Annotated in this window: 55 protein-coding genes (2 of these 55 running past the window's edge); 17 read left to right on the top strand and 38 right to left on the bottom strand. The window is 65.2% G+C overall.

What is annotated here, in order from left to right; translation table 11 throughout:
* The 3 genes in view from LDZ26_RS00815 to LDZ26_RS00805 are tightly spaced (at most 23 nt apart) and all read right to left on the bottom strand, a layout consistent with a single transcriptional unit that may run on beyond the window.
* On the bottom strand, positions 1-1,315 hold the 5' portion of the coding sequence (locus LDZ26_RS00815) for a sigma-54 dependent transcriptional regulator (protein WP_244847748.1). 26 nt of this gene lie to the left of the window's left edge; the window shows 1,315 of its 1,341 coding nt (coding positions 1-1,315); its start codon is at positions 1,313-1,315; its stop codon lies off the left edge, out of view.
* Positions 1,316-1,336: 21 nt separating this feature from the next.
* Positions 1,337-3,319, bottom strand: coding sequence for an ATP-binding protein (locus tag LDZ26_RS00810; RefSeq protein WP_370650622.1), 1,983 nt, complete (start codon positions 3,317-3,319; stop codon positions 1,337-1,339).
* Positions 3,320-3,342: 23 nt separating this feature from the next.
* Positions 3,343-4,629 carry a dicarboxylate/amino acid:cation symporter gene (locus tag LDZ26_RS00805; protein WP_244847746.1) on the bottom strand — a complete coding sequence of 429 codons (1,287 nt, stop codon included), beginning with the start codon at positions 4,627-4,629 and terminating at the stop codon, positions 3,343-3,345.
* 465 nt (positions 4,630-5,094) lie between these two features.
* Here LDZ26_RS00805 and LDZ26_RS00800 point away from each other — a divergent pair, with 465 nt between their 5' ends.
* Entirely contained in the window at positions 5,095-5,967 is an 873-nt protein-coding gene (locus LDZ26_RS00800; RefSeq protein ID WP_244848795.1) for a GyrI-like domain-containing protein, read from the top strand.
* A 302-nt stretch (positions 5,968-6,269) separates the two neighbouring features.
* Here LDZ26_RS00800 and lipA read toward each other — a convergent pair whose 3' ends face one another.
* The 3 genes from lipA to LDZ26_RS00785 form a co-directional block, all read right to left on the bottom strand.
* Positions 6,270-7,274, bottom strand: coding sequence for a lipoyl synthase (lipA, locus tag LDZ26_RS00795; protein ID WP_244847745.1), 1,005 nt, complete (start codon positions 7,272-7,274; stop codon positions 6,270-6,272).
* Positions 7,271-8,074 (bottom strand): lipoyl(octanoyl) transferase LipB, encoded by an 804-nt coding sequence (gene lipB / locus LDZ26_RS00790; RefSeq protein ID WP_244847744.1) that lies wholly within the window; start codon positions 8,072-8,074, stop codon positions 7,271-7,273. Before lipB ends, lipA begins: the two co-directional genes overlap by 4 nt.
* A gap of 71 nt (positions 8,075-8,145) precedes the next feature.
* Positions 8,146-8,472 (bottom strand): DUF2917 domain-containing protein, encoded by a 327-nt coding sequence (locus LDZ26_RS00785; protein WP_244847743.1) that lies wholly within the window; start codon positions 8,470-8,472, stop codon positions 8,146-8,148.
* Positions 8,473-8,595: 123 nt separating this feature from the next.
* Between LDZ26_RS00785 and LDZ26_RS00780 the strand changes: the two genes are divergently transcribed.
* Complete coding sequence (locus tag LDZ26_RS00780; protein WP_175940574.1) at positions 8,596-9,555, top strand: transcriptional regulator GcvA; 960 nt, start codon at positions 8,596-8,598, stop codon at positions 9,553-9,555.
* Here LDZ26_RS00780 and LDZ26_RS00775 read toward each other — a convergent pair.
* The 10 genes from LDZ26_RS00775 to LDZ26_RS00730 all read right to left on the bottom strand — a co-directional run bounded on the left by LDZ26_RS00775 (position 9,539) and on the right by LDZ26_RS00730 (position 18,695).
* Positions 9,539-9,853, bottom strand: a complete 315-nt coding sequence (locus tag LDZ26_RS00775) for a DUF493 family protein (RefSeq protein WP_244847741.1) — start codon at positions 9,851-9,853, stop codon at positions 9,539-9,541. The genes LDZ26_RS00780 and LDZ26_RS00775 overlap by 17 nt on opposite strands.
* A gap of 10 nt (positions 9,854-9,863) precedes the next feature.
* A complete protein-coding gene (locus LDZ26_RS00770) occupies positions 9,864-10,781 on the bottom strand; it encodes a D-amino acid aminotransferase (RefSeq protein WP_244847740.1) in 918 nt (305 codons plus the stop codon).
* Between the two features lie 31 nt (positions 10,782-10,812).
* The gene (locus LDZ26_RS00765) at positions 10,813-12,045 is read right to left on the bottom strand and encodes a D-alanyl-D-alanine carboxypeptidase family protein (protein ID WP_244848793.1); all 1,233 of its coding nucleotides are present in this window, start codon (positions 12,043-12,045) and stop codon (positions 10,813-10,815) included.
* A 461-nt stretch (positions 12,046-12,506) separates the two neighbouring features.
* Positions 12,507-13,133 carry an alpha/beta hydrolase gene (locus tag LDZ26_RS00760; protein WP_244847739.1) on the bottom strand — a complete coding sequence of 209 codons (627 nt, stop codon included), beginning with the start codon at positions 13,131-13,133 and terminating at the stop codon, positions 12,507-12,509.
* 11 nt (positions 13,134-13,144) lie between these two features.
* Positions 13,145-13,474 (bottom strand): ferredoxin, encoded by a 330-nt coding sequence (locus LDZ26_RS00755; protein WP_244847737.1) that lies wholly within the window; start codon positions 13,472-13,474, stop codon positions 13,145-13,147.
* A gap of 325 nt (positions 13,475-13,799) precedes the next feature.
* A complete protein-coding gene (locus LDZ26_RS00750) occupies positions 13,800-14,978 on the bottom strand; it encodes a VanZ family protein (protein ID WP_244847736.1) in 1,179 nt (392 codons plus the stop codon).
* Between the two features lie 49 nt (positions 14,979-15,027).
* Complete coding sequence (locus LDZ26_RS00745) at positions 15,028-15,663, bottom strand: ABC-type transport auxiliary lipoprotein family protein (RefSeq protein WP_244847735.1); 636 nt, start codon at positions 15,661-15,663, stop codon at positions 15,028-15,030.
* A 34-nt stretch (positions 15,664-15,697) separates the two neighbouring features.
* On the bottom strand, positions 15,698-16,657 hold the full coding sequence (locus LDZ26_RS00740) for an MlaD family protein (protein WP_244847734.1): 960 nt from the start codon (positions 16,655-16,657) through the stop codon (positions 15,698-15,700).
* Between the two features lie 30 nt (positions 16,658-16,687).
* Entirely contained in the window at positions 16,688-17,563 is an 876-nt protein-coding gene (locus LDZ26_RS00735) for an ABC transporter ATP-binding protein (RefSeq protein WP_244847733.1), read from the bottom strand.
* 4 nt (positions 17,564-17,567) lie between these two features.
* The gene (locus LDZ26_RS00730) at positions 17,568-18,695 is read right to left on the bottom strand and encodes an ABC transporter permease (protein WP_244847732.1); all 1,128 of its coding nucleotides are present in this window, start codon (positions 18,693-18,695) and stop codon (positions 17,568-17,570) included.
* A 116-nt stretch (positions 18,696-18,811) separates the two neighbouring features.
* Between LDZ26_RS00730 and LDZ26_RS00725 the strand changes: the two genes are divergently transcribed.
* Genes LDZ26_RS00725 through LDZ26_RS00715 form a run of 3 tightly spaced genes read left to right on the top strand, consistent with a single transcriptional unit; the run spans position 18,812 to position 20,815 of the window.
* Complete coding sequence (locus tag LDZ26_RS00725; protein ID WP_244847731.1) at positions 18,812-19,720, top strand: biotin--[acetyl-CoA-carboxylase] ligase; 909 nt, start codon at positions 18,812-18,814, stop codon at positions 19,718-19,720.
* A complete protein-coding gene (locus tag LDZ26_RS00720; RefSeq protein WP_244847730.1) occupies positions 19,717-20,544 on the top strand; it encodes a type III pantothenate kinase in 828 nt (275 codons plus the stop codon). The genes LDZ26_RS00725 and LDZ26_RS00720 overlap by 4 nt, the downstream gene beginning before the upstream one ends.
* 28 nt (positions 20,545-20,572) lie before the next feature.
* A complete protein-coding gene (locus tag LDZ26_RS00715; RefSeq protein ID WP_206467398.1) occupies positions 20,573-20,815 on the top strand; it encodes a hypothetical protein in 243 nt (80 codons plus the stop codon).
* A gap of 9 nt (positions 20,816-20,824) precedes the next feature.
* Here LDZ26_RS00715 and rfaE2 read toward each other — a convergent pair whose 3' ends face one another.
* The 7 genes from rfaE2 to LDZ26_RS00680 all read right to left on the bottom strand — a co-directional run bounded on the left by rfaE2 (position 20,825) and on the right by LDZ26_RS00680 (position 27,963).
* The gene (gene rfaE2, locus LDZ26_RS00710; RefSeq protein ID WP_244847729.1) at positions 20,825-21,307 is read right to left on the bottom strand and encodes a D-glycero-beta-D-manno-heptose 1-phosphate adenylyltransferase; all 483 of its coding nucleotides are present in this window, start codon (positions 21,305-21,307) and stop codon (positions 20,825-20,827) included.
* 142 nt (positions 21,308-21,449) lie between these two features.
* Positions 21,450-22,325: a ferritin-like domain-containing protein gene (locus LDZ26_RS00705; RefSeq protein WP_244847728.1), complete on the bottom strand. Its 876-nt coding sequence runs from the start codon at positions 22,323-22,325 to the stop codon at positions 21,450-21,452.
* A 445-nt stretch (positions 22,326-22,770) separates the two neighbouring features.
* Positions 22,771-23,784, bottom strand: a complete 1,014-nt coding sequence (locus tag LDZ26_RS00700; protein ID WP_244847726.1) for a MerR family transcriptional regulator — start codon at positions 23,782-23,784, stop codon at positions 22,771-22,773.
* A 234-nt stretch (positions 23,785-24,018) separates the two neighbouring features.
* Positions 24,019-24,786 (bottom strand): PhaM family polyhydroxyalkanoate granule multifunctional regulatory protein, encoded by a 768-nt coding sequence (locus LDZ26_RS00695; RefSeq protein ID WP_244847725.1) that lies wholly within the window; start codon positions 24,784-24,786, stop codon positions 24,019-24,021.
* A gap of 59 nt (positions 24,787-24,845) precedes the next feature.
* Positions 24,846-25,673 (bottom strand): enoyl-CoA hydratase/isomerase family protein, encoded by an 828-nt coding sequence (locus tag LDZ26_RS00690; protein WP_244847724.1) that lies wholly within the window; start codon positions 25,671-25,673, stop codon positions 24,846-24,848.
* A gap of 16 nt (positions 25,674-25,689) precedes the next feature.
* Entirely contained in the window at positions 25,690-26,850 is a 1,161-nt protein-coding gene (locus tag LDZ26_RS00685; protein WP_206467394.1) for an ABC transporter substrate-binding protein, read from the bottom strand.
* 126 nt (positions 26,851-26,976) lie between these two features.
* Entirely contained in the window at positions 26,977-27,963 is a 987-nt protein-coding gene (locus tag LDZ26_RS00680; protein ID WP_244847723.1) for a fumarylacetoacetate hydrolase family protein, read from the bottom strand.
* Between the two features lie 75 nt (positions 27,964-28,038).
* Between LDZ26_RS00680 and LDZ26_RS00675 the strand changes: the two genes are divergently transcribed.
* From LDZ26_RS00675 to LDZ26_RS00645, 7 genes are all read left to right on the top strand, one after another.
* Positions 28,039-28,854, top strand: coding sequence for an IclR family transcriptional regulator (locus LDZ26_RS00675; protein ID WP_244847722.1), 816 nt, complete (start codon positions 28,039-28,041; stop codon positions 28,852-28,854).
* An 88-nt stretch (positions 28,855-28,942) separates the two neighbouring features.
* Positions 28,943-30,169 carry a DUF3108 domain-containing protein gene (locus LDZ26_RS00670; RefSeq protein WP_244847721.1) on the top strand — a complete coding sequence of 409 codons (1,227 nt, stop codon included), beginning with the start codon at positions 28,943-28,945 and terminating at the stop codon, positions 30,167-30,169.
* A gap of 64 nt (positions 30,170-30,233) precedes the next feature.
* Entirely contained in the window at positions 30,234-31,022 is a 789-nt protein-coding gene (locus tag LDZ26_RS00665) for an alpha/beta fold hydrolase (RefSeq protein WP_244847720.1), read from the top strand.
* 123 nt (positions 31,023-31,145) lie between these two features.
* The gene (locus tag LDZ26_RS00660; protein ID WP_159837774.1) at positions 31,146-31,403 is read left to right on the top strand and encodes a DUF3567 domain-containing protein; all 258 of its coding nucleotides are present in this window, start codon (positions 31,146-31,148) and stop codon (positions 31,401-31,403) included.
* A 250-nt stretch (positions 31,404-31,653) separates the two neighbouring features.
* Positions 31,654-32,721: a homocysteine S-methyltransferase family protein gene (locus LDZ26_RS00655; protein WP_244847719.1), complete on the top strand. Its 1,068-nt coding sequence runs from the start codon at positions 31,654-31,656 to the stop codon at positions 32,719-32,721.
* A 10-nt stretch (positions 32,722-32,731) separates the two neighbouring features.
* Positions 32,732-35,503 carry a methionine synthase gene (gene metH / locus LDZ26_RS00650; RefSeq protein ID WP_255774929.1) on the top strand — a complete coding sequence of 924 codons (2,772 nt, stop codon included), beginning with the start codon at positions 32,732-32,734 and terminating at the stop codon, positions 35,501-35,503.
* 175 nt (positions 35,504-35,678) lie between these two features.
* Positions 35,679-35,867 carry a hypothetical protein gene (locus tag LDZ26_RS00645; protein WP_175939072.1) on the top strand — a complete coding sequence of 63 codons (189 nt, stop codon included), beginning with the start codon at positions 35,679-35,681 and terminating at the stop codon, positions 35,865-35,867.
* Between the two features lie 106 nt (positions 35,868-35,973).
* Here the strand turns inward: LDZ26_RS00645 and LDZ26_RS00640 are convergent, their stop codons facing one another.
* Positions 35,974-36,300: a DUF1840 domain-containing protein gene (locus tag LDZ26_RS00640; RefSeq protein WP_244847717.1), complete on the bottom strand. Its 327-nt coding sequence runs from the start codon at positions 36,298-36,300 to the stop codon at positions 35,974-35,976.
* Between the two features lie 243 nt (positions 36,301-36,543).
* On the opposite strand from LDZ26_RS00640, the gene argS reads away from it, so the two are divergent.
* From argS to LDZ26_RS00620, 4 genes are all read left to right on the top strand, one after another.
* Positions 36,544-38,328 carry an arginine--tRNA ligase gene (gene argS / locus LDZ26_RS00635; RefSeq protein ID WP_244847716.1) on the top strand — a complete coding sequence of 595 codons (1,785 nt, stop codon included), beginning with the start codon at positions 36,544-36,546 and terminating at the stop codon, positions 38,326-38,328.
* A 154-nt stretch (positions 38,329-38,482) separates the two neighbouring features.
* Positions 38,483-39,250, top strand: coding sequence for an SPOR domain-containing protein (locus LDZ26_RS00630; protein ID WP_244847715.1), 768 nt, complete (start codon positions 38,483-38,485; stop codon positions 39,248-39,250).
* A 129-nt stretch (positions 39,251-39,379) separates the two neighbouring features.
* Entirely contained in the window at positions 39,380-40,027 is a 648-nt protein-coding gene (locus LDZ26_RS00625; protein ID WP_244847714.1) for a thiol:disulfide interchange protein DsbA/DsbL, read from the top strand.
* Between the two features lie 15 nt (positions 40,028-40,042).
* Positions 40,043-40,825, top strand: a complete 783-nt coding sequence (locus LDZ26_RS00620; RefSeq protein WP_244847713.1) for an SDR family oxidoreductase — start codon at positions 40,043-40,045, stop codon at positions 40,823-40,825.
* A 49-nt stretch (positions 40,826-40,874) separates the two neighbouring features.
* On the opposite strand, the gene LDZ26_RS00615 is transcribed toward LDZ26_RS00620, so the two are convergent.
* The 14 genes from LDZ26_RS00615 to flhD all read right to left on the bottom strand — a co-directional run bounded on the left by LDZ26_RS00615 (position 40,875) and on the right by flhD (position 54,801).
* Positions 40,875-42,173, bottom strand: a complete 1,299-nt coding sequence (locus tag LDZ26_RS00615) for a DUF3443 domain-containing protein (protein WP_244847712.1) — start codon at positions 42,171-42,173, stop codon at positions 40,875-40,877.
* A 19-nt stretch (positions 42,174-42,192) separates the two neighbouring features.
* Positions 42,193-42,714, bottom strand: a complete 522-nt coding sequence (locus tag LDZ26_RS00610; RefSeq protein ID WP_244847711.1) for a DUF2844 domain-containing protein — start codon at positions 42,712-42,714, stop codon at positions 42,193-42,195.
* A 324-nt stretch (positions 42,715-43,038) separates the two neighbouring features.
* On the bottom strand, positions 43,039-43,743 hold the full coding sequence (gene cheZ, locus LDZ26_RS00605) for a protein phosphatase CheZ (protein WP_244847709.1): 705 nt from the start codon (positions 43,741-43,743) through the stop codon (positions 43,039-43,041).
* 2 nt (positions 43,744-43,745) lie between these two features.
* Positions 43,746-44,141 carry a chemotaxis response regulator CheY gene (cheY, locus tag LDZ26_RS00600; protein WP_159837744.1) on the bottom strand — a complete coding sequence of 132 codons (396 nt, stop codon included), beginning with the start codon at positions 44,139-44,141 and terminating at the stop codon, positions 43,746-43,748.
* 56 nt (positions 44,142-44,197) lie between these two features.
* Positions 44,198-45,319: a chemotaxis response regulator protein-glutamate methylesterase gene (locus LDZ26_RS00595; protein WP_244847708.1), complete on the bottom strand. Its 1,122-nt coding sequence runs from the start codon at positions 45,317-45,319 to the stop codon at positions 44,198-44,200.
* A 2-nt stretch (positions 45,320-45,321) separates the two neighbouring features.
* Positions 45,322-46,080 carry a chemoreceptor glutamine deamidase CheD gene (gene cheD, locus LDZ26_RS00590; RefSeq protein WP_244847707.1) on the bottom strand — a complete coding sequence of 253 codons (759 nt, stop codon included), beginning with the start codon at positions 46,078-46,080 and terminating at the stop codon, positions 45,322-45,324.
* Positions 46,077-47,006 carry a CheR family methyltransferase gene (locus LDZ26_RS00585; RefSeq protein ID WP_244847706.1) on the bottom strand — a complete coding sequence of 310 codons (930 nt, stop codon included), beginning with the start codon at positions 47,004-47,006 and terminating at the stop codon, positions 46,077-46,079. Before LDZ26_RS00585 ends, cheD begins: the two co-directional genes overlap by 4 nt.
* A 113-nt stretch (positions 47,007-47,119) precedes the next feature.
* Positions 47,120-48,970: a methyl-accepting chemotaxis protein gene (locus LDZ26_RS00580; protein WP_244847705.1), complete on the bottom strand. Its 1,851-nt coding sequence runs from the start codon at positions 48,968-48,970 to the stop codon at positions 47,120-47,122.
* Between the two features lie 40 nt (positions 48,971-49,010).
* Positions 49,011-49,529, bottom strand: a complete 519-nt coding sequence (gene cheW / locus LDZ26_RS00575; RefSeq protein WP_175939048.1) for a chemotaxis protein CheW — start codon at positions 49,527-49,529, stop codon at positions 49,011-49,013.
* Between the two features lie 27 nt (positions 49,530-49,556).
* Positions 49,557-51,830, bottom strand: a complete 2,274-nt coding sequence (gene cheA, locus LDZ26_RS00570) for a chemotaxis protein CheA (RefSeq protein ID WP_244847704.1) — start codon at positions 51,828-51,830, stop codon at positions 49,557-49,559.
* Between the two features lie 55 nt (positions 51,831-51,885).
* The gene (locus LDZ26_RS00565) at positions 51,886-52,263 is read right to left on the bottom strand and encodes a response regulator (protein ID WP_175939044.1); all 378 of its coding nucleotides are present in this window, start codon (positions 52,261-52,263) and stop codon (positions 51,886-51,888) included.
* 100 nt (positions 52,264-52,363) lie between these two features.
* Positions 52,364-53,353: a flagellar motor protein MotB gene (gene motB, locus LDZ26_RS00560; RefSeq protein WP_244847703.1), complete on the bottom strand. Its 990-nt coding sequence runs from the start codon at positions 53,351-53,353 to the stop codon at positions 52,364-52,366.
* A gap of 37 nt (positions 53,354-53,390) precedes the next feature.
* The gene (gene motA / locus LDZ26_RS00555; RefSeq protein WP_244847702.1) at positions 53,391-54,251 is read right to left on the bottom strand and encodes a flagellar motor stator protein MotA; all 861 of its coding nucleotides are present in this window, start codon (positions 54,249-54,251) and stop codon (positions 53,391-53,393) included.
* Between the two features lie 223 nt (positions 54,252-54,474).
* Positions 54,475-54,801, bottom strand: coding sequence for a flagellar transcriptional regulator FlhD (gene flhD, locus LDZ26_RS00550; protein ID WP_244847701.1), 327 nt, complete (start codon positions 54,799-54,801; stop codon positions 54,475-54,477).
* A 621-nt stretch (positions 54,802-55,422) separates the two neighbouring features.
* Between flhD and LDZ26_RS00545 the strand changes: the two genes are divergently transcribed.
* A protein-coding gene (locus tag LDZ26_RS00545) for a glycosyltransferase family 4 protein (protein WP_244847700.1) crosses the window boundary here: on the top strand, positions 55,423-56,322 show its 5' portion. Its footprint extends 165 nt past the window's final position; the window shows 900 of its 1,065 coding nt (coding positions 1-900); it begins with the start codon at positions 55,423-55,425; the stop codon falls past the right edge of the window.

The raw sequence follows: 56,322 nt of genomic DNA, 5'->3' as shown, positions 1-56,322 counted from the left end.
CGAGCCCGTAACGCTTGATCTTCTCGTAGAGCGTCGCCTTGCCGACCTGAAGGCGGTCCGCCGCCACCGCGACCGCGCCGCCGCACTGCTCCAGCGTTTCCGCGATGACCGCGCGCTCGAACTGCTCGGCGCGCTCCTTGAGCGATTGCGTCGCCGTGTCGAGCGACGCGCTCACGTCGTCCATCACGCCGAGCACCATGCGATCCGCCGCGTTGCGCAATTCTCGAACGTTGCCGGGCCAGTCGCGCTGCATCAGCTCGGCGCGCTGCCGGTCCGTGATGAGCGGCGCGGGCCGGCCGTAGCGCACGGCGGCATCGAGCAGAAAGTGTTCGAAAAGCGGCACGATGTCTTCGCGGCGCTCGTTGAGCGGCGGCAGCGTGATGGTCACGACGTTGAGCCGGTACAGCAGGTCGCGCCGGAACGTGCCGTCCGCGACATGCTCGTTCATGTCGCCCTTGGCCGCCGCTACCACGCGCAGGTTCGCCTGCACCGGCTGGTTCGACCCGAGCCGCTCCAGCACGCCGTCCTGCAACACGCGCAGCAGCTTCACTTGCAGCGAGAGCGGCATGCTTTCGATTTCGTCGAGAAAGAGCGTGCCGCCCGATGCGTGCTCCAGCTTGCCGATGCGCCGCTTCTGCGCGCCCGTGAACGCGCCGGCTTCGAAGCCGAACATTTCGGATTCGAACATCTGCTCGGGCAGCGCGCCGCAGTTCACCGCGATAAACGGCTTGTCGCGGCGCGGCGACATCTCGTGCAGACTCCGCGCGATCAGTTCCTTGCCCGCGCCCGTGTCGCCGTTGATAAGCACGGAGGCGTCCGTCGGCGCGACGTTCGCGATCAGCCGCCTCACCTGTTCGATGGCCGGACTGCGCCCGATAATGCGCGGCGCGACGCCGCTCTGATCGGCCAACTCGCGCCGCAGCGCCTGATTTTCCAGCACCAGCGTGCGCCGTTCGAGCGCGCGCCGCACCGCTTCCACGAGACGCTCCGAGGCGAACGGCTTTTCGATGAAGTCGTACGCGCCGTCGCGCATCGCTTGCACGGCCATCGAAATATCGCCGTGTCCGGTGACGAGAATCACGGGTACGTCCGGCGCGCGTTCGCGGCATTGCGCGAGCAGATCGAGGCCGCTCGCGCCCGGCAGACGGATGTCGCTCACGATCACGCCGGGAAAATTCGCGTCGATGGCGCGCGCGGCGGACTCGACGCTGCCGTGGCCCGCCACCTCTAAACCCGCGAGTTGCAGGCTCTGCACGCTCGCGCGGCGCACGAGTTCGTCGTCTTCGATAAAGATCACCTGCAAACCGGTGGTCATGTCTTGCCTCGATTCAAATGGCTACGCGCGCCGCAGCGTCAACACGAATTCTGCGCCGTGCGAGTGATCGGCGTCGGCTTGCGTGCCGCCTTCCGGGCCGTCAGCGACGATGGGCGCCACGCGATTGCGCGCGACGAGCGTGCCGCCGTAGTCTCGCGCAATCGCCGAGGAAATCGCGAGCCCGAGTCCCAGCCCGTGCCCCGTCTCCTTCGTCGTGAAGAACGGCTCGAAGAGGTGCGGCAAGGCGTCGGCGGGAATGCCCGGCCCGTTGTCGCGCACGACGATCTCGACCGCATCCGCCCGCGCGTCCAGTTCGATCACGATGCGCGGGGCGTCGCAGGAGGCGACGGCATCCAGCGCATTGCCGATCAGGTTGATGAACACCTGCTCCAGTCGCAAGTCCTCGCAGCGCACCATGATCGGCGGGCCGTCGCCTTCCAGTTGCGGCGCAATGTCGAGCACGACGTCCTTGAGACGCGGCCCGAGCATGCCCAGCACGTTGCGCAGCGCCCGCGCGACGTCCGTGCGCGCGTTCTTCGGCCGCGCCTTGGCGACGAAGAGCTTCAGCTGATTCGTGATCTTGCCCATGCGCTCGGTGAGCGCCGCAATGGCTTCGAGATTCTCGCGTGCCGCCGCCTGATCGCCGCGTTCGATCAACACGCGCGTGTTGTCCGAGAAACTGCGCAACGCGGCAAGCGGCTGATTCAGCTCGTGCGTGATGCCCGCCGCCATCTGCCCGAGCGCGGCCAGTTTGCTCGCCTGAATGAGTTCGTCGTGCGCGGAGCGGAGGTCCTGCTCGGCGCGCGTGCGCTCGTTCACTTCCTTCGTGAGTTGCGCATTGGCCTGAGACAAGTCCGCCGTGCGCTCCGCCACGCGCTCATTAAGCTCCGCATACGCCGCCTGCAACAGCTCGCGGCTGCGGATCATCTCGCGCACGCGCGCGCGCCGCATGCGCCAGTAGAACGCGAGCAGACACAGTGAAACGAAGACGAGCGCCGTCACGACGACCGCCGTCTGCGCCGCGCTTTCGACCGGATCGAGCGGCGCCATCGTGATGAGTTGCCAGTCCGGCTCGCCGATGGAACGGCGCGTCTCCAGGAAACTCGGCGCGTTGTGTCCGCCGCCGACGCGCACGATCTGCGCGCCGCCTTCTAGCGTTTCGACGACGGACAGGGGCAGCGGCGTGATCGGCTGCTGCGCGTACTGGCGCGTCTGATACACCGACGCCTCGACGCTCTGCGGCAGCGGCCGCACCGTGTGATATTTCCACGACGGCACCGAGGACAGAAAGATCACGCCGTGGTCGTCGGTGACGAGGAGCGGCTCGGACGCATCCGCGCCTTGCAGCCATTCGAGATTCAGCTTGACGACCGCCACGCCGATCAGCTCGTGCCCGCCTTCCTGATACACCGGCTGCGAGATGTAGTAGCCCGGTTCCAGCGAAATCGTCCCGAGTCCGAAGAATCGTCCGACGCCGCCTTTCACGGCATCGACGAAATATGGCCGGAAGTGATACTCCACGCCGATAAAGCTGTCGGGCCCGCGCCAGTTGCTTGCCGCGACACAGTAGCCGTCGGCGCGAATCAGGTAAGTCGCCGTGGCGTGCGCGCGGCGGTTGAGGTCTTCGAGATAGCGGTTCGCGCGATCAACATTGCGCGCATCCGGCGAGACGAGCACGTCCTGCACGAACGGATGGCGCGAGAGCAGATAAGGCAGATATTCGTAGCGGTCGAGCGTGCTTTTCAGCGTGCTCGTCGTGCGATCGACGCGCGCCGCCGCGTTGCGCCGCAACTCGTCGATGCCGCGCTGCCGCTCGACGTGCCACGTGAGCGCGCAGCACGCCGTGAGCAGCGCGGCGAGCGCAAAGAACACGAGGATGCGGCGCGTCACGTGATGAGATTCCCGCGATTGAGAATCCCTCATTGTGGCATAGGCGTTTTCGGGATAAGCCTGCCGAAACGCGCGCGGCGAAGCGTCCGCAGTCGGAGGCTTCGCCGCTCGCATGACCGCGCCCGTCCCGAGTCGCTCTAGACCGTTTCGGCCTCTTCGGTCACGTCCACATTGCGATGCAAGGCCGCGCGCAGCTTGGCGCGGTCAAGTTCACGTTCCCATGCCGAGATGACCACCGTCGCCACGCCATTGCCGACGATGTTCGTCAGCGCGCGGCATTCGCTCATGAAGCGGTCGACGCCGAGAATCAGCACCATGCCCGAGAGCGGAATGGTCGGCACCACCGCAAGCGTCGCGGCCAGCGTGATGAAGCCCGCGCCGGTCACGCCGCTCGCGCCTTTCGAGGTCAGCATGGTCACCGCGAGCAGCGTCAACTGCTGGCCCCACGACAGGTCGGTGTTGGTCGCCTGCGCGATGAAGAGCACCGCCATCGTCATGTAGATGTTGGTGCCGTCGAGATTGAACGAATAGCCGGTCGGCACGACGAGACCCACGACCGAGCGCGAGCAGCCGAGCTTTTCGAGCTTCAGCATCAGTTGCGGCAGCGCGGCTTCGGACGAGCTCGTGCCGAGCACGATCAGCATTTCTTCCTTGATGTACGCGACGAAGCGCAGCACCGAGAAGCCGACCATGCGCGCGATGATGCCGAGCACGACCACGACGAACACGATGGACGTCAGATAGAACGTGCCGATGAGCTTCAGCATGGGCAGGAGCGAGCCGATGCCGTATTTGCCGATGGTGAACGCCATCGCGCCGAACGCGCCGATGGGCGCGAGCTTCGTGATGATGCCGACCATGCCGAAAAGCACGCTCGACAGGCTTTCGATGAAGCTTGTCACCGGCCTGCCGCGCTCGCCGAGATGCGCGAGCACCGCGCCGAACAACAGCGCGATCAACAGGATCTGAAGGATTTCGCCCTGCGCGAACGCGGACGAAAGCGTGTCCGGGATGATGTGCAGGAAGAAATCGACGGCGCTCTGACCGTGCGCGGCTTTCGCGGCGTAGGTGTCGATGGCCTTGTGATCGAGCGTCGCCGGATCGACGTTGAAGCCGACGCCCGGCCGCAGCAGGTGCGTCGCGAAGAGGCCGAGAATCAGCGCGAACGTCGAGACGACTTCGAAGTACAAGAGCGCCTTGCCGCCGACGCGCCCGACTTTCTTCATGTCCTCCATGCCGGCGATGCCGGTCACGACGGTGCAGAAAATGATCGGCCCGATGACCATTTTGATGAGCTTGATGAAGCCGTCGCCGAGCGGCTTCATGTCGGTGGCGAGCGAGGGATAGAAATGCCCGAGCGCAATACCGATGGCAATGGCCACGAGCACCTGCACGTACAGGACTTTGTAGAAAGGTTTCTTCACGATGGTTCCAGGCAATATCAGCAGTTGGCAATGAAAGCGCCAGCGGCGAGCCGCGAAGTGCGGGCAAAGCGGCGACGCGTGGCGGGAAACCGCGCGTGCCGGATCGCGTCGCGTTGGCGAGAGCCGCTACGTCGACGGATCAGGGTCGGTTGGGTGCGAAAGGGGGCATCGGCTTGTCTCCTTGGGTTTTATGGGCGGCTTCGCGGGCCGTGCCTTTCTATTCGCAAGGGCAATGCCAGTTCGAATCGCTCCGTAAGTCGCTGATTCTGCGAGCTTTCGGCGGGCGATGAAATAAGGGCGATCCGGGTTTCCGGAAAAGGGCGATGCGCGTGTCCGGTGATCTGGACGGTTCGCGGCTTCGCTTGCCGAATGGTGCGATCGTTCAAAGATCAGCAAGAGCGGCTAGGCGCGATGCTCGGCCATGAGCGACCATCACGCAAGTCGCACGATCCAGACATCAAGACCATGCAAGCTCATGTTGACCCGACTCGCGCCTACACCGAACGCTTCGAAGGCGTACTCGAATACATCGAAATGAACATCGACGGCGACCTGTCGGTGGATGCGTTGAGTCGCGTCGCGAACTTCTCGAAGTTTCATTTCCATCGGCAGTTCGCCGCCTATGTCGGAGTGCCAGTCGCACGCTTCGTACAACTGATGCGATTGCGCAAGGCTGCACATCGCCTGGCTTCACGTGAGTTCTGTTCGGTGCTCGATGCCGCGCTCGACGCGGGGTTCGACAGCCCGGAAGCCTTCAGTCGCGCTTTCAGGCGAGCATTCGGCACGGCGCCAAGTTCGTTCAGAGAGCATCCGAATTGGCAGATCTGGAGCGCGGCCTTTGTCATCCCCTATCTTTCGAGGAAACTCACCATGCAAGTACGAATTGTCGATTTTTCTGCAACGCGCGTCGCTGCGCTCGAACACTGTGGCCCGATCGGGCTCGTGAACGAGAGCGTGCGCAAGTTCGTTGACTGGCGCAAGCAAAGCGGGCAATCGCCGGTTGCGTTGAGCAGAACCTTCGGCATTCCGCGCAATAACCCTGACACGACGCCGGCAGATGCATTCCGCTTCGACATTTGCGGAGAAATCGACGAGCCGATCGCCTCGAACAGCTACGGCATCCGCGAAGTCGTCATTCCGGGCGGGCGGTGTGCCGTGGTTCGGCATACAGGATCGACCGACCACATCGGCGAGACGATCTATCCGATCTATCGCGACTGGCTTCCGGCAAGCGGAGAGGAACTGCGGGACCATCCACTGTTCTTTCACTACCTGAGCGTCTTTCCGGAAACGCAGCAGGATCAGTGGCAAACCGATATCTACATCCCGCTCGTGTGACGGGAGACGGTGTCCCGCGGCGACTATCGGGTCGCCTTGGTCTAACAGCTATCGCAAGATCCGACCATGAGGCCGCAGATGCGACTTGGCCGATTCATGGTCCGGCTTCGGGCAGCCAGCAGCGAGGGGCGGGAACGGCGGCGGCGGTGCGGGTCGAACGGCATGCGTGGGTCGGTTAGACCCATTCCCAGCCATGCCGGAGCCCGATGATCCGGACATATCGCCGCTGCTCCGCCCATCCGCACGCCCGAAAAAAAACCCACGTCACCGTGGGTTTTCGTTTGCAGCAAGCCGCAGCCCAGTCAAACCACCCCCGCCCCATGCGCCTGCACATCCGCGTGATAACTCGACCGCACCATCGCGCCGACGGCCGCGTGCGTGAAGCCCATCTTGTACGCTTCTTCCTCGTACATCTTGAACGTATCCGGATGCACGTAAGCGCGCACCGGCAGATGATGCTCCGACGGCTGCAAATACTGGCCGATAGTCAGCATATCGACGTCGTGCGCGCGCAGATCACGCATCACCTGAAGAATTTCCTCTTCCGTTTCGCCCAGGCCGACCATCAGGCCCGACTTCGTCGCGACTTCCGGATGCAGCGCCTTGAAGTCCTTCAGCAGCTTCAGCGAATGGTGATAATCCGAACCCGGACGCGCTTCCTTATAAAGACGCGGCACCGTTTCGAGGTTGTGGTTCATCACGTCGGGCGGCGCGGCGGTCAGGATATTGATCGCGCGGTCCAGACGCCCGCGAAAATCCGGCGTCAGAATCTCGATGCGCGTTTCCGGCGAATGCTCGCGCACCTGCCGGATGCACTCCACGAAGTGGGCCGCACCGCCGTCGCGCAGATCGTCGCGGTCGACGCTCGTGATGACCACGTACTTCAGCTTCAACGCGCCGATGGTGCGCGCGAGATTCAGCGGCTCCTCGGGATCGAGCGGATCGGGACGGCCGTGGCCGACATCGCAGAACGGGCAGCGGCGCGTGCACTTGTCGCCCATGATCATGAACGTGGCCGTGCCCTTGCCGAAGCATTCGCCGATATTCGGGCAGCTCGCTTCCTCGCAGACGGTGTGCAGGTTGTGCTCGCGCAGAATCTGCTTGATCTCGTTGAAGCGCGAATTGCCGGTCGCCGTGCGCACGCGAATCCACTCCGGCTTTTTCAGCTTCTCGATCGGCACCACTTTGATCGGAATGCGCGATGTCTTCGCCTGCGCCTTTTGTTTCGCGGTGGCGTCGTAGGGCGCGGGGATCGTCGGGGAAGCGGGAGCGGTGTCGCCTGCCAGGTTTGCGGTTGCGTCAGTCATTCGGTTGATCCGGTAGATGCAGCGGGACGGCTCGCGCCGTCTTGCGGTTGAGCGGCGGCGCTCGGCGTGCCGTCGATCTGATGCGCCAGTCTTTCGGCGAGCGTGCGTGCGACATCGCGCCAGCCGGCCACGACGCCGAGCGTCGCCATGTCGACCGTTTCGAGTCCCGCGTAGCCGCACGGGTTGATCGCGAGGAACGGCCGAAGGTCCATCTTCACGTTAAGGCTGACGCCGTGATAGCTGCAGCCGTTGCGGATCTTGAGCCCGAGCGCGGCGATCTTCGCGCCCTCATGCAGTTCGTGCAAACGAACGTTCGCGCCGCGCTGCGCCTGAAGCGCGGACGGCGCGGCGACGTAAATGCCCGGCGCGCCCGCCTTGCGGTCGGTCGCCAGATTATACGTTGCAAGCGTTTCGATCACGGCCTCTTCGATACGGCGCACCATCTCGCGCACCATGAGCTTGCGACGGCGCAAGTCGATGAGCAGATACGCGACGATCTGCCCCGGCCCGTGATACGTGATCTGCCCGCCGCGGTCCACCTTGACGAGCGGAATGCCGCTGTCGGCTAACAGGAGATGCGCGGGATCGCCCGCGAGACCGAGCGTGAAAACCTGCGGATGCTCGACGAGCCAGATTTCGTCCGGCGTGTCGGGCGTGCGGGCGTCGGTGAACGCGCGCATCGCGTCGAAACTCTCGCCGTACGGTTCGAGGCCGCGCCAGCGCAGAATGACGCCGCCGGGCAAGTCGATGGCAGGCTCGGAGATAAGCTCGGTAGAAAATGCAAGCGGCGTGGCGGACATAATCCCGGTAGTTTACCGAAATCGCTCCATGCCCGCCGGCCGTGAAGACGAAGATGGACCGATGCGCACGGTCAGACGGTGCGCCAGCCGGCGCGAAAACGCAGCGCGAGCCGCTCGATGCGCGCGGACAGCCAACGAATCGCGCGCTCGTCGCGACGCGGCACGATGGTGAACACGACGCGCGCGGGCTTGTCGCCTTCCGCCGAAAGCCATAGGCGTTCGCGCTCGCGCAGATTCAGCCGGTCGCCAGGCGCGAGCCAGTAGTCTTCGATGTCGTTGCTGCGTGTCGCCCAGACCGGGCTGCCGTGCACGGTGAGCCGCGTACCGCGCGCAATGCGCATCGGCACGGTTTCGCCGGGATTGATTTCGAACGTGACGCTTGTTGATATTTCTCGCATGATCGACTCCGCCAACGGAACGTTTCGATGACTACAATCGTAGGCGTAGCAAGGCATCGGGCAAAACGATCAATTTTCACCGCTATGTGAGCCGCATTGACAAACGGATCCACGAACATCCACATGGACCTGCGCCAGCTTCCCGCGCTGAACGCGCTGCGGGCCTTCGAAGCCGCCGCCCGTCACGAGAGCTTTTCGCGCGCCGCCGACGAGCTTTTCGTCACGCACGGCGCGGTCAGTCATCAGATACGCGCGCTGGAGGCGGAACTCGGCGTGGCGCTTTTCGCCCGCGACGGCAAGCGCGTGCGCCTCACCGACCGCGGCCGACAGTACGCAGCCGACGTGCGCGCAGCGCTCGTCGCGCTCGCGGAATCGACGCGGCGCATGCGCTCGGGCGACCGGGACCGGCGGCTCGTCGTGTCCATGCTGTCGTCGTTTTCGGCGCGCTGGCTCACGTCGCGCGTGGGCGGTTTCATCGAAAAGCACCCGGAATTCGATCTCGAACTGCTGTCGACGAACGCGCTCACCGACTTCAGCCGCGACGACGTGGACGTGGCGATCCGCTTCGGCTACGGCAAGTATGCGGGCGTGCACGCGGAGCCGTTGCTCGACGAAGTGTTCTTTCCGGCGTGCTCGCCGCGCTTCAACGGCGGCGCGCTGCCGCGCGTGCCGGCCGATCTCGCGAACATGCCGCTTCTGCGCTCCGGCGACGAGCTATGGCGCCCGTGGTTCGACGCAGCGGGCCTGCCGGACATGCCGGAGCCGAAACGCGGCGTCTTGTTCGAGGATTCGTCGAATTTGCTGCAAGCGGCCATCGATGGCCAGGGGATCGCGCTCGTGCGGCGCTCGCTCGCGATGCAGGAAATCATCGACGGGCGGCTCGTGAGGCTTTTCAATGTGGATGGTCCGAGTCCGTGGACCTATTACTTCGTGTGTCCGCCGGAGTTGCTGGCGACCAAGCGCGTGCAGGCGTTTCGGGAGTGGATCTTCTCCGAAGCGGAGAAGTTCAGGCAGCTTTACGAGCGCACGCCCGCCGTGTGCGATGCGCCCGCCGCCGCAGGCAATCTCAGAGCACTACCTTGACCATCGGGTGGCCGGTGAGCGCGCGATAGATGTCGTCCAGATGCGCGCGGTTCTGCGCGCGCACCGTGCACGTGAGGCCCGTGTAGTTGCCGCCGGACGACGGCCGCGCTTCGACACGCGTGACGTCGAACGCGTTGTCGAACTCGCGGATCACGGTGATGATGGTGTCCTGAAACTCGGGATGCGACTTGCCCATCACCTTGATCGGGAAATCGCAAGGGAAATTGAACAGCTCGTCGGTGCTGCTGGCCTGCGTCGGATCGGCCGACTGCGGCTTCGAATCGATTGAATCGGACATGGGTTTCTCCTTAACCGGCGCGGCTCGCCTGCTGCGCGAACTCGCGCGACTTCGCCCGCTGGTAGGCGTCATACAGCGCAGCATAGACCGGGCCGGGACGCCCGTTGCCGACGGCCTGGCCGTCGAGCGTGGTGATCGGCATGACTTCTTTGGTCGCCGAGCTGATCATGATTTCGTCGGCGGCGCGCAGTTCGGCCTCGGTGATGTCGCGTTCCTCGAACCGAATGCCCGCCTCGGCCGCGAGTTCCTCGACGAGTCCGTACCGGATGCCTTCCAGAATGCGCGGACCGCGCGGCACGCCCAGCAGCGCGCCGTCCTTTACTACCCACACATTTGAGGACGATCCTTCGGTAAGCAAGCCGTCGCGCAACTGGATGGTTTCGAGCGCGTCGTTTTCCGCCGCGTGCTGCGCCATCAGCACATTGCCGAGCAGCGAAACCGACTTGATATCGCAATGCAGCCAGCGCTTGTCCTCGGCCGTCACCGCGACCGCGCCTTGCGCGCGGCTCGCGGCGCTCGGCAGCACGAGCGGGCTCAACATCACGAAAACGGTCGGCGTGATGCCGGCCGGAAACGCGTGCCCGCGCTTTTTCGCGACGCCGCGCGTCACCTGAATGTAGACGAGGGCGTCGCCCGGACCGGCGTTCGCGTCGATCGAGCGGGCGATGAGCGCGCGCCAGCCGGCGTCGTCGAACGGATTCTCGATGCGGATCTTGCCGAGGCTCCGGTTCAGCCGCGCGAGATGCTGCGCGAGCCGAAACGGCAGACGCGCGCCGCCGCCCTGCGCGTAAAGCGGCACGACTTCATAGACGCCGTCGCCGAAAATGAAGCCCCGATCCAGCACCGGGATGCGCGCTTCGGAAAGCGGTCCCCACTCGCCGTTCAGATAGACCGTCGGGTTGAAGTCGTCGGCTTGGCTTTGGCTCATTCGAACCGCTCCGTTGGAACAGAAAACGCGATTACTTCTTCTTTTGCCACATCAGCAGCGCGGAATCCCACAGGCGGCCGAAGAGGCCGGCTTGCGGCACGTCCTGCAACGCGACGAGCGGGAACTGCGCGACGTCCTTGCCGTCGGCCACCATGCGCACGGTGCCGATCTGCTGGCCCTTCTTGATCGGCGCGATCAGCAAGTCGTTGCGCGTGATAGTCGGCTTGACCTTGTCGCCGAGGCCCTTCGGCACGGTGATGTACTGGTCCGTCTCCACGCCCGCCTGCACGTTGTCGGCCGCGCCCTTGTACACGCGCGGCGATTCAATCACCTGGTTCGCCTTGTAGAGGCGCAGCGCGTCATACGCGGTGTAGCCGTAGTTCAGCATCTTGAGGCTGTCCTGCACGCGCGCCGATTCCTTCGGCTCGCCCATCATCACGGCGACGAGACGGCGGCTCGCGTCCGGCATGCCCGGCAGCGAACGCTTGGCCGTGGCGATCAGGCAATAGCCCGCCGCTTTCGTGTGACCGGTCTTGAGACCGTCGACGCTCGGATCGAGCCACAGCAAGCGGTTGCGGTTCGGCTGCTTGATCTTGTTGTACGTGAATTCCTTCTCCGAGAAGATGCTGTAGTACTCGGGGAAATCGCGGATCAGACGCGTCGACAGCACGGCGAGGTCGCCTGCCGTCGTGTAGTGCTGCGGATCGGGCATGCCGTTCACGTCCGCATAGTGCGTGTGCTTCATGCCGATGCGTTGCGCCGCGCCGTTCATCAGATTGACGAAGTTGGCCTCGCTGCCGCCGACGAGTTCCGCGAGCGCGATGGCCGCGTCGTTGCCCGACTGGATGATCATGCCGTACACGAGGTCATGCACCGTGACCGGCTTGTTCGCCTCGATGAACATGCGCGACTCGTCCGTCCTCACGCGGCGCACGGCCTCGGTCGGCATGACCGTCTGGTCCATGTTGATCTTCTTGGACTTGAGCGCGTCGAAGACGAGGTACGCGGTCATCAGCTTCGTGAGCGACGCCGGCTCGACGCGTTCATCCGGATTGCCGGATGCGAGCACCTGATTGCTCGTGGCATCGACGAGCACCCACGAATGCGCCGTCACCGCGGGCGGCGGCACCTGCGCGAACGCGCTCGCGGCAGCGAGCACGGCCGGCAGCACGACGGCGGCCTTGATTGCGCGGCGGTGAATGGCAGTAGTGGAAACGAAAGCGGAGACGGGCGAAACAGAAAGGCCGGAAGGGAAAAAGCGCATAGGATCGGTCGGCAGAAAGAGCATCGGCGCTCCGCCCGGGATGATCCGAAAGGCGGCGAAGCGCGGGTTGAACAGGCAGACCGTTCATGCCGGTCGCGCTCTTCGCCTGCTGGCGGAAACGGGCACGCGGGGGTGCCGCGGCGAAGGAGCGCACATTCGACAGACGGCCGCGCCATCGGTTCTCAAACGTTTGTTCTCGAACGTCGCATGGGCCGGCAAAGAGCCGGCGCTCTGGCGTCGGGCTTTTCGCCACGGCGTCGGGTCACAGCGTGCGAGCGCAACGTTGTGACGCGAAATCGCGGCGAAAAAATTCTGCGCCATTATACGCGCGGCCAAGAGCGCGATTACGGCGAATCTGCGCGAATCCAGCGCCAATCCGCGCTTTTTCAGGCGATGCCTTAAGCGAAATGTCGATTCGCGATGACCGCGCGAGCCGGCGCGCGGCGAAAGCCTTCGGAAGCCTAACGCCAGGCGTCGACGATCACGCGCTTGAGAATATGCAGCTTGCGATGGAAGAAATGCTCGCCGCCCGGAATGACGACGACCGGCAACTCCTGCGGCCGCGCCCAGTCGTAGACGGAGGCGATGGGCACGGTATCGTCCACTTCGCCATGAATCACGAGCGTGTTCTCGGGGACGGGCGCCACTTCCCAGCGGCTTGCCGCCGTGCCGACGAAGACCATGCGCTCGATTGCCTCCTCGCTTTCCTGCATGCGCTTCGCGACATGCGACAGCACGAAGGTGCCGAACGAAAAGCCCGCCAGCACGATCGGCATGTCGCGCTGGCCCGGCTGCGCGCGCATGTGTTCGATGACCGCGAGCAGGTCTTCGCGCTCGCCGATGCCGTTGTCGTGCTCGCCTTCGGTCTGGCCGACGCCGCGAAAATTGGAGCGATACGTCGTATAGCCGAGCTGCACGAAGGTGCGCGCGAGCGTTTGCGCGACCTTGTTGTCCATCGTCCCGCCGAAGAGCGGATGCGGATGCGCGACGAGCGCGATGCCGCGCGGCGCGGACTCCGTGCGATCGAGCGCGACTTCGATCTTGCCCACCGGGCCGTCGATGAGGAATTTTTCTGTTTGCGCGTTCATGAAGGCGGGCGTCAGGCGGGTTGATCGATCAGAAGACGCTCGACGATCTTGCCGTTGGCGAGATGCGAATCGACGATCTCGTCGATGTCGGTTTCATCGACATACGTGTACCACGTGCCTTCCGGATACACGACGACGACCGGCCCTTGCTCGCAGCGGTCGAGACACCCGGCCTTGTTGATGCGCACCTTGCCTTCGCCTGCGAGGCCGAGCTTCTTCACGCGCTTTTTTGCGTGCTCCTGCATGGCTTGCGCATTGCAGTTGGCGCAACTGGGACGCGAGGCGTCGGCATCGCGCTGATTCAGGCAGAAGAACACGTGGTACTTGTAGAAGGAGTCCATGAGCGTCCGGCGATGGGGGTGTCGGTCGATTATAGCGAGCGATGTCGGGGGGCGTGTCGGCGGGAGTTGGCGCTTTAGCGCCTTACTCCCGCCCCATGCAGAGCGGTCGGCGGGAGTTGGCGCTTTAGCGCCTTACTCCCGCCCCATGCAGAGCGGTCGGCGGGAGTTGGCGCTTCAGCGCCTTACTCCCGCCCCATGCAGAGCGGTCGGCGGGAGTTGGCGCTTGAGCGCCCTACTCCCGCCCCATGCAGGGCGGTCGGCGGGAGTTGGCGCTTTAGCGCCCTACTCCCGCCCCCATGCAGAGCGGTCGGCGGGAGTTGGCAATCTAGCGATCCCCGCCCGCACCATCTCCCCCGCCCCGCCGCCTACCCATCCACGCCCTTTCCGCCGCCGACGCGAGCCACCCCAACGCCGCATACGGCCACACCCACGCGAGCCAGTGCAGCAGTCCGTTGAAATGCAGATACCGCCCCTGCCGCCAATCCGCGAGCACGATGTCGAAGTACGGATTCACCGGCAGCAGATTCACGAGCGCGAGCCCCACGACGAGCGCCGCACCCGCGAGCGCCGCCCGCAGCGCACGCGGTAGCGACACGGCCAGCACGCCGGCCACCGCGCCGATCCCGATGCCTTCGAGCGCGCCGTCCGTCGCCCAGTCGAAGGTCAGCCCGGCGCGCGATTGCAGGAACGACGCGCCCGCCTTCGCCACCAGCGTCGCCACGATCAGCCCCAGCATCAGCCGGATGCGCGGCGCGCGCTCGCGCGTGAGCAGCGTGACGAGCACGAGCGCCGCGAAAAGATTCGACGACGTGATCATCGCTTCCCACGATTCGTCGGACAACAGCGCGCCGAGGCGGTCGGGCCACGTTTCCACGTCCCACGCGGCGGGCGTCCACGCGAGAATCGCGTCCTGCATCGCCGGATCGAGCGCATCCCACAGCACGCGCGGCAAGTCGCCGCCGCCGAATAGATACGGCGCAGGAAACATCGACGCGAACGGCCACAGCGCCGACAGTCCGATCACATAGGCCGCATGCCGCTCGAACCACGTGAAGCGAATCCGCCGCAGCAAGCCGCGGTCGAGCAGCGCGCTGGTCGCGGGCGCTGCCAGCACGCCGCCGATTAGCGCGCCGAGCGCATTGGCGGCGAGATCGAGGTTGGACGCGACGCGCGTCGGCAAGTACGTCTGGATGGATTCCATCGCGCCCGACAACAGCGCGCCGCCCGCGAACGCCGCGCACACCGCGAGCGAGCCGCGCCAGCGCGGATACAGCGCGAGCACGATTAGCGCGCCGAGCGGCATATAGCCGAGCACGTTGGTGAGGACATCGAAGGCCGTCAGGTAACGCGGCAGCGGATCGGTCAGGAACGCGAACGGCCCGAGACCGAGCGAGCGCCAGCCGGAAAACGGATACAGCGAGCCGTACACGACGAGCACCGCGTACGCGACAAGCGCCTGCCGCGAGAACGCCGACGGTCGGCGCTGCCATTGCTTGATCGTCATGAGCCGCCCAGGCGCGTCCGTTCGAGCGGAAATGCGATGAAACACGGAGTCATCGCGAGGCGGTGAGCGGCTGCGCGCCGAGCCACGCGCCCAGTTGCGCGATCAGATCGTCCGATGCCGCCGCCAGCGCCCGCGCGCCGCCCGATGCATCGGCGCTCGGCGCGGGCGCGCTCGCCGTGAACATGCGCTGCGCGATGACGCGGCCATGCTGTGTGAGCGTCGCGCGCACCGATACGACGCCGTGGCTCCGTTCCGGCGCATCGAAGACCTGTTCGAAGCCGGTCAGCTCGATCTCCAGCAACGGCGCGCGCACCGTGTCCGCGCCCGTGAGCACCGGGCCGCGTTGCGAGAGCGTATCGCGCAATCGCTGCGTGAGAAGCTGCGCGGGCGGCATGGTCCAGTGGCTCGTCGCATAGCTGCCGGTGCGCTGTGCATCGACGTAACTCAGGCGATAGACGAACGCGTCGGTTTCCAGATCACGCGACGCGCGCACCGCCAGCACTTTCACCGGCGGCATCGGCGCATCAGTCGCAGGACTCGCAGGACTCGGAGGACTGGCGGCGGGCCGCGCGCCGAGGTCGTAGCGCGCGTCCGGCGTCGCGGGCGGGCTCGTCGCGCAGCCCGCGAGCATCGCGATGCAGGCGAGCGCAAGCGCCAACGGTCGTTTTAGCTCAGCAAGTGACATATGAATCCTTCGTTGTCCTGTTCTTTGGCCTCGTTCAGCGCGACGGATTCGCGGGCCACACGAAGCCCGGCTCGCCCGGCCCCGGCGGCATCGACGGCGCGCCGAACAGCACGCTGCGCGGACTCGCGCTGAACGTATCGGCGGCGCGGTCGACCGAACGCGCGGCGGCGCCGAGATCTTCGGTGAACGAATAGAGGCGCGGCAATGCCTCGAAGCTGACGCGCGCCGTCACGTCACGCAGCGAATCGTTGATGTCCGCGAGGGCGGCTGCAGCCTGCTGCGCCGCGTCGCCCGCCTTGTTCAGGTTGGTCACGAACGGCCCGTTCTCGCGGTTCAGGTTCTGCATCAGCGCGTTCGTCGAAGCGAGCGTGCGATCCAGCTGATTCAGCGTCTGCGGCAGATGCGCGGTTGCGGGCGCGACCTGGCTCGCGAGCGACGCGATGCCGTCCGCCGCGCCCTTCAGGCTTCTGGTGGTGTCGAGAAGCTGATCGCGCACGTCGTCGGAGAGAAACTTGTCCGCGTCTTCCGAAAGGCGCTCGAACTTGCGGAGGATCACATCGCCGCGTTCCTGCAACTGCTCGAAAAGCCCCGGACGCATCGGCACTTCCGCGACGTGCTGCTGCGACGACGCGAGCGCGGTCGTGTCCTTGCCCGTGTCGTCGAGCTGCACGAACGCGATGCCCGTCACGCCCTGAAAGCCGAGCGTCGCGAAGGTGGAGTGCGTCATCGGCGCATTGCGATCGACGAGAATGCGGATGCGGATCTGCCCCGGATGCGCCCGGTCGAAGCGGATCGACTCGACCTTGCCGACGCCGAGCCCGCGATAACGCACGGCGGCATCGGTGAAGAGGCCCGTCACGTTGGTTCGCGCGATCAGGTCATACGGCACGCGCACCGTGCGGTCCACGTTGAAGAAGAACGCCGCGAACGCAATGGCCAGCACGAGCACGATGGTGAACAGCCCGGTCCAGAACGCGTGTGATTTGTTTTCCATCGGCAGGTTCCTTGTCGCTTTTGCGCCGGACTACTTCACGGTGATGGTGGCGTCGTCGAGCGCGGCGGCGGGCAGCTTCGCGCGGCGTTCGGGCGGCAGCGCCTGAAGCGCGCGCCGTCCGCGCCGCCCGAGAAAATACTCACGGATGAACGGATGATCCACCGCGACCGCTTCTTCCACGGGCGCCGCGACGAGCACGCGCCGGTCCGCGAGCACGGCGACGCGCGTGGAGAGCGCGACCATCGTATCGAGATCGTGCGTGACCATGACGACGGTGAGACCGAGCGCGCGATGCAGCGTCGCGATCAGATCGACGAACTCGTCCGATGCCTTCGGATCGAGACCGGCCGTGGGCTCGTCGAGAAAGAGCAGTTCGGGTTCGAGCGCAATGGCCCGCGCAATGCCGACGCGCTTGACCATGCCGCCCGAGAGCGCCGCCGGCATCTTGCTCGCGTGCTTGCACGAGAGGCCGACCATTTCGAGCTTCAGCATCACGAACTCGCGGATCAGGTCTTCGGGAATCTTGCCGAGTTCGCGAAACGGCTGCGCGATGTTGTCATACACCGACAGCGACGAGAAGAGCGCGCCTTGCTGAAACATCATGCCGGAGCGCGTGCGCAGCATCTTCGCGGTTTCGGCGTCCATGCGCGCCCATTCCTCGCCGAGCACGCGAATCACGCCCGAGGTCGGCGATTCGAGCCCGAGAATCTGCCGCACGAGCGTGGTCTTGCCGGAGCCCGAGCCGCCCAGCAGCGCGACGATTTCCCCACGGCGCACCTCGAAGTTCAGATGCTCGTGAATCACCGTGCTGCCGTAGCGTTTCGTGACATCGCGCACTTCGATGACCGGCTCCGCTATCGCGGGCGGCGGCTGATGGCGCACGGCGGTGGCGAGCGTCGTCGACATGGCGTCAGAGCCCCACGTTCTGGAAGAGGATGGCGAACACCGCGTCCGCGAGAATCACGACGGTGATCGACGTGACCACGGAGGTCGTCGTGCCCTCGCCGAGACTCTGCGAATTCGGCTTGATGCGAAAGCCGAAGTGGCATGCGGCGAGCGCGATCAGCATGCCGAACACGACGCCCTTGCCGAGCCCGATCCACAGGTTCGCAATCGGCACGACGGACGGCAGCGAGCGGATGAAGAACGAAATGTCGATGGACAGCACGAGCTTCGCCGCGAGCGCGCCGCCCGTCAGCGCGATGATGTTGGTCCACATGACGAGCAGCGGCATGGCGACGCCGAGCGCGAGCACGCGCGGCACCACGAGCCGCAGGCCGTGCGGAATGCCCATGACCTGCATCGCGTCGAGTTCCTCGGTGACGCGCATCACGCCGATCTGCGCGGTGATCGCGGAGCCCGAGCGCCCGGCGACGAGAATCGCGGACAGCACCGGGCCGAGCTCGCGAATCACCGACAGCCCGAGAATGTTCACGATGTACTGGTTCGCGCCGAACATGCGCAGTTGCTGCGCGGACAGATAACTAAGCACGATGCCGATCAGAAACGCGACGAGCGCCGTGATCGCGAGCGCCTGCGCGCCGGCGCTATAGATGTTCGCGGAGATCTCCGTCCACGGAATGCGCCTCGGGCGGCGAACGAGGCCGATGAGATCCAGCACGAAGCCGCCGAACATCGCGAGGCCGCCGTGCAGATGATCGAAGAACGCGAAGATCAGGTGTCCGAGCCGCGTGACCGGATCGGTGCGATCGACGGCCTCCGGCTCCTCGCGCTCGGCGTCGAGCAGCGCGACGCGCTCGAAAATTTCGCGCTGGGTGTCCGACAGCGCAACGGTCGCGGGCATCTTGCGGCCCCAGATGCGCCAGAGCGCCTGCCCGCCCACGTGATCGAGCCGTTCGATCGACAGAAGATCCCACTGCCCGATGGCCTCGCGCCCGATCGCGCGCAGCCGCCGCGTGACGCCGGTTTTCGAGCGGTCACGCGCGAGCGCGAGCGCCGTCCACTGGCCCGAGAGACGGACCACCTTGCCTTGCTGACCGGCTTCCACTCGCAGGCGGGGCGGCGTGTCGAAGTTCAAGGATCGAAGGGGCGTTGGAACGCGGTTTGAGGGAGAGGGACATTGTAACGAAGGTTCGTTGCACGGCGGCGCGATCCGCCACGCGAAGCGCCGACCCTGCCCGCTACAATATCCCGATGACCCCGACTCCCGCCTTCGCCCCCGACGCGCCCTGGCGCATCGACCGTAACCGGCTCGCCACGCTCGCCGAGCGTGCCGCGCGCGACTGGACCATCGAGATCGTCGACGAAACCGGCTCCACCAACGCCGATCTCGTCGAGCGCATGCGCACGCTCGCCCGCGACGTCGCGCAACACGCGCCGCCCGCGCCGGTCGTGCGCATCGCGTATGCCCAGACTGCCGGGCGCGGGCGGCGCGGCCGCGCGTGGCTCGCCGAGCCGGGCAATGCGCTGCTGATGTCGGTGGGATACGTGCTGCGGCGGCCCATCGAAGGGCTGTCGGGCTTGAGTCTCGCCATCGGCACCGCCGTGCTGGACGCGCTCGCGCGCCTGCCGCTCACGCCGTCCGCGCGGCCCGCGCTGAAGTGGCCGAACGACGTGCTGCTCGACGACGGCAAGCTCGCCGGCATCCTGATCGAGACGGCGTGGAATGCGCCGGGCGCGACGGCGGTGGTGATCGGCATCGGCGTGAATCTGCACGGCGCGGAGCAGCTTGCCGCGCAAGTGGACGACGCGAACCGGCAGTCGCAGTCAACCGCCGCGATTCCCGGCGCCGCGCCCGCCGCGCTCGCCCGCGCGTGGCCGGATGCGAATCTCACGGACACGCTCGCCGCGCTGCTGAATGCGCTCGACACGGCGCTGCCCCGTTTCGAAGCGGACGGCTTCCGGCCGTTCCGCCAGCGCTGGACCGACGCGCACGCGTACGCGGGCCGCGAGGTCGTGCTGATGGATCAGGGACAGGAAGTGACGCGCGGCGTCGCCACCGGCGTCGACGACAGCGGCCACTTGCTGATCGACGCGCCCGAAGGACCGCGCGCCGTCGCCACGGGCGAACTATCGCTGCGGCTCGCGAAGGAGCGTCCGTGAGCGACGCGCCGTTGCTGCTGATCGACGCCGGCAACAGCCGCATCAAGTGGTCGCTCGTGGATGCGCACGGCGCGGCCATCGCGGGCGGCGCGCTGGAGCATGAACGTGAACCCGCGCCGAGCGATGCCGCCGATCCAGCGGTCGCCGCGTGGTCGGCGCTGCCTCGGCCCGACAGCGCGTGGATCTCGAACGTGGCCGGCGCGGCGGCGCAGGCGCGCATCGAACGCATGATCGACGCGCGCTGGCCGGCGCTGCCGCGCACCGTCGTACGCGCGAAGGCCGCGCAATGCGGCGTGACCAACCGCTACGCGGAGCCGGAGAAGCTCGGCAGCGACCGCTGGGCGGGCCTCATCGGCGCGCGCGCCGCGTTTCCCGGCGAGAACGTGCTGATCGCCACCTTCGGCACCGCGACGACGCTCGAAGCGTTGCGCGCGGACGGCGTCTTCACCGGCGGATTGATCGCGCCGGGCTGGTCGCTGATGATGCAATCGCTCGGCAGCCACACCGCGCAACTGCCGACACTCGATGCCGCTGCCGCGCGCCGCGCCCTCGGCCAAGCGGAACCGGCCCCGCGCAGCCTCTTCGCCACCGATACGGCCGCCGCGCTCTCGGCGGGCTGCCTGCTCGCGCAAGCGAGTCTGATCGAACGCGCATGGCGCGATTTGCGCGCGGACTGGCGGGCCGACGTGCGGCTCGTGCTCGGCGGCGGCGCGGCCAACGAGATTGCGGGCGCGCTCGCGGTGCCGCACACTCGCCACGATTCCCTCGTGCTCGCCGGCCTCGCGCTTATCGCGCGCGAATCGGCCGCACATAGAATTGACTGATTACCGACCGACTGACGGAGCCCCTGGCATGCTGCGCTGGCTCATTGCCCTTCTCATTCTGGCGAACGTGCTGGTGTTCGCGCTCGTGCACGGCATGTTCGGATCGTCGCTGCCCGCCGCGGGCGCGCGCGAGCCGCATCATCTGTTGCAACAGGTGCGGCCCGAAACGCTGACGACGCGGCCGCTGCGCCCCGAAGAAGCGGCCGATCAGCCGCAGGTGGGCGGTCCCGCGCCCGCCGCGAACGTGGAGACGAAGCCGCTCGGCCAGTAGAGCGTCCGTTCAGGATTGAGCGCGGACCTTCTTCAAGAGCGCGGTGGTCGAGCGGTCATGCTCGAACGCGATCGCCAGCGCCTTGCCGCCCCATCCGCGCACGAGCGCCGATTCGGCGAGCTTGTCCATGTCGTAGTCGCCGCCTTTGACGAGCACGTCCGGACGCAGCGCGTCGATCAGTTGCAGCGGCGTCGATTCCCCGAACTTCACGACCCAATCCACGCTTTCGAGCGCCGCGAGCAGCGCCATGCGGTCGTCTTCGCGATTGATCGGGCGATCGTCGCCCTTGCCGAGCGTGCGCACGGAGGCATCGCTGTTCACGCCGACGATCAGCGTCGCGCCCAGCGCCTTCGCGTCGGCAAGATAGGTCACGTGTCCGCGATGCAGGATGTCGAACACGCCGTTGGTGAACACGACCGGCCCGGCGAGCGTCGGGCGGAGCGCGGCGAGCGCGTCGCGCGTGGTGATCTTGCGTTCGAAAGTGGCGGGCATGGCGATGCTCAACGGGTAGTTCGGAAAGCGCGCATTGTGCCACGGCGTTTCGCCGGCGAAGCGCGCGGCCTGGAAAGCAAAACGGCCCGCCGATGTGAGCCGGCAGGCCGTTTGTTCATGCGAGCGACAGTTGTTACACCTGTCAGGCGGGCTGTCCGCTGGAGCCGCCCGACGCAGCTTGCAGACGCTGCACCACTTCCTTGCGATAGCGGTTCAACTCCTGCGCGGTGACGAACGACCGCTCGAACAGAATCGAGAGGTTGTGCAGAATGCGCTCGACGACCTTCTTCTCCCAGCTATCGTCGAAGCGAATCTGATCGTCCAGCCAGCGTTCGAGCCACTCGGGGTCGGGCAGACGCGACTGCACGGTATCGCGCGGAAAGAGCGCCTGATTGACGTGCAAGTTCGTCGGATGCAGCGGCTTTTCGGTGCGACGGGCGGAGGCCATCAGCACGCCGATCTTCGCGAACGCGGCGCGCGCCGAATCGCCTGCATTGACGAGCGCCTTCTTCATGTAGCGCAGATACGCGCCGCCGTGGCGCGCCTCGTCGCGCGAGATGGTTTCGTAGATGTGCTTGATGACCGGCTCGGTGTGCCATTCAGCCGCGCGGCGATACCAGTGATTCAGGCGGATTTCGCCGCAGAAGTGCAGCATCAGCGTTTCGAGCGGCGGCGCCGGATCGAATTCGAAGCGCACGGCGTGCAGTTCTTCTTCCGTCGGCACGAGTTCGGGCCTGAAGCGGCGCAGATACTCCATCAACACCAGCGAATGCTTCTGCTCTTCGAAAAACCACACGCTCATGAAGGCGGAAAAGTCGCTGTCATGGTGGTTGTCACGCAAGAACATTTCGGTTGCGGGAAGAGCGGACCATTCGGTGATCGCGTTCATCTTGATGGTCCGGGCCTGCTCGTCGGTGAGCAGGGACGCATCGAACTTGTCCCAGGGGATGTCCTTCTCCATATCCCAACGGACGGATTCCAGCGATTTATAAAGTTCCGGATAAAGCATGGTGTTCATAGTCCACCCCTGAAGCCACTTATGCGACGTTATATCTGTATGACGGTCGGCCGAACGTGCGCGACGACCGCTGCACGCAAGCAACCAAGCTTTCAATTTTACGCGGGATTCCGGCGGCCACAGGCGAAAAACGACAAGGAAGCACTCGATGCAGCGCCGTGGCAACGCGCCAGCCGGCTTCGACATGCGCGTTCTTGCGCGCGTGCCGCCTTGCGTGCGTCCTGTTCTGCCGTGGGTGAGAAGCGAAACCTGTGCCCAAGTTCCGTCGAGGCTTTCGTCGTGCCGCCTGCTTAGCGGCTCGCCGCATGACGCATGCCGCATGCCGCATACGTGCGCCGGAAACATCGCGCGGGCATGCGACCGAGCGCCGGCGCGCGGACGCACGTTTGGTCGATGCCGCGACGTTCGCAGGCCCGCTCGGGCTCGCGCTAGCAAGCCTTCCCGATCATAGCACGGCGCTTTCGCGCCAAGCCGCCACGAACTCTTCGATCGGCGTCAAACCCGCGAGATGCTCGACGCCCTCGTTCAGCTTGCGGCGCAGCGCCGGGCTGCTGCCGCCGACCCAGATGCGGATGTGCGGCGGCAACATGCTGCGCAGCTCGGTCAGTCCGTTCGCGATGACCTGAGCCGGAAGCACCGCCGTGAACGACAGCCCGACGACATCCACCTCGTGCGCCACCGCCGCGCTGACGATGTCGTGCAGCGGCGTTTGCAAGCCCAACTGCACGCATTCGCACTCGCAGAGGCTGAACATGGCTTCGGCCATCAGAATGCCGAGACCGTGGCCTTCGCCGGAGAGCGTCGTCAACAGAACGCGGGGCCGGCCGCCGCGACCGCGCAGCGCCTCGGACAGCGGGCGCATCAGCGTGCGCAGCGTGAACTGGATCGACTCGCTGAACAAGTGCTCGTGGTAGACCTGCAGCGTGCCCGCCGCCCATGCGTTGCCCACCCGGGCGGCAAGCGGCGCGGCGACGTCGACTACGAAGCGCTCCAGACCGTCGCGCGTCGCGCGTCGCAGCAGTCCAAAGCGGAAGTCCTCGTAGGCGCCGTTGCGCAGCAGCGCGATGAAGTGGTCCAGTTCGGCGTCCGGCGCGTCCTGCCCGACTCCCGACGACTCCGCGAGTTGCTGCAACGCCTCGATCGGCTGCGGGAGGACCTTGCTCGGCCGATGCCCCGCGTCCAGCAGGCGTTTCACGAGCCGCAGCTTCGTTACCTGCTCCTGCGGGTAGAGGCGCTCGCCGCCGGGCGAGCGCATGGGCTGCGGAAAGCCGTAGCGCCGTTCCCAGACGCGCAGCGTGTCCTTCGTCAGACCAATCTCCTGAGCGATCGCGCCGATGCCGACGCCGCTCAGGCTCGATCCCACGGAATGCAGGGGCGGGGCCTCGGGCGGTGATTCGGCTTGTCCCGCACCGCTCGCGTCTGGCGCGGGCTGCAGGTTTTCTTCCGATGAGTTTGTCATGGACAAAAACGGTAATTGAACACACGGACGGTCCTCTGCACGTCGCATGCCTGCGTCGGCGGGTGGACAAAACCGTTCTTGTTGCATAGTGACTGATAGACAAAATATGTCAATGGGTAGCTACGCGACGATGCCACATGAGCCGGCGCTCCCCAAACAAAAACGCCTGACGACCACAAGCCGCCAGGCGTTTCTTCTCACCCGATGCCGCGTCCTGCGACACCCGCGCGATGCCTACTCCGGTTTTTTGCGCGGCGGCGTCTTACGCGCGGCCGCTTTTTTCGCCGCTGCTGCGGCGGCTGACGTGTCGTCGCCCGGCTGGCTGCTGGGAGCCGGCGCGGTCGAACTTTCTTCGGCCGACGCCGACGGCTGACCCTGCGGCGCGCCCGCCATGCCGGGCTGAATCATCGCCAGTTGCGCGAGCTGGTTGAACTGCGATTGCAGCGCGTTCCACCATCCGCTCGGATCGAAGCCCGGCGGCAGCGGCGCGTCGGCGTTCGCGCCCGCTTCCGGGTTGTCGCTTTCCGTGGGCGCCGCGCGCTCGCCCGGCGCGGCCTTCGGCGCGTCGCTCGGCGCGGCTCCGCCCATCGGCCAGCGGCCCGCCGCCTTCGACGTCTCCGTTGCCGCGTTCTGCGCGTTCTCCACGGACGTCTGCGCGAACGCGCCGAACGCGCGCAGCGTGGCGAGCGTCGCGCGCTGCACTTCCAGCGCCTGAATCGCCGATTGCAGCATGTTCAGGTTGAGCTTGAGCCACTGCTCGACGGCGCGCATGTCCGTCACGCGCTTGTCCAGTTCCTCGATGTTCGTGAGCGGCGCGAGCATGTCCGACATCATGGAGAGCGAAGGATTCGCGCCCTGCGCGCCGCCCGACATGGCGGCCGCGAACGGATTCAGGCGCATCATTTCCCACATCTTGCCCATCATGTCCGCCTGACCGAAGCCGGGGAAGCCGGAAAAGCCGGGAATGGAAAACGGCGGGGTGCCGCCTGAGGTGTCCGTCATTCGTCGCTCCTCTTGATTGGTTGATCGCTTCGGCTGGCCACGAGCCACGCGGGGCCGCGTCAGAACGGCGCGCCGCCGGGAAAGTCCGGCGCGCGGCGCTCGCGCAGCGAACGCATGCCTTCGTGCACGTCGGGTCCGGCAAAGCCCATGAATTCCAGCGCGAGCGATGTATCGAAAGTCGGCCCCGCCATGCGCAGCCAGTTGTTCAGCGCGTACTTGGTCCAGCGGATGGCCGTCTGCGATCCCTGCGCGAGCCGGTTCGCCACTTCGATCGCCTTCGACATGAGTTCGCTCTCTTCCACCGCGAGCGATACCAGCCCGATGCGCTCCGCCTCCTCGCCGCTCACGGGCTCGCACAGGAGGAGATAGTACTTGGCCTTCGCCATCCCGCACAGCAGCGGCCAGATGATCGCCGCGTGATCGCCCGCCGCGACGCCGAGCCGCGTATGTCCGTCGATGATGCGCGCCGACTTCGACGCAATGGAGATATCCGCGAGCAAGCCCGCGACCAGCCCCGCGCCGACCGCCGGGCCGTGCATCGCGGAGACGATCGGCTTGCTGCAATTGATCACGTTGTACACGAGATCGCGCGCTTCGCGCCAGACACGCGAGCGCACGTCGAAGTCGTTCGCCATCTGCTCGACGAGCGCGAGGTCGCCGCCCGCCGAAAAGCCCTTGCCCTCGCCGCGAATCAGCGCGACGCGCGTCTCGGGATCGCGGTCGATGTCGCGCCAGATCTCCGCGAGTTCGCGGTGCATGTTGGCGTCGGCGGTAGAGAGGCCGCTCTTGTTCGCGCCCGCGCCCGGCATGACGACTTCCAGCACGCCATGCGCGTGACGGCGCAAGCGCAACGACGTGTAGCCCGAATACAAGGAGAGATCGCTCATGTCCGTTCGATGTGGTCTAGCGCGGCTGATACACCCACTTGCCGTCGCGAATCTCGACCATCACGCGGGCGCGCTGGTCGAGGCCGATATGGTCGTTCGGCGTCATGTTGACGACGCCGTTGGTATCCGCAAAGTTCTTCGTGCCTTCGAGCGCATCGCGCAGCGCGCCGCGAAAGGCGGGCGTGCCCGGCGCGCCGGCTTTCATCGCGATCGGAACGGCGCGCTGGAGCAGCATGCCCGCGTCCCACGCATACGATCCGAACGCGGAAACGGTGCCCGCGCCCTGCTTCGCTTCGTACAGTTTGATGTAGTCGAGCGCGAGGCGCTTGGCCGGATGATCGTCCGGCAATTGCGCCGCGACGAGCACCGGGCTCGTCGGCAGGAACGTGCCGTTGCAATCCGCGCCGCACACGCGCAGGAAGTCGCGATTGCCCACGCCGTGATTGTGATACACCTTGCCCTTGTAGCCGCGCTGCGCGAGCGTCTTCGGCGGCAACGCGGCGGGCGTGCCGGCCGCGCCGACCACCACCGCGTCCGGCTTGGCCGCGAGAATCTTCAGAATCTGCCCGGTCACGCTCGGGTCCGTGCGATTGAACCGCTCGTTGGCGACCACGGTGATCTTGTGCAGTTGCGCGAACTTCGCGACTTCCGCGTAAAAGGTTTCGCCGAGCGCGTCCGCCTGGCCGATGTACGCGAGCGTCTTCACGCCGTGATTGCTCGCGTGCTCGGCAATCGCGGAGGCCATCATCGCGTCGGTTTGCGGCGTCTTGAACACCCAGCGGCGCTTGTCGTCGACAGGCTCGATGATCTTCGCCGATGACGCCAGCGAGATCATCGGCGTCTGGCCTTGCGCGACGACGTCGATCATCGCGAGCGAATTCGGCGTGATCGACGAGCCGATGATCGCATCGACCTGATTCTCGCTGATGAGCTTCTTCGTGGTCTGCACGGCCTGCGTGGTGTCGGAGGCGTCGTCGAGCACGATGTAATCGACGCTCGCGCCGCCCATTTCCTTCGGCAGAAGCGCGACGGTATCGCGGGCGGGAATGCCTAGCGACGCGGCCGGCCCCGTCAGCGACAGCACGAGCCCGATCTTGACGTGCGGCGTTTGCGCGAACGCCGCTGTCGTCGCGGCGAATGCGAGCACGGCTGCCGCCACCCACTTGCTTCTGCGCATGGAAGTCTCCTTTTGTTTTTTGTCGTCGCGCGGCGCGTGAGCCGCAACGCCCGGAGAGTGTACGGTGGCCGGTGCTCCCGACGCATCGGGCGAAACCCGTTGCGCCGGTTGTTTCATCGCGCGATATCAGTGTTCGAGCTGCACGACAGCCTGATCGATCGCGCCGAAAATGGACTTGCCCGCGTCGTCGAAGATTTCGATTTTCACGCTGTCGCCGAACTTCATGAACTCGGTCTGCGGCGCGCCGTGCTCGATGGTCTCCAGGCAGCGCTTCTCCGCGATACAGCAGTAGCCGCGCTTCGTGTCCTTGTTCGAGATCGTGCCCGAACCGACGATCGACCCCGCGCGCAGATTGCGCGTCTTCGCCGCGTGCGCGATCAGCTGGCCGAAGTGGAACACCATGTCCACGCCGCAGTCCGGCTGGCCGACTTTCTTGCCGTTCCAGTGCACGGTCATCGGGCGATGCAGGCGGCCTTCGCGCCACGCGTCGCCCAGTTCGTCCGGCGTGACGGCCACGGGCGAAAACGCGGTGGCAGGCTTGCTCTGGAAGAAGCCGAAGCCCTTCGCGAGTTCGGCGGGGATGAGGTTGCGCAGCGAGACATCGTTGGCGAGCATCAGCAAGCGCACGCTTTTCAACGCTTCGTCGGGCGTGGGCGCCATCTGCACATCGGAGGTGATGACGGCGACTTCGGCCTCGAAGTCGATGCCATACGATTCGGACGCGCAGACGATATCGTCCGTCGGCCCGAGAAAGTCGTCGCTGCCGCCCTGATACATGAGCGGATCGGTCCAGAATTCGGCCGGCATTTCGGCGCCGCGCGCGCGCCGCACGAGCTCGACGTGATTCACGTAGGACGAGCCATCGGCCCATTGAAACGCGCGCGGCAGCGGCGCCATGCACGACTTCGGATCGAACGAAAACGTGTGGCGCGCGCGCCCCTGATTCAACGCTTCGTAGACGTCGTAAAGCTGCGGCGCGTAGAACGTCCAGTCGTCGAGCGCGCGTTGCAGCGTGGAGACGATTCCATCGGGAATGACAGCCGTGCGCAAATCGCGCGATACGACGATGAGCTGGCCGTCGCGCGTGCCGTCCTTCAGCGTGGCAAGTTTCATAAGGCGGAGTCGGGCTGAGATGACGTTGAGGGAAATCTATTTTACGATGGTGAATCCATCGCCTTCCCGCTTTCCATGCCATCCAACGCGCCCGCCACCGGCGACGAACTCGACCTCGACGCATCCGAAGAGAAACTGCGCTCGGGCATTCAGTCGATCGAAGTCGGCTTCCGATTGCTCGATGTGCTGACTCACGAGCCGCGCGCCATGATGCTGCGCGACCTCGCGCAGCGCGCGGGCATGAGCCCGGCGAAGGCGCATCGGTATCTGGTGAGCTTCGTGCGGCTGGGGCTCGCGTCGCAGGACCCCCTCACGGGGCGCTATGAACTCGGCGGCTTTGCCTTGCAGATGGGGCTCGCGCGCCTCGCACGTGTCGATGGCGTGAAGCTCGCGCGCATTGCGCTGGCCGAATTGCGCGAGCGCATCGACCAGACCGTGGGCATCGCGGTGTGGGGCAATCAGGGGCCGACGGTCGTGCACTGGATGGAGTCGAGCTACCCGGCGAAGGCATCGCTCAAGCTCGGCGACGTGATGCCGCTGCTGTCGTCGGCCACGGGATTGCTCTTTGCCACGTATCTGCCGCGCAGCAAGACGCAGCCGATGCTCGAACGCGAACTCGCTGCGAGCAAGCAAACACTCGCTGATGTCGAGCCGCTTTTCGCCGATGTCCGCGAACATGGCGCGGCGCGCGTCGAAGGCATGTTGCTGCCGTCGATCCACGCGTTCTGCATGCCCGTTTTCGATTCGACCGGCGAACTCGCGCTCGGGCTGATCGCGCTCGGACACGAAGGCGCATTCGATACGCGCTGGGGCGGCGAGATCGATTCGGCGCTTCGGGCGTGCGCGCGCAGCCTGTCGTATGAACTTGGGTATAAGGCGGGCGAACGGTGATCGCGCCTGCGCGCGGAACATCGCCGCGAGCGCGCGTGTCATAACCGCTTCTGTCGTCGCGCCATTCCTTCTCTTTCCGCTTCGTTCGATGCCCCTGTTTTCGTTTCACCGTCCGCCTGCTGCGCCGGGCGAGCCTTCCGTTGCCGCGTCCGCGCCGAATGGGCCTCGCCGCTGGGGGCGCTGGGGGCGCTGGGTTGGGGCGGCGCTGATCGTCGCCGGGCTGCATTGGAGCGCGATGCGCTGGATCGAACACGCGAAGCAGCCGGCGAATCAGCCGCCCGAGCAGAAGCCGCCGGTTCAGGTGGAATTGCTGACCCCGAAGCCCGTGGCGCCGCCTGCGCCCGTCAAACCGGCCGAGCCGGCGCATGTGGCGCGGCCTGCGCCGCCCAAAGCCGCGCCTGCGCCTGCGCCTGTTCAGCAGCTCGCTGCGCCCGAGCCCGTGTTGAGCGCGGCCACGCCGCAGCCCGGTGAGCCGGCGGCGGCATCGGGCGTGGCGGCTTCTGGCGCGGGAGCCGCGAGCGCATCCGCGCCAACCGCAGCAGCAGCCGCCGCCCCCGCTGCACCCGCTGCACCCGCTTCCGGCGACAAATTCAGCGTCCCGCCGACCGGCGACCTTCGCTACGACACGCTCGTCAACGGCGTGATGAACCAGACCGGCACGATCCACTGGACGAACGACGGCCAGCACTACGAGATGGTCGTCTCCATTCCGTTGCCGTTCGTCGGTCCGTACGTGTATTCGAGCAAGGGCCATATCGATGCCTTCGGCATCGCGCCGGAACAGTATTCGGAGAAACGCGGCCGCCGCGCCGCCGATGTCGCCGTTTTCAATCGCGAGACGAAGCAGATCGTCTACACGCGCACGCCGAATAGCCAGCCGCTCGCGGACGGCGCGCAGGATCGCTTCAGCGTCGTCATGCAACTGACGAGCCTCGTGCGCGGCGCGCCCGATGTCTACAAACCCGGCGTCACGCGACAGTTCAGCGTCGCGGATAACGACAGCAGCGAAATCTGGCCGATGGAAACCGTCGGCGATGAAACGGTGCAGACGCGCGACGGTTTCGTCGCCGCGCGGCATTTCACGCGCCTGCCGCGCCGCGAAGGCGACCGGCGCAAGCTCGACATCTGGCTGGCGCCGTCGCTCGGCTGGCTGCCCGCGCGCATCCTTCAGACCGAGCCTTCCGGCATGCAGGTCGAAATGCTGTGGGCCGGCAAGCTGCAAGCGGCTTCCGCTGCCGAGAACAACGCGCCGGGCACGCCGGATGCGTCAGAGGAAACCGCACCCGCCGCCGACGATGCATCCGTCAGGCCGTAGCGGCGGCGCGTCCCACGGTCTCACGGGACGCACGGAATCTCAAAGCGACCTCCACGGAGCGGATATGCAGGTGAACATCAAAGGCATCGAAACCCGATACGTTCTCGACAACGAAGGCGGCGGTCCCTGGCTGACCTTCATCCATCCACTCGCCGGCGACTTGTCCGCGTGGGATCAGATGGCCGGCTACTTCCGCAACGATTTCACCGTGCTGCGTTATGACTTGCGCGGCCACGGCTACACGGCGGTGTCGCCGGAGGCATTCAGCGTGGACGATCTCGCCGATGACCTGTCCGAGTTGCTCGACAAGCTCGGCGCGCCGAGCACGCATGTCGTCGGCTTGTCGCTGGGCGGCATGGTTGCGCAGAAGTTCGCCATCAACCATGCGGACAAAGTGGATTCGCTGACGGTCGTGGGCGCGCCCGCGTTCATTCGCGAGGAAGCGCGATCGACGTTTTTGCAACGCGCGGCTTCCGTGCGTCAGAACGGCATAGGGAGTATGGTGGAATCGACGCTGGCACGCTGGTTCACGGAGGGCTTTCGTAAAGCGCATCCCGAAGTGATCGAGCAGATCGGCGAAACGATTGCGCGCACGCCCGACGAAGGCTTCGCGAAGGCTGCGGAAGCTCTGAGCCGTTTCGATGCGAAGAGCCAGCTTGCGTCCATCCAAAAGCGCACGCTCGTCGTGGCCGGTGAACACGACAATGGCACGCCGCATGCTGAATCCAAGGTAATCGCCGACACGGTGCCGGGCGCGCAATTCGAACTTCTGGATGCGGCACACATGTCTCCGATCGAGGCGTCGCAACGCTTTTGCGCATTGCTCGATGCGTTTCTGCGTGAGGCCGCCTGACCACGTTTCACAGAAAAAAGCCTCGATAACACGGCATCACGTCGAGGCCACCCCTTGAATTCCCACCCAGTCGCTCCAACTACGATGCAGGTTGCGGGAGCAACAGGAATAAGGAGTGTCGCCATGCAAATGATCTACAACAGCCCTAACTATTGCGTCGTTGAATTTCCACCCCAGGCCAACCATCTCGCGATGATGTCGGGCGGGTATGAAATCGTCGACAAGAACACGCAACGGGAGATCTTCATCGACGGCGAGCTTGCGGCAAAATTCCGCGAGCATGTGCAAAAGCTGATCGAAGAAGAGCCATCGCTCGAGGATGTCGATGAATTCCTCGGCCAGTTCGATATCTTGATGACCCAGCCCGTGGTCCTGCACTAACGCCACGTTTCGCGCGGGCGCTCCGAGTCTTGCGCCCGCGCCGCCATGCTCGCCGGCAAATTGGCGAATGAGGCGAGCCACGCAATACGGCAAACGAGCGACACGCCAGAAGACACCCCGCCGAAGCCTCGGCGGGGTTCTTTTTTTCGCGCGTGCGCTTCGCCACGAAGCAAACCGCGCCGGGAGCGACCGCATCGCGCTGCGGCTACAATGACGGACTATTTCCTCTCCGGTGCAGGGCCTGTCCGTCATGAACCAGAACGCCAATCCGAGTCTTCCGGTCCCCGCGCGCGATTACACGCGCGGCGCCGCGCTTCCCACGCTGTTGCAGCAGCGCATCCTGATTCTCGATGGCGCGATGGGCACCATGATCCAGCGTTACAAGCTGGACGAAGCCGCTTATCGCGGTGATCGCTTCAAGGATTATGGCCGCGATATCAAGGGCAACAACGAGTTGCTCTCCATCACGCAGCCGCAGATCATCCGCGAGATTCACGACCAATACCTCGCGGCGGGCGCGGACATCATCGAGACGAATACGTTCGGCGCCACGCGGGTCGCGCAGGCCGATTACGGCATGGAAGACCTCGCCGCCGAAATGAACTTGGCGTCGGCGAAGCTTGCCCGCGAAGCCTGCGATGCATTTTCGACGCCGGACAAGCCGCGCTTCGTCGCGGGCGCGATCGGGCCGACGCCCAAGACCGCGAGCATCTCGCCGGACGTGAACGATCCCGGCGCGCGCAACGTGAGCTTCGACGAACTGCGCGACGCGTACTACGAGCAAGCCAAGGCGCTGCTCGATGCGGGCTGCGATCTCTTTCTCGTCGAAACCATCTTCGACACGCTGAACGCAAAGGCTGCGCTCTTTGCGCTCGACGAGCTTTTCGAGAACACGGGCGAACGCCTGCCGATCATGATCTCCGGCACGGTCACGGACGCATCGGGGCGCATCCTGTCGGGTCAGACCGTCGAGGCGTTCTGGAACTCGCTGCGTCACGCGAAGCCGCTGACGTTCGGGCTCAACTGCGCGCTCGGCGCGGCGCTCATGCGCCCGTATATCGCCGAGTTGGCGAAGCTCTGCGATACCTACGTGTCGTGCTATCCGAACGCCGGCCTGCCGAATCCGATGAGCGATACCGGCTTCGACGAAACGCCCGACGTGACATCGGGGCTGCTCAAGGAATTCGCGCAGGCGGGACTCGTCAATCTCGCGGGCGGATGCTGCGGAACCACGCCCGAGCACATCGCGGAGATTGCGAAGGCGCTCGCGCAAGTCAAGCCGCGCGCCTTCCCTTCGCAATACCGCGACGCCGCTTGAGTACTTAGTACTGCCCGAATCGACCAAGAGAAACACAAGAGAAACAGAAGAGAAGCGAACGACCATGACCGATCACACGATGCGTCTTTCCGGCCTCGAGCCGTTCAACGTCACCGAAGGCTCGCTCTTCATCAACGTCGGCGAACGCACGAACGTGACGGGCTCGAAGGCATTCGCGCGCATGATCCTGAACGGCCAGTTCGATGAGGCGCTCGCCGTCGCGCGGCAACAGGTCGAAAACGGCGCGCAGGTGATCGACGTGAACATGGACGAAGCAATGCTCGATTCGAAAGCGGCCATGGTGCGCTTCCTGAATCTGATCGCGTCCGAGCCGGACATTGCGCGCGTGCCGATCATGATCGACTCGTCCAAGTTCGAAGTGATCGAAGCCGGGCTCAAGTGCGTGCAGGGCAAGGCGATTGTCAATTCCATCTCGCTGAAGGAAGGCGAAGACGCGTTCCGTCATCACGCGAAGCTGATTCGCCGCTACGGCGCGGCGGCCGTCGTGATGGCGTTCGACGAGCAAGGCCAGGCCGACACCTTCGAGCGCAAAACGCAAATCTGCAAGCGTTCCTACGAGATTCTCGTGAACGAAGTGGGCTTCGCGCCGGAAGATATCGTCTTCGATCCGAACATCTTCGCGATCGCGACGGGCATCGAAGAGCACAACAATTACGCGGTCGATTTCATCAACGCGACGCGCTGGATCAAACAAAACCTGCCGCACGCGAAGGTGAGCGGCGGCGTGTCGAACGTGTCGTTCTCGTTTCGCGGCAACGATCCGGTGCGCGAAGCCATTCACACGGTGTTCCTCTACCACGCGATTCAGGCGGGCATGGACATGGGCATCGTGAACGCCGGGCAGCTCGGCGTCTATGCCGATCTCGATCCCGAACTGCGCGAGCGCGTGGAAGACGTGGTGCTCAATCGCCGCGAAGACGCGACCGACCGTCTGCTTGAAATCGCCGACAAGTTCAAGACCGGTGCGGCGAAGAAGGAAGAGAACCTCGAATGGCGCAATCAGCCGGTCGAGGCGCGGCTTTCGCATGCGCTCGTGCACGGCATCACGACCTTCATCGTCGAAGACACGGAAGAAGTGCGCGCAAGGATCGAGCAGGCGGGCGGCCGGCCGATCAACGTGATCGAAGGGCCGCTGATGGACGGCATGAACATCGTCGGCGACCTCTTCGGCGCGGGCAAGATGTTCCTGCCGCAAGTGGTGAAATCGGCGCGCGTGATGAAGCAGGCCGTCGCGCATCTGATCCCGTTCATCGAAGAAGAGAAGAAGCGTCTCGCCGATGCCGGCGCGGACGTGCGGTCCAAAGGCAAGATCGTCATCGCGACCGTGAAGGGCGATGTGCATGACATCGGCAAGAACATCGTGTCGGTGGTGCTCCAGTGCAACAACTTCGAAGTGGTCAACATGGGCGTGATGGTGCCCTGCGCGACCATCCTGCAGAAGGCGAAGGAAGAAGGCGCGGATATCATCGGCCTGTCGGGGCTCATCACGCCGAGTCTCGAAGAAATGGCTTACGTCGCCTCCGAAATGCAGCGCGACGAATACTTCCGCGGCAAGCAGACGCCGCTTCTGATCGGCGGCGCGACGACTTCGCGCGTGCATACCGCCGTGAAGATTGCGCCGAATTACGATGGCCCGGTCGTGTACGTGGCGGACGCGTCGCGTTCGGTGTCGGTGGCATCGAGCCTCCTGTCGGACGAAGGCGCGGCCAAGTTCCTCGACGAACTGAAGACCGACTACGAACGCATTCGCACGCAGCACGCGAACAAGAAGGCGCAGCCGATGGTCACGTACGCCGAGGCGCGCGCCAACAAGACGAAGATCGACTGGAGCGCTTATCAGCCGAAGAAGCCGAGCTTCATCGGGCGGCGCGTGTTCCGCAACTACGACCTCGCGGATCTGGCCAATTACATCGACTGGGGCCCGTTCTTCCAGACGTGGGATCTCGCGGGACCGTACCCGGCCATTCTGAACGACGAGATCGTCGGTGAATCGGCGCGGCGCGTGTTCTCGGACGGCAAGTCCATGCTCTCGCGCATCATTCAGGGCCGCTGGCTCACGGCGAACGGCGTTATCACGCTCTTGCCCGCGAACACGGTGAATGACGACGACATCGAGATTTACGCGGACGAGTCGCGCTCGAAAGTGGCGATGACGTGGCGCAATCTGCGTCAGCAAAGCGTGCGGCCGGTGGTCGACGGCGTCATGCGGCCGAATCGGTCTCTGGCGGATTTCATCGCGCCGAAGGACTCGGGCGTGGCCGATTACATCGGTCTCTTCGCGGTGACGGCAGGCTTGGGCGTCGACAAGAAAGAGCAGCAGTTCGCCGCCGATCACGACGACTACAGCGCGATCATGCTGAAGGCGCTCGCCGACCGTTTCGCGGAAGCCTTCGCCGAGGCGCTGCATGCGCGCGTGCGCCGCGAACTGTGGGGCTACGCCGCCAACGAAACGCTCGACAACGAAGCGCTCATCGCGGAGAAGTACAGCGGCATTCGTCCCGCGCCCGGCTATCCGGCCTGCCCCGATCATCTCGTGAAGCGCGATATGTTCGAAGTGCTTCAGGCAGAGGAAATCGGCATGAGTCTGACCGAATCGCTCGCCATGACGCCGGCCGCGAGCGTGTCGGGTTTCTATCTCGCGCATCCGGAAAGCACGTACTTCTCGGTCGGCAAGATCGGCGACGATCAGGTGCAGAGCTTCGCTGAACGCATGGCGATCTCATCGGCGGATGCGGAACGCGCGCTCGCGCCGCTGCGCTGATCGCGCGTGGCGAGCGTGGCGAGCGTGGCGAACGTTGTGCAAAGACATATGCTGCGCGTGATACGCAAGAAAAGCGCCGCGTGATGGGCGGGAACTTTTTTTATTCCGTAGACTTGTCGCTGCGATGAACCGCCACGACGGCGGCCACGCACTTTTTAGCCACGGAGAAAGTCGCATGAAGAAGATGACGTCCGCCGTAAGCATCGCGATCGCCGCGGCAGTGCTCGCAGCGTCGAGTTCGGCTGCGTTCGCGCAGGCCAGCACCACGCAGGCATCGTCGTACTCGCCGCCGCAGGCCGAACACAAGAAGAAGCCGAAGACGCCCAAGAAGCCGAAGACTCCGGGCAACGGTCAGTCGCAGTAAGCGGCGCCGCCCGAGTAAGCCAGCAGGAAGACAACCCCGCATCGTCGCCGATGCGGGGTTTTTCGTTTGAGCCGCGCGGCGCTCATGCGCCCGCTCATGCGCCCACTCACACGCCCCAGAGAATGTCCTTGTTCTCTTTCTGCGCGAGACGCAGCATGTCGAGGAACGGATACGCCCGTTGCGAGAGCCCGATGGGAATCTCGTGCGGATCGTGGCCTTGTTCGCCTTCGTGGAAATGTCCGTCGTGCTCGGCGCGCTCTTTCTTGTCGTTGACGATAGCCGCTTCGAGTTTCTGAATGGCGGCAGGCAGTTCGTCATGCGTGATGACGCCGCGCTCGGTCAGCTGCTTGCCGATAATCTCGAGCAGATACTCGGCGAGGTTGTCGAGCATCATGACATCCGGTGCAGCCATGGTCTTGAATGTGATCAGCATGGGAGAGTCCTTTTCCTTTTGTTGGATGACAGCCGGGGCGATGCGAGCCGCGCAGCGAGCCGATCTTTGCAGAACAACCACCCTGAATAGACAGTTTAGCACCTGCTAAAATCCCGGTTTCAGCCGTGGCCCGCACGAAGGCAGGCCGTGGCGAACGGCTCATCGGCCGCGTCAATCGGCGCTTCGCGTCGCCCGCCCCTGTCGCGTGACACTGCGCATTCGCTCCACTGGATCACATTCAGCATGCTGCCCGCACACAAAGAAACCCTGGAAACGCTCCTCTCCGACGCGGTCAAAGAGGTCGCGCAAGCCACCCAAGGCGCAACGCAAGCCGCTTTCGTCGCGCCCGCGATCGTGCTCGAACGGCCGAAGGTCGCGGCGCATGGCGACGTGGCATCGAACGTCGCGATGCAACTTGCGAAGCCGCTGCGCGCGAACCCGCGTCAGCTCGCGCAGCAGATCGTCGATGCGGTGCTCGGCCATCCGGCCGCAAAGGGGCTCGTGGAGAGCGCGGAAGTCGCCGGTCCCGGCTTTATCAACTTGCGTCTCGCGGCGAAGGCAAAGCAAGACGTGATCCCGGCGGTGCTCAGCGAAGGCGCGGCGTACGGCCGTTCGTCGCGCGATGCGGGCAAGCGCGTGCTCGTCGAATTCGTGTCGGCGAATCCGACCGGTCCGCTGCACGTCGGCCACGGTCGCCAGGCGGCGCTCGGCGACGCGCTCTCGAACCTGCTCGCGACGCAAGGCTACGCGGTGCATCGCGAGTTCTACTACAACGACGCGGGCGTGCAGATCGGCAACCTCGCCATCTCGACGCAGGCGCGCGCCCGCGGCTTCAAGCCGGGCGACGCCGAGTGGCCGGAAGCCGCGTACAACGGCGAGTACATCGCCGACATCGCGCGCGACTACATGGCGGGCGCGACCGTCGCGGCCAAAGACGGCGAGCCGGTCAAAGGCAAGGGCGACGTGGACGACCTCGAAGCCATCCGTCACTTCGCGGTCGCGTATCTGCGCCACGAACAGGACATGGACCTGACCGCGTTCGGCGTGAAGTTCGACCAGTTCTATCTGGAGTCGTCGCTGTACAAGGAAGGGCGCGTCGAAGAAACGGTGAAGGCGCTCATCGACGCCGGCAAGACCTACGAGCAGGACGGCGCGCTGTGGCTGCGCACCACCGACGACGGCGACGACAAAGACCGCGTGATGAAGAAGTCCGACGGCACGTACACGTACTTCGTGCCGGATGTGGCGTATCACGTCACCAAATGGCAGCGCGGATACGCCAAGGTCATCAACGTGCAGGGCTCGGACCATCACGGCACCATCGCGCGCGTGCGGGCCGGGCTGCAAGGGCTCGGCATCGGCATTCCGAAGGGCTATCCCGACTACGTGCTGCACAAGATGGTCACGGTCATGCGCGACGGCCAGGAAGTGAAAATCTCCAAGCGCGCCGGCAGCTATGTGACGGTGCGCGATCTGATCGAATGGTCGGGCGGCATGACGCCGGGCAGCGAAGCCGCGCCCGATCAGCTCGACGAAGCGATGATTCGCCGCGGCCGCGACGCCGTGCGCTTCTTCCTGATCTCGCGCAAGGCCGACACCGAATTCGTGTTCGACATCGATCTCGCGCTCAAGCAGAACGACGAGAACCCGGTCTATTACGTGCAGTACGCGCACGCGCGCATCTGCACCATTCTCAACGACTGGAAGGAACGCTACGGCGGCGACCTCGCGCAAGCGGCGAAGGCGGATCTCGAACCGCTGTCGAGCCCGCGCGCGATGGCGTTGCTCAACAAGCTCGCCGAGTTCCCCGACATGCTCGCGCACGCCGCCGACGAACTCGCGCCGCACGCGGTCGCGTTCTATCTGCGCGACCTCGCTGGTGAATTTCACTCGTTCTACAATGCGGAGCGCGTGCTGGTGGACGACGAGAAAGAGCGTACGGCGCGTATCGCGCTCTTGGCCGCCACGCGTCAGGTGCTCGAAAACGGTCTCACGACCATCGGCGTGTCGGCTCCGCAGAAGATGTGATCGGCGGCCCTGCGTCGTGAGCTTTTCGTCGTGCGCGCGCCTGTAACTTTGTGAATCTTTCGGCGTGCGCGGACGGCAGCCTGGCGCGGGCGCGCGTTACGCGGCGGCTATAATCGTCGGCCAACTCGAAGACTTTTTGCAGGTGATTCATACGATGGCAAAACCAAGCCGCACGTCGAAGCAATCGCAGTCGAAGCAAACGGGGGGAACCTTTCTCGGCATCGTGCTCGGTCTGATCGTCGGACTCGCGATCGCCGTGATCGTCGCGTTGTACATCACGCGCGCGCCCACGCCATTCGTCGCCAAGGTCGCGCCGCCAGCGGAGTCGTCTTCCGCGCCCGCCGCGCAGCCGTACGACCCGAATCGCCCGCTGCAGGGGAAGTCGCCGGGACAAGCGGTGCCGCAAGCCGCGCAGCCCACGCCGCCGAACACGGCGCCCGGCCAGAGCACGAATCAGACGCAGTCGTCGGGCGTGCTGGACGAGCCGCAGATCGTCGAGGTGCCGCCGAGCGGCGGCACGGCGTCCGCGCCGCGCACCGCGAGCCCGACCATCGCCAAGAAGCCTGAGGCCGCGCCGGGATCGACCGGTTCGACCAGTTCGACCACCGCCGCGACGCCGCCGAAGACCGGCTCCGCGCCGCCCGCCACAGCCAAGACCACGCCGCCCGCACCCGGCGACGTGAACACCGGTTATTTCCTGCAAGTCGGCGCGTACAAGACGCAGGCGGATGCCGAGCAGCAGCGGGCGCGTCTGGGCTTTCAGGGCTTCGAATCAAAGGTCACGCAGCGCGATGCAGGCGGTGTGACGTACTATCGTGTGCGTATCGGTCCGTTCGCCAAGTTCGAGGACATGAACACGGCGCGTCAGCGTCTGTCCGACGCAGGCGTCGATACGGCCGTCATCCGCTTTTCGAAGCAATAACGCTTGCAGGACGGCGCCCGCGTCCGCGGCGCGCCTTAAGTCAGGCTTAAGCGTCGTATGTCCCACTTGAGAGCCGCGACGCATCCGCCGCGTCGGCCTTCACGTCGCACCTTGGTACTATCTTCGATCATGAAAAAACTCTTTAGCGCCTTCGCCCTTTCCCTCGGCATCGCCGCCGCGTCGTTCAGCGTCGCCGGCACGGCATCGGCCGCTCCCGCTGCTGGCAAGGATTACACGGTCATGCAGGCGCCGCAGCCCATCGGCGCGCCGGCGGGCAAAGTCGAGGTCATCGAGTTCTTCTGGTACGGCTGCCCGCACTGCAACGAATTCGAGCCGTACATCGAGGCGTGGGAGAAGAAGCAAGGGCCGGACGTCGTGTTCAAGCGCGTGCCGGTGGCGTTCCGCGACGACTTCATCCCGCATTCGAAGATGTATCACGCGCTGGTTGCGCTCGGCGTCGCGGAGAAGGTCACGCCCGCCGTGTTCAACGAAATCCACGTGAAGAAGAACTATCTGCTGACGCCGCAGGCGCAGGCCGACTTCCTCGCCACGCAAGGCATCGACAAGAAGAAGTACATGGACGCGTACAACTCGTTCTCGACGCAGAGCGACGTTCAGCGCGACGCCAAGCTGCTTCAGGACTACAAGATCGACGGCGTGCCGACGGTCGTGGTGCAGGGCAAGTACGTGACCGGCCCGGCGCAGACCAACAGTCTGCCCGGCACGACGCAAGTGATGGACTTCCTCGTCCAGCAAGTGCGCGACAAGAAGATGTAATTGCCTGACGCCGGTATGAACGCAGTTCCGTTGAAGGTCTTCATCACCGGCGCGTCGAGCGGAATCGGCCTGGCACTGGCCGAGGAATACGTGAAGCGCGGGGCCGTGCTCGGCCTCGTCGCCCGACGCGCCGAGTCTCTTGCGGCATTCGCCGCGCGCCATCCCAAGGCGTCCATTTCCATTTATCCCGCCGATGTCCGCGATCCCGACGCGCTCGCCGATGCCGCGCGCCGGTTCATCGCGGAGCACGGCGCGGCCGACATCGTGATCGCGAACGCGGGCATCAGTCAGGGCGCGCTCACGGGCCACGGCGAACTCGACACCTTTCGCGCCGTGATGGACGTGAATTACTTCGGCATGGTCGCGACGTTCGAGCCGTTCATCGCGTCGATGACGGCCGCGCGGCGCGGCACGCTCGTCGGCATTGCGAGCGTCGCGGGCGTGCGCGGGCTGCCGGGCTCGGGCGCGTACAGCGCGTCGAAATCGGCGGCGGCGAAGTATCTGGAAGCGCTGCGCGTGGAAATGCGGCCGCAGGGCGTTTCGGTCGTGACCATCGCGCCGGGCTATGTGCGCTCGGAGATGACCGCGCACAATCCGTATCGCATGCCGTTCCTGATGGATGCGGACCGCTTCGCCGCGAAAACCGCCGATGCCATCGCCGGCAAAGTACGCTACGCGACGTTTCCGTGGCAGATGCGCGTGGTCGGCATGCTGCTGCACGTGATGCCGCGCTGGCTCTACGATCCGCTCTTCGAGCGCGCGCCGCGCAAGCCTCGCCCCGCGCCCTCCGGGCAGTAGACGAAAAAAAATCCGGCCGAGGCCGGATTTTTTTGTCAGGCGTCGTGCATCAGAAGGCCACGAACGGCGCGCTGCCGTAGCCGACGTACACGTGGCGCCCGTAGAAGAACGGCATGCCGAAGTCGAACAGGCCGCTCATGCCCAACTGGCCGCCCAGGCTATTGAACGCGAACTTGCCGGTGCCGGATGTCAGCGTGCGCGCGCTCACGAGGCTGAACGGCACCGTCGCCTTATTGCCGTCGGTGCCGGAGACGGTCGCGGTGAGCGACTGCTGCGACGTCGGGCAATAGAACACGCTCGTGCTCGAACACAGCGGGAAGTTGTCCTGGAAGAAGTTGCCGTTCGATCCCGTGTCGAAGAACGTCTGGTAACTCGTGCCCTTGTACGTGCCGCTGACGTCGCCGTACGCGTCGGTGCCGAGATGCGTCACGCCGGTGAGCGTGTTGTTGCTCTGCGTGCCGATGCCGAACACCAGCGTGCCGCTCGCGCTCGCCGCGCCGGTGACCGGAACCGGCGGCAACTGAACGATGACGCCGTTGTTGTCGACCGGGAACCGCTGCACGGGATTCGCCACTTGCTGCACGAGCGGAACTGCCGTGCCCGTGCAATTCGTGCCATTGGTGCACGAGAAGTACATGCCGTTCAGCGGGGTCGTCGCGCAATTGCTTCCGCAATCCTGCGCCAGCGTGCCGATGCCGAGAATGCCGTTCGCGCCGATCTCGCCGGCGGTGTTCTCGTCGTTGCCCGACGGGCATCCGTTCATGCCGGTCGGCGCCGCCGACGCGTCCAGGTCGCCGACGATCTGCACCGGCAGCGCGCTCGCCACTTCCGAGCCGATGCGCACGTCCGCCTGACGCACGGTGCCCCACGTGTAGCCGTCCGCGAAACCGGCGCACTCGGCGAGTTGTCCGCCGTTCAGCGCCTTCGCCACCGGCAGCGCGCCGATGACCGACTGAGCCGCCGAACTCAGAATGCGCAGCCCGAAGGACGCCGTGTCGATCTGGATGTTGTCGATGGTCTGGCAGGTGTTCGTGCCGGGCGCGCAGACCGTCACCGAGACATTCGGAATGTTGACGAAGTTCGCGACGCCGCCGTTCACCGTGATGGGAACCGCGTTCGTGCCGTTCGGGGTGATCGGCTGGGCGTTGGCCGTGCTGGACGAGCCGCCGCCGGAACTGCCGCCGCCTGAGCTGCCGCCTGAGGAGCCGCCGCTGGAACTGGAGTTGTCGTCGCTGCCGCCGCCGCATGCGGCAAGCGTGAGCGCGAGAAACAGCGCGCCGAGCCAGCGCGCCGCGTTGCCGGCGCGCCGGGAAGATGCCGCGCCGAGGCCGAGAGTCGTTGTGTGCATTATCGGATTCTCCCGTCGCTTACTGAATGTCGCTGGCGGAAACGCCGGCGGGCAAAGACTGCGGCAGGTACGCGCTGCCCGAGAAAGCGCCCATGTGACCGCCGGAATGCACGACGAGACCCGAATCCTGCACGCTCACCTGCCCGCGTCCGCCGCGTGCGGCGCGCTGCGCGAGCATGGCTTGCTGGTACTGCGGGAAATAGCTGCCGAGCAAGGTCGCGAGGTCCGGCACGCGCGGCCCGCGCCACGCGACGCCGAACACGGTGCCGTCGGACGACACGTATTCGTTGATGACGGTGCCGCTCGCGAGCGTCGTCGAGCGGACGGTGTAGTTCGATGCCGCCGCTGCGCCGGACGCGCCCGATGCTGCGGTCGCGGCATGCACGACCGCATTCGCGGCGGTGGCGCCTTGCGGCGCGTTCAACGGCTGGCCGCCGAGCGCGGCGTGCGCCGGTGCGGCTGCGCAGACGCTCAACGCGCCTGCGAGAAAGGCCAACGATAGCCTGAGATGCCCATGACGGGGTTGCTTCTGGACCTTCACTGGGCCTCCTGTCGATTCCTGGGGAAGTTGTCTTGGCTGGCCCGCGCGCCGTTTTACGGAGCCGCGGACCCTGCGGATACAAGCATCGTACGGATGCTATAGCCATCAGTATGCCAAATCCCGAAAAACCGCCGCACCAAGGCGAGACGGAGCCGTCTTCGGGACTGTTAATCGAACAGTAAGCCGCGCAGAAGTTCCGCGTCGATAGATGCTTTGCTAAAAGCAGCCGTCGCGCGCAAATTCCGGCGCGCACGCAACAATGCGGAACGCATCCGAAGAGGCGCTCCGCGTCTTTTTGCGCATGGCGTCAGGAAGCCGGAAAGCTCAGAAGCCGAGGCTCGCGAGAAGATCGTCCACTTGCGACTGATCCTGCACGACGTCGCTGCGCCCTTCCGGGTTGATCTGCGGTCCGTTGAGCAGACTTTCAGGATTGCCCGTCGATGACGACATCAACGCCGCCGCCGACGCCGCGAACTGCTCGCGCCGCTCCGGCGCGATGTTTTCCAGCAGCACGCCCAGCAATTGCTGTTCGATCAGATACACGACGTCCGTGATCTTCTTGATCACCTGGCCGGTCAGATCCTGAAAATCCTGCGCGAGCATGATTTCCAGCAGTTGCGCGTTGGTTGCCTGCGTCTTCTCCGGCACGCTTTGCAGGAAGCTGCGCGTCTGCGCGAGCAGTTCGCCGGCTTCGCCTTGCGCGAGCGGCTTGCCGTACCATTGCGCCCAACGGTCGTCCAGCGCCTGCGCTTCGCGCTGCATCGCTTCCTGCATCGGCTTGGCCAGTTCGATCGCGTTGAGCGCGCGGTCGGCGGCCTGCTCGGTCATTGTCGCGACGTACTTCAGGCGGTCGCGCGCGTCGGGCACGGCTTGCGCCGCGGCTTCGACCTGCTTGTCGAGGCCGAGCTCGCGCATGGAGTCGCGCAGCGTGCGCGTCAATTGGCCGATGCGCGCCAGAATGCGGTCGCTCGAAAAATCGTTATCGGCCTCGGCTGCGACAGCGGAAAGTTCAGTGGTCAGATCGTTCACGATCAGCTCCCGGCTTTAGCCATCTTCTCGAGAATCTTGGTGAGCTTCTCGTCGAGCGTGGCGGCAGTGAAAGGCTTCACCACGTAACCGTTCGCGCCAGCTTGCGCCGCCGCGATAATGTTCTCCTTCTTGGATTCCGCCGTCACCATCAGCACCGGCAGATGCGACAGCGTCGCGTCGGCGCGGATCTGCTGCAACATCGACAGGCCGTCGAGGTTCGGCATGTTCCAGTCGGAAATCACGAAGTCGAAGCCGCCGCCGCGCAGACGCGCGAGGCCCGCCGCGCCGTCTTCTGCTTCATCGACGTTCGAATAGCCGAGCTCCTTCAGCAGATTGCGCACGATACGGCGCATCGTCGGAAAATCGTCGACGACGAGGATCTTCATGTTCTTGTCCATCATTGCTCCCGTGTGTTCTCAGTGCGGCGTGACACCGCGAATTCAATTCAGTTAAATCAGACGCGCTGCACGCGTTCGCCCATCGATGCCAGCCGCGCCATCACGCGCCGGCTCATTTCAGAAAGCGGCGCGATCTCGCTTGCGCCGCCCATTGCAATTGCTTCGCGCGGCATGCCGAACACCACGCAACTCGCTTCGTCCTGCGCGAGCGTGTAGGCGCCCGCCTGCTGCATGTCGAGCAGCCCCGCCGCGCCGTCGCGGCCCATGCCGGTCAGAATCACGCCGATCGCGTTCTTGCCCGCGTGCTGCGCGGCCGAACGGAACAGCACGTCCACCGACGGACGATGCCGGTTCACCGGCGGCGCATCCGACAGATGCGCGACGTAGTTCGCCCCGCTGCGCGCGAGCACGAGGTGCGCGTGGCCCGGCGCGATATACGCATGACCCGGCAATACGCGCTCGCCGTGCTCCGCTTCCTTCACCGTGATGCGGCACAGCCCGTTCAGGCGCTGCGCGAACGACTTCGTGAAGCCCGGCGGCATGTGCTGCGCGATCAGCACGGCGGGCGCGTCGGGCGGCAGCGGCACGAGCACTTCGCGAATCGCTTCCGTGCCGCCCGTCGACGCGCCGACGATCACGAGCTTTTCCGTCGACACCAGCGGGTTGTTGATGAGCGGCGCGGGCTTCGCGCCCGCGTGGCCCGGCGTGCTCGGCGCGCTCGCCGCGTGCGCGATCTGCCGCACGCGCGCCCGCGAAGCGGCGCGAACCTTGTCGGCGAGCTTCTCGGCGTAGTCCAGCATGCCGTCGCGGATGCCGACTTTCGGCTTGGTCACGAAGTCCACCGCACCCAGTTCCAGCGCGCGCAGCGTGATTTCGTTGCCGCGCTCGGTCAGCGACGACACCATCACGACCGGCATCGGCCGAAGGCGCATCAGCTTTTCGAGAAAGTCGAGTCCGTCCATGCGCGGCATTTCGACATCCAGCGTCAGCACGTCCGGGTTATGCAGCTTGATGAGCTCGCGCGCGACGAGCGGATCGGGCGCGGTCGCGCACACGTGCATGTCGGGCTGCGAGTTGATGATCTCGGTCATCAGGCTGCGCACGAGCGCCGAGTCGTCGACGCACAAAACTTTGATCTTCGCTGCGGCTTCCTTGCCGCCATTCGATGCATTCAACATGCTCACGCCTCCTCCGCGGCCTTCGCGATGCGCGACGTCCGCGCGACTCCGTCGATCGCCCGCGCGGCGGCCGCCGTTCCCGACGCGCCGAACAGCTCGACGCGCGGCTTCGTCCCGGGCGCCGCGGGTTTCGCGCGCTCCGCGCCGAACAGTTCCACGCGCGCACGCGCCCTTGCCAGCCGTTCCGCGCGCTCTTCCGGCGTGCGCTGCACGAGCGCCTGCTCGCGCTCGACGACGACCGGGTCGTGCTGCGTCTTCAGCTTCTTGACCATCACCTGTCCCGTGCGCGGCATGAACGCGACCTTGCGCGGATGCATGCCCTGCAAGTCCTCGGCGACGATGCGAATCTTCTCCAGCGCCAGATAGCGCCGCACGAACTCCGAATTGCGATCGCCGATGTTGATCGTCGTCATGCCGGCGAGCACCGCGCCGCCGCCGAACACTTTCGCCTCGAACCGCTCGCGGCGTCCGCCACGCTTGATGAGTTCGTTGATGAGCACTTCCATCGCATACGCGCCGTAGCGCATCGAGTCGGACGACGCGTGCGACGGATCGGAGCCGTCATCGGGCAGCATGAAGTGATTCATGCCGCCGATGCCCGCCGTGCGATCGTTGATGCACGCCGCCACGCACGAGCCGAGCACCGTCACGAGCACCATGTCTTCGCTCGTCATGTAGAACTCGTTCGGCAGCAGCTTCACGCCGGGCTTCTTGAAATGGTTGTCGAAATACAGATTCGACGCGATCGGCAGCCCGCTCATGCCGGCTCTCCCGCGAGCACGCGCTTCGGCGCGCCCGCCGCTTTCGTGTCGCGCGTCAGTTCGTAGACCGTCTGGCCGCGCAGCCGGAACGCCTGCGACACATACGTGAAGTTCTCCGAATGACCGGCGAACAGGAGGCCGCCCGGCTTCATCAGCGGCTCGAAGCGCGAGAGCACTTGGCCTTGCGTCGGCTTGTCGAAGTAGATCATCACGTTGCGGCAGAAGATCGCGTCGAACGGGCCTTTCACGTCGTAACGCGCGTCCGTCAGATTCACGCGGCCGAAGCTCACCAGCGAGCGCAACTCCGGGCGCACCTTGACGAAGCCCGCGTGCGAGCCGGTGCCCTTCAGGAAGAACCGCTTCAGGCGTTCCACCGGTATCCCTTTCACCTGATCGAGCGAATACACGCCCGCGTCCGCCTTGGCGAGCACCTGGCTGTCGATGTCGCTCGCGAACACCGTGCAGTGACGCGCGGCCTGCTCGCCGAGCGCCTCGACGAGCGTCATCGCGATCGAATACGGCTCCTCGCCCGTCGATGCCGCCGAGCACCACACCGACACCGGCTGCTGGCGGCGCTTCACGAAGTCCGCTAGCAGCGGAAAGTGATGCGACTCGCGGAAGAACGCCGTCAGGTTGGTCGTCAGTGCGTTGACGAAGGCTTCCCACTCGGCGTTGTCGTCGTTGGCTTCGAGACGGTCGAGGTACTGCTTGAACGTGTCCATGCCGCAGGCGCGCAGGCGTCGGGCGAGCCGGCTGTAGGCCATGTCGCGCTTGTGGTCGGACAGCGAAATACCTGCGCGGCGATGAATCAGCTCGCGGATCCGGGCGAAGTCCGCCACGGTGAATTCGAAATCGCGCTCGACTTCCGGACCGCGTATGCCGCCGGCCAGTTCGACGCGTGCGTTGGTTGCATTACGCGTTGCCATTCTGGTGCCTCTTGCTCTGTTTGCGCCTGCTGCGTGCTTACTTTCGCTTCTGCGCCGGTCGTGCGCCGGGTTGTTTCGTCATCCGCGCGCCCGACCGGTGCTGGCCGATGCGCTTAGAACGTTTCCCAGTCGCCGTCGTCGGCGGTCGTGGCCTTCGCGCGCGGGGCGGTTGCCGCCGCCGGTGCGCTCACGCGGGGCGCGGCTTTCGCTGCGCTTGCCGGCTTCGCTGCATCGCGGGCCTTATCCTTGATAACGGCCGTTTCCGGCGCGACGTTAGGCTGCTCTGCAACTTTCGCTGCGCTCGCGGACGATGCACGCGACGTCGGCTCGACGCGCGTAGCCTTCGCCACGGCAGGCGCCAGGCGCGCAGCCGCGACGGCCGCGCTCGGCTTCACCGACGCCGGCACGGCGCCCGCGATGCGCCATTGCCCGACGACTTCCTTCAATTGCCGCGTCTGATCTTCGAGCGATGCCGCCGCCGACGCCGCCTGCTCCACGAGCGCCGCGTTCTGCTGCGTCACGCTGTCCATCTGCGTCACGGCGCGATTGACCTGTTCGATGCCGTCCGACTGCTCCTCCGACGCCGCGCTGATCTCGCCCATGATGTCGGTCACGCGGCGCACCGCCTGCACGATCTCGCCCATGGTTTCGCCTGCGCGCGTCACGAGTTGCGAGCCGCTCTGCACTTTCTCGGTCGAATCGCCGATCAGCGCCTTGATTTCCTTCGCCGCCGCCGCGCTGCGCTGCGCGAGCGAGCGCACTTCGCCCGCCACGACCGCGAAGCCGCGACCTTCTTCGCCCGCCCGCGCCGCTTCCACTGCCGCGTTCAACGCGAGAATGTTGGTCTGGAACGCGATGCCTTCGATCACGCCGATGATGTCCACCACCTTGCCCGAACTGGACGCGATGGCGTTCATCGTATCGACGACCTGCTCGACCACTTCGCCGCCGCGCGACGCGATATCCGATGCGTTCACTGCAAGCTGGCTCGCCTGACGCGCGTTGTCCGCGTTCTGCTTCACCGTGCTCGTAAGCTGTTCCATGCTGGAGGCCGTCTCTTGCAGCGACGCCGCCTGCTCTTCCGTGCGCTGCGACAGATCCGTGTTGCCGCTCGCGATTTCATGCGCGCCGACATCGATGGATTCCGCGCCGCGATGCACCGCGCCGACCATCGCGGTCAGGTTCGCGCGCATGCGCTCGATGCCCGCGAAAAGACGGCCGATTTCGTTCGTGCTGTCCGTGTGCGCCGACTTCGTGAGATCGCCGCGCGAAATGCGCTCGAAGTGTTCCACCGCGTCGTCGATCGGCTGAACGATCAGGCTGCGCAGCGCGAAACGCGTGGCGAAAAGCAGCAGACCGGAGAGCGCGAGCAATCCGCCGATGACCATGCTGAGCGTCGCGTTCTGCGACGCCGCGCTCGCCCGCGACTCTTCCGCGTGCTTCTGCTGGAACGAAACCGCCGCCGTGACCGCCTGATCGAACGCGACGAACATCGGGCTGATCTTCGTGTCGGCAATGGCGTGGTACGCGGCCATGTCGTTCGCGCGCATCGCGGCGAACTCCGGCTCGACGCCGGTCTTCATCAGCGTGTCGTGCTGCGCGACGAGCGTGTCGAGCGTCGCTTGCGGCAGCATCGGCTTCTTGGTGTCGAGATAGAGCTTCCAGTTCTCGTAGCTCTTGTCGAGCAGGAACTGGCCGCGCTCCATCGCCTTCTTCGCTTCGTCGGCGTTGCCCGCTTCGGTGAGCGAGCGCACGCGGTCGAGCGTGATGCGCGAGCGCAGCAGATACGACGACGTGTCCGCGAGCGCGCGCATCGCCACCATGTCTTCCTTGGCGATGGAGTCGAGCGAGGCGCTCGCGGAATTGAGGCCGACGAGCGAAAGCGCGCCGATGACGGCCGCGCAACCGACGAACAACAGACCGACGAGCGTGAGCGTCGTGCGAATGGACAACTTCTTGAACATGGCTTCCTTTCCTTCGCCCGCGACGCGTGCGGGCACCTCGTTAAGCGGCGACCGAGTCGATCAACTCCATCTCGCGGCTGGTCATGAGCTTTTCGATATCCATCAGGATCAGCATGCGGCCCTCGACCGTGCCGAGGCCGGTGAGATATTCGGAGGTCAGCGTCGCGCCGAATTCGGGCGCGGGCATGACCTGATCCTGCGTCAGCGTGAGCACGTCCGACACGCCGTCCACCACCATGCCCACCACGCGATGCGCAACGTTCAGGATGATGACGACCGTCTGGTTGTCATACTCCACGCGGCCGAGATTGAACTTGATGCGCATGTCCACGATCGGCACGATTATGCCGCGCAGATTGATCACGCCCTTGATGAACGCGGGCGCGTTCGCAATGCGCGTGACGCTGTCGTAGCCGCGAATTTCCTGCACTTTCAGGATGTCGATGCCGTACTCTTCGGCGCCGAGCGTGAAGACGAGGAACTCTTGTCCGGCGGCTTCGGCGTGCTGCGCATCGCGACGCGACAGTGTTGCGTTTTGAATCGATTGGATGTCTGCCATGAGAAACCCCAGGTTCGGTCGATGTGTTTAATGGGTGTGCGAGTGCTGCGCGCGTGATTCGCGATTGAGCGCGGCTACGTCGACGATCAGCGCGACGCTGCCGTCGCCGAGAATCGTCGCCGCCGAGATGCCGTGCACCTTGCGGTAATTCGTTTCGAGGTTCTTCACGACCACTTGCTGCTGGCCGACGAGTTCGTCGATCAGCATGGCCATGCGCCGTCCTTCCGTTTGCAGGATCGTGACGATGCCCTGCGTCGGCTCCGTGCGCGCGCCTTCGACCGAAAACACCTGATGCAGCGCAATCAGCGGCAGATATTCGCCGCGCACGCGCACCACGCGCTCGCCGTTGGCGACCGTGTAGATGTCATCGGCGACCGGTTGCAGCGACTCCATCACGAAGTTGAGCGGCAAAATGAAGATTTCGTTGCCGACCTTCACCGACATGCCGTCGAGAATCGCGAGCGTGAGCGGCAGCACGATCTTCGTGGTCGTGCCCGCGCCCTGGCGCGACATGATTTCGACGTGGCCGCCCATCGACTGGATGTTGCGCTTCACCACGTCCATGCCGACGCCGCGGCCGGAAATGTCCGTGACCTGTTCGGCGGTCGAGAAGCCCGGCATGAAGATGAGTTGCCAGACTTCCTCGTCGGTCATGGAGTCGGAAACCTGCATGCCCTGCTTCTGCGCCTTCGCGAGAATCTTGTCGCGGCGCAGGCCCGCGCCGTCGTCGCTCACTTCGATCACGATGTTGCCGCCGTGATGCGCCGCCGACAGCACGAGCTGCCCGGTCGCGGGTTTGCCCGCCGCGCGGCGCGCTTCCACGGTCTCGATGCCGTGATCGAGCGAATTGCGCACGAGGTGCGTGAGCGGATCGATGATGCGCTCGATCAGGCTCTTGTCCAGTTCGGTCGCCTGACCGAACGTGACGAGTTCCACGTCCTTGCCGAGCTTGCCCGCGATATCGCGGACGAGTCGCGGGAAGCGGCTGAATACGTAATCCATCGGCATCATGCGGATGGACATGACGGCCTCTTGCAGGTCGCGCGCGTTGCGCTCGAGCTGCGCCATGCCGTTGAAAAGACGGTCGTGCAATGCAGGGTCGAACGTGCTCGTGGTTTCGGCGAGCATTGCCTGCGTGATGACCAGTTCGCCGACCAGGTTGATGAGCTGATCGACCTTCTCCACGCCGACGCGAATGGAGCTGCCTTCCGCCGATGCCGCTGCGGCCGGGCGCGCTTTCTTCTCGGCGTCGCCGGTGGCGGCCTTCGGTTGTGCTTCGCGTGACGGGATGGCGGCAGCAGCTTGCGTTTCCGCATTCGCCGCCGCCTTCGCCGCTTCTTCTTTGTGCTGCGCCGCGGATGCGGGCGCTTCCTGCGCCTGCGATACGGGCGGCTCTGCCTGTAGCGTGTGTTGCTTCGCTTGCGCCGGCTCGGACGCTGCCGAGGGCGCAACGTGATGCGCGTCGCCGCGGCCGATCGTGATTTGCGATTCGTCGATCACGAAGCAGCACACGGCCACGATGTCATCGGATGAGACGTCCGAATCGAGCCAAAGCACGAGTTCGGCGTCGGTCTTTTTCTCTCCGACGATACTGCCCAGGTTCCCAAGCTCCTCGGTCAAGGTCGCCAGGTCCTTCTCGCCCACCCCCCGTAGCGTAACTTTCAGGTGGGGTCCTGCTTCCGCCGCCGGCGTGCCGGCCGCGGTTCCCGCATTCGTTGCATGGCTCGTTGCGCCGTCGTTAAGTTCGAAGGCGCCGTCCCAGTTGCCGTCGTCCTCGATGGCTTCGGCGGCCTGCGCGATCACGTGCGCGGGCGGCGCGTTCGGGCCTTCGTAGGCCGGCGCGACGTCCACTTCGCCGATGACTGCCGGCGTCACCGGCTCTTCGGCGACGGGCGCGCTCTGCGGCGCGGCGTCTTCGTTCTTCAGGCGTTCCAGCTTCGCGCAGATCGCGGCGGCGGCGGCCGCATCCGGCTCGGCGCTCGCACGGTACGCGGCGAGCTGGTCCGAGAGCACGTCCTTGGTCGCGAGGAACGTGTCGATCATGTCGCGGCGAAGCACGAGCTCGTTGTTGCGCGCGCGGTCCAGCAGCGATTCGAGGATGTGCGTCGTTTCGGTGAGCGCGGTGAAGCCGAACGTGGCTGCGCCGCCCTTGATCGAATGCGCCGCGCGGAAGATCGCCGCGAGATCCTCGGGATCGGGATTCGCGATATCCAGGACGAGCAGCAGTTGCTCCATCTGCGCGAGCAGTTCATCGGCTTCGTCGAAGAAGGTTTGATAGAACTGGGTAATGTCGAGTGTCATGCTTGATTCACCGTCGGCGCGTGCGCGCGAGTTGTCTTGGCTTTGGCTGTTCGCTTCAGTGCTGCGTGTCTTCGGAGAGCGCGGCGACCACTTCGGTCAACAGGTCCGGATCGAGCGGTTTTTCGATCCAGCCCGTCGCTCCCGCCGCGCGCGCCGCTTCCTTGAACGGCTCGCCGTCTTCCGTGGTCAGCACCAGAATCGGCGTGGCGCGGTAGGCGTGGTTGGCGCGCAGCTCCGCAATCAGGTCGAGGCCGCTCTTTTGCGGCATGTGCTGATCCGTGAGCACGAGATCGAACCGCTCGGCGAGCGCCCATTCGAGCCCTTCGTTGCCGTCGGACGCCACCGTCACCTCATAGCCCGCCGTCGTCAGCGTGGCAGAGAGGATCTGCCGCATGGCTGCGGAATCGTCGATTGCCAGAATGTTCTTGATCATGTGTCGCCTTTGGGTCTGCGCCTCGCTGCCTCTTTTCCGGATGACGGCGCAAACGTGTGGAGTCTTGAGCGTTTTTTATGCAGATTTGCGCGCTGCGCGCTTATTTCCGCGCCGCGCCCGGCATAATCCGGCCGAGAAGCGGCGTCGCGCCGGGCGCGAAGGCGTCCGAAGCGTTATCCAGCGTCGCGGCCGAGCCGCCGTCGTCGCGCAGAATCGACGCTTCCGCGCGGTGGTTCAGCACGATGATGCTGATGCGCCGGTTCTCGGGATCGAGCGGGTCTTGCTTGTTCAGGTTTTGCGTGGACGCGAGGCCGAGCACGCGCAGCACTTTGGCTTCGTCCATGCCGCCCGCGACCAGTTCGCGCCGCGACGCGTTCGCGCGGTCCGCCGACAGTTCCCAGTTGCTGTAGCCCTTTTCGCCGCCCGCGTACTTCACGGCGTCGGTGTGGCCCTGCACGACGATGCGGTTCGGCACGTCGTTCAGCGTCCGGCCGATTTCGCGCAGGATGTCGCGCATGTACGGCTGCACGCTGTTGCTGGAGAGCGCGAACATCGGGCGTTTCTGGGTATCGACGATCTCGATGCGCAGGCCCTGCTGCGTCGATTGGATGCGGATCTGCTGCTTAAACTGGTGCAGCGTCGGATTCGCTTCGAGCGCGGCCATCAGCTTGACCTGGAGGTCGTGAAGACGCGCCTGCTCGCGCCGTTCCAGTTCGCCTTGCGCGGCTTTCAGCAGTTCCTCGTCGGCTTTCGCGGCCGCGCTTTGCGCGAACTGCGTCTTGCCGTCCGAGCTGCGAGCATCGCCCGGATCGTTGCTGGAGATGTCGCGCCCGCCGCCGGTGATGATGCTGTTGTCCATGCCGACGGTCTTGCCGCCGACCATCGCCGCCTTCAGCGGCATGTTGAAGTATTCCGCGATGCCGCGCCGCTGCACGGGCGAGGTCGACGAGAGCAGCCACATCAGCAGGAAGAACGCCATCATCGCGGTCATGAAGTCCGCGTACGCCAGCTTCCACGCGCCGCCGTGGTGGCCCTTGCGGCCCGCGACGATGCGCTTGATGAAGATGGGACGGTCTTTTTCGCTGCTCATCGCAGGGCTCCGGTCGGGGTCGCGAGAACGAGGCGCGTCACTTCGCCTTCACCCGGCGCACGTGTTCTTCGAGTTCCGAGAACGACGGGCGCTCGGTGGAGAACAGGACCTTGCGGCCGAACTCCACGGCAATCGCCGGCGCGTAGCCGTTCAGGCTCGCGAGAATGGTCACCTTGATGCACTGGAACATCTTCGTCTGCTCGGCGACGCGCTGCTCCGCGACGCTCGAAAGCGGGCCGATGAAGCCGTACGAAATGAGAATGCCGAGGAACGTGCCGACGAGCGCCTGCGCGATCATCTCGCCGAGAATGGCGGGGGGCTGATCGGCGGAGGCCATCGTATGCACGACGCCCATCACCGCCGCGACGATGCCGAACGCGGGCATCGCGTCGCCGACTTTTTGCAGCGCCAGTGCCGGCGCTTCGCCTTCGACGTGATGTGTCTCGATCTCTTCGTCCATCAGGCTTTCGATTTCGAACGCATTCATGTTGCCGCCGACCATGAGCCGCAGATAGTCGGTCATGAACTCGACGATGTGATGGTCCGCGAGCAGCTTCGGGTACTGGCTGAAGATCGGGCTCTTGTGCGGATCTTCGATGTCGGCTTCGAGCGTGAGCGTGCCTTCCTTGCGCGCTTTGGCGAGCAGCACGTAGAGCAGGCCCATCAGCTCCATGTACACGTCCTTGTTGTACTTGGAGCCTTTGAAAAGCGTGGGAATGACGAGCAGCGTCGACTTGATGGTCTTGACGCCGTTGCCGAGAATGAAGGCCCCGATGCCCGCGCCGGCGATCATCAATATTTCGACCGGCTGTACGAGCGCGCCAAGATGGCCGCCTTCGAGCGCGTAACCGCCGAAAACGGACAGCAATGTCACGAGCGTTCCAACGAAAATCAGCACAGTCGGGTCCTCAGGGTTGGGAATGCGGATTGGCCGGCGCACCTGCGCGGTTAAGACTGTTTACGGCACCCGGCTGGAAAACTTTGGGCGGCCGGCCCGTGGGCGGCGGCGGGCGGCGGCGGGCGGCATAGCGTGCGGAGGAATGGCGGGCGTAGGGTCGAGGCAGGGAGCGGAGCAATGGCGCGATCGACTCCCTTCGAAGTCGCGCGACGGATTGAATCAGTTAGACGCACTCGCTCGTCGATGCGACCTCGCCGCTTTCGACCGCCGCGTCCGCCTGCGCGAGCGCCGGGCGCTTGGCCTTGTCGGCAAGCGAAGCGAGGATCGCGTGGTCGTCGAAGCGGAAGCGGCACAGCACATGGCTCGACGCCGCAATCTTCACCGCCTGCGCCGGCGTCAACGACGACACGATCTCGGCCACCTCTTCTGACAGCCCGAGGCGATGCATCGCCAGGACGCGGTTTTCCCGAAGCAGCCGCTGCGCGAGCAGCACGTACGACAACTTCACCTCGCGGATCTCCGCGAGCGTGCTTATGGTGGTGGCCGTCATCTTTCCCCCGAGTCGTTGCGTGGCTGGTCAGGCCCAGCGGGAAACGTTTGCTCGCACACGCCGATTCCCGACGCATCCGGCCCCGCTCGTGTTGTCGGCCCGATTTTCCGGCAGCGCGACTGTCGCGACCATCGGAAAAACCTGCCGACGCGCCGACAGACTTTCGCCCGAATTCGTGTAGGAAAAGTTCGTACATGCGCGGTCGAATTCGCTCTCGCGTCGGCAAAAGCCTTTATCGGCAGCGGCCAGACGGACTTGAGGTTGCCCGGGCACGCGGCCTGCTATCGGGTGCCTCGCCGCTCGCATTGCCAGTAGAAATCGTCTCCTTCGACCGCTTGAGTGCAATTTTTGACTTCGTAACAGCCGGTGTTTCGCGCTGTAACAAGGTTAAGCGATTGAAAAATGACGTGAAATGCCGCTCTCGATCCCGATAATGAACGTAAGGGATAACCCGGTCGAGAGCCGGGCCGATCTTTGGGCGGCGTGAGCGACACACCGCGGCCCGCCCGAATGGCATCGCGCAACGCTCGACCGGAGCGCCATCGCGGTGTCCACACAACAGCTTTCATGGCCCCACCGGCGCCGACCGCGCCGACAGCGGCCACTCAGGAGAGTCACGTTATGCGAATCGCACAAATTGCACCGTTGCACGAAGCAGTTCCTCCGAAGTTTTACGGCGGCACTGAGCGCGTGGTGTCTTATCTGACGGATGCGCTCGTCGACCTCGGCCACGATGTAACCTTGTTCGCAAGCGGCGATTCGCAAACTCGGGCGACGCTCGACGCGGCCTGGCCGCGCGCCCTGCGACTCGATCCGACGATCCGCGATCCGCTTGCGCCGCACATGCTGCTGCTCGAAACGGTCCGCCGCCGCGCGCACGAGTTCGACGTGCTGCACTTTCACCTCGACTACATGCCGTTTCCGCTGTTCACGCAGCTCGACACGCCGTTCGTGACGACGCTGCACGGCCGTCTCGACCTGCCCGAACTGCAGCCGATCTTCAACACGTTCACGAAGGCGAACGTCGTGTCGATCTCGGACAACCAGCGCGGACCGCTGCCGCAGGCGAACTGGCTGAACACGGTGTATCACGGCCTGCCGGACGATCTGCTGACGCCGCAGACGCACAAGAAGCCGGAATATCTGGCGTTTCTCGGCCGGATCTGCCCAGAGAAGCGCGCGGATCTCGCCATCAAGATCGCGGCGCAAAGCGGTTTGCCGCTGAAGATTGCGGCGAAGGTGGACAAGGTCGATCAAGACTATTTCAAGTCGACCATCGAACCGCTGCTGTCGCAGGCACACGTCGAGTTCATCGGCGAGATCAACGAGGCGCAGAAGCCCGAATTCCTGTCGGGCGCAAAGGCGCTGCTCTTCCCGATCGACTGGAACGAGCCGTTCGGCCTCGTGATGATCGAAGCCATGGCGTGCGGGACGCCGGTGATTGCCTTCAACCGCGGTTCGGTGCCGGAAGTCATCGATCACGGCGTGACCGGCTTCATCTGCGAGGACGTGCCGGGCGCG

The sequence above is a fragment of the Caballeronia sp. SL2Y3 genome, assembly GCF_022879575.1.
Classification (GTDB): domain Bacteria; phylum Pseudomonadota; class Gammaproteobacteria; order Burkholderiales; family Burkholderiaceae; genus Caballeronia.
Note: the sequence above shows the minus strand (reverse complement) of the source record. Positions and strands in the feature narration are given on the sequence as shown.

Coding starts and splice junctions, on each gene's coding strand:
- lipB (WP_244847744.1), bottom strand. CDS start 8,074: ATGTCCGCCACGCCGCTTGCATTTTCTACCGAGCTTATCTCCGAGCCT.
- argS (WP_244847716.1), top strand. CDS start 36,544: ATGCTGCCCGCACACAAAGAAACCCTGGAAACGCTCCTCTCCGACGCG.
- LDZ26_RS00760 (WP_244847739.1), bottom strand. CDS start 13,133: ATGAACGCGCAAACAGAAAAATTCCTCATCGACGGCCCGGTGGGCAAG.
- LDZ26_RS00620 (WP_244847713.1), top strand. CDS start 40,043: ATGAACGCAGTTCCGTTGAAGGTCTTCATCACCGGCGCGTCGAGCGGA.
- LDZ26_RS00595 (WP_244847708.1), bottom strand. CDS start 45,319: ATGTTGAATGCATCGAATGGCGGCAAGGAAGCCGCAGCGAAGATCAAA.
- LDZ26_RS00685 (WP_206467394.1), bottom strand. CDS start 26,850: ATGCGCAGAAGCAAGTGGGTGGCGGCAGCCGTGCTCGCATTCGCCGCG.
- LDZ26_RS00715 (WP_206467398.1), top strand. CDS start 20,573: ATGCTGCGCTGGCTCATTGCCCTTCTCATTCTGGCGAACGTGCTGGTG.
- LDZ26_RS00615 (WP_244847712.1), bottom strand. CDS start 42,173: ATGCACACAACGACTCTCGGCCTCGGCGCGGCATCTTCCCGGCGCGCC.
- LDZ26_RS00625 (WP_244847714.1), top strand. CDS start 39,380: ATGAAAAAACTCTTTAGCGCCTTCGCCCTTTCCCTCGGCATCGCCGCC.
- LDZ26_RS00630 (WP_244847715.1), top strand. CDS start 38,483: ATGGCAAAACCAAGCCGCACGTCGAAGCAATCGCAGTCGAAGCAAACG.
- LDZ26_RS00670 (WP_244847721.1), top strand. CDS start 28,943: ATGCCCCTGTTTTCGTTTCACCGTCCGCCTGCTGCGCCGGGCGAGCCT.
- cheD (WP_244847707.1), bottom strand. CDS start 46,080: ATGAGCGGGCTGCCGATCGCGTCGAATCTGTATTTCGACAACCATTTC.
- LDZ26_RS00580 (WP_244847705.1), bottom strand. CDS start 48,970: ATGTTCAAGAAGTTGTCCATTCGCACGACGCTCACGCTCGTCGGTCTG.
- flhD (WP_244847701.1), bottom strand. CDS start 54,801: ATGACGGCCACCACCATAAGCACGCTCGCGGAGATCCGCGAGGTGAAG.
- LDZ26_RS00785 (WP_244847743.1), bottom strand. CDS start 8,472: ATGCGAGAAATATCAACAAGCGTCACGTTCGAAATCAATCCCGGCGAA.
- LDZ26_RS00700 (WP_244847726.1), bottom strand. CDS start 23,784: ATGACAAACTCATCGGAAGAAAACCTGCAGCCCGCGCCAGACGCGAGC.
- LDZ26_RS00735 (WP_244847733.1), bottom strand. CDS start 17,563: ATGTCGACGACGCTCGCCACCGCCGTGCGCCATCAGCCGCCGCCCGCG.
- LDZ26_RS00750 (WP_244847736.1), bottom strand. CDS start 14,978: ATGACGATCAAGCAATGGCAGCGCCGACCGTCGGCGTTCTCGCGGCAG.
- cheA (WP_244847704.1), bottom strand. CDS start 51,830: ATGACACTCGACATTACCCAGTTCTATCAAACCTTCTTCGACGAAGCC.
- LDZ26_RS00680 (WP_244847723.1), bottom strand. CDS start 27,963: ATGAAACTTGCCACGCTGAAGGACGGCACGCGCGACGGCCAGCTCATC.
- LDZ26_RS00645 (WP_175939072.1), top strand. CDS start 35,679: ATGAAGAAGATGACGTCCGCCGTAAGCATCGCGATCGCCGCGGCAGTG.
- cheY (WP_159837744.1), bottom strand. CDS start 44,141: ATGGACAAGAACATGAAGATCCTCGTCGTCGACGATTTTCCGACGATG.
- LDZ26_RS00740 (WP_244847734.1), bottom strand. CDS start 16,657: ATGGAAAACAAATCACACGCGTTCTGGACCGGGCTGTTCACCATCGTG.
- LDZ26_RS00565 (WP_175939044.1), bottom strand. CDS start 52,263: ATGATCAAGAACATTCTGGCAATCGACGATTCCGCAGCCATGCGGCAG.
- LDZ26_RS00675 (WP_244847722.1), top strand. CDS start 28,039: ATGCCATCCAACGCGCCCGCCACCGGCGACGAACTCGACCTCGACGCA.
- LDZ26_RS00705 (WP_244847728.1), bottom strand. CDS start 22,325: ATGAACACCATGCTTTATCCGGAACTTTATAAATCGCTGGAATCCGTC.
- LDZ26_RS00770 (WP_244847740.1), bottom strand. CDS start 10,781: ATGAGCCAAAGCCAAGCCGACGACTTCAACCCGACGGTCTATCTGAAC.
- LDZ26_RS00810 (WP_370650622.1), bottom strand. CDS start 3,319: ATGCGAGCGGCGAAGCCTCCGACTGCGGACGCTTCGCCGCGCGCGTTT.
- LDZ26_RS00800 (WP_244848795.1), top strand. CDS start 5,095: ATGCAAGCTCATGTTGACCCGACTCGCGCCTACACCGAACGCTTCGAA.
- rfaE2 (WP_244847729.1), bottom strand. CDS start 21,307: ATGCCCGCCACTTTCGAACGCAAGATCACCACGCGCGACGCGCTCGCC.
- LDZ26_RS00640 (WP_244847717.1), bottom strand. CDS start 36,300: ATGCTGATCACATTCAAGACCATGGCTGCACCGGATGTCATGATGCTC.
- cheW (WP_175939048.1), bottom strand. CDS start 49,529: ATGGCAGACATCCAATCGATTCAAAACGCAACACTGTCGCGTCGCGAT.
- motB (WP_244847703.1), bottom strand. CDS start 53,353: ATGAGCAGCGAAAAAGACCGTCCCATCTTCATCAAGCGCATCGTCGCG.
- LDZ26_RS00660 (WP_159837774.1), top strand. CDS start 31,146: ATGCAAATGATCTACAACAGCCCTAACTATTGCGTCGTTGAATTTCCA.
- LDZ26_RS00585 (WP_244847706.1), bottom strand. CDS start 47,006: ATGGCAACGCGTAATGCAACCAACGCACGCGTCGAACTGGCCGGCGGC.
- LDZ26_RS00725 (WP_244847731.1), top strand. CDS start 18,812: ATGACCCCGACTCCCGCCTTCGCCCCCGACGCGCCCTGGCGCATCGAC.
- LDZ26_RS00780 (WP_175940574.1), top strand. CDS start 8,596: ATGGACCTGCGCCAGCTTCCCGCGCTGAACGCGCTGCGGGCCTTCGAA.
- LDZ26_RS00775 (WP_244847741.1), bottom strand. CDS start 9,853: ATGTCCGATTCAATCGATTCGAAGCCGCAGTCGGCCGATCCGACGCAG.
- LDZ26_RS00665 (WP_244847720.1), top strand. CDS start 30,234: ATGCAGGTGAACATCAAAGGCATCGAAACCCGATACGTTCTCGACAAC.
- LDZ26_RS00655 (WP_244847719.1), top strand. CDS start 31,654: ATGAACCAGAACGCCAATCCGAGTCTTCCGGTCCCCGCGCGCGATTAC.
- LDZ26_RS00745 (WP_244847735.1), bottom strand. CDS start 15,663: ATGTCACTTGCTGAGCTAAAACGACCGTTGGCGCTTGCGCTCGCCTGC.
- LDZ26_RS00755 (WP_244847737.1), bottom strand. CDS start 13,474: ATGGACTCCTTCTACAAGTACCACGTGTTCTTCTGCCTGAATCAGCGC.
- LDZ26_RS00690 (WP_244847724.1), bottom strand. CDS start 25,673: ATGAGCGATCTCTCCTTGTATTCGGGCTACACGTCGTTGCGCTTGCGC.
- LDZ26_RS00695 (WP_244847725.1), bottom strand. CDS start 24,786: ATGACGGACACCTCAGGCGGCACCCCGCCGTTTTCCATTCCCGGCTTT.
- lipA (WP_244847745.1), bottom strand. CDS start 7,274: ATGACTGACGCAACCGCAAACCTGGCAGGCGACACCGCTCCCGCTTCC.
- LDZ26_RS00765 (WP_244848793.1), bottom strand. CDS start 12,045: ATGCGCTTTTTCCCTTCCGGCCTTTCTGTTTCGCCCGTCTCCGCTTTC.